The organism is Flagellimonas pelagia, assembly GCF_003584135.1.
GTDB lineage: Bacteria > Bacteroidota > Bacteroidia > Flavobacteriales > Flavobacteriaceae > Flagellimonas > Flagellimonas pelagia.
Genome location: NZ_QXFI01000026.1, coordinates 461,371 through 519,041 on the forward strand (window position 1 = coordinate 461,371; position 57,671 = coordinate 519,041).

Below are 57,671 nucleotides of genomic sequence, written 5' to 3' on the forward strand. Positions count from 1 at the left end.
GGTGCAGGCCAACAAACAGTTCGATTGGGCCATTTATCCCGATAAGAACCATGGTATTTATGGAGGTAACACCCGATTGCACCTCTTTACCAAACTGACCAACTTTGTCAAGGAAAATCTATAATCAAACTTTAAAATATATGTCAGCAGTAGCGAAACCAGCACACAAAAGAGAGTTATTTGGGCACCCGGTAGGCCTGTACGTGTTGTTCTTCACCGAAATGTGGGAACGATTTTCATATTACGGAATGCGAGCGCTACTTACATTATATATGACCGCCCAAACTTTGGAGAATAATCCACAAAGTGGTTTAGGGTGGACAACTACAGAGGCTTTGGCACTTTATGGGTGGTATACTATGTTGGTGTATGTAATGAGTATTCCTGGAGGATTTTTGGCCGACAGGTATTTAGGACAAAAAAAGGCAGTAACTATTGGCGCCATCCTTTTGACAATTGGACATGGGGTTTTGGCAATAGATGCTTTATGGGCATATTATACGGGACTGGGTTTTGTGATCCTTGGTGTTGGGATGTTGAAACCCAATATTTCAACCATGGTTGGGGGATTGTATAAACAAAATGATATTAGAAGAGATAAGGGGTTCAGTATATTCTATGTAGGTATAAACTTAGGCTCTTTTATTGCTTCCATTACTGTGGGAATTGTCGCGGCTGTGTATGGTTGGCATTATGGTTTTGGATTGGCAGGGATCGGTATGTTTATGGGATTGATGGTATATCTGTATGGACAGAGGTTTTTGGTGCATGTAGGTAATGTGCCCACAAAAGAAGAAAAAGCTTCTGATATCAGTTTGGGGCAATTGTTTTCACAATTGTTCAAATCCCCTCTGCAATTGATTATAGTAGGTGTAATGTTGGCTTATTCCATCTACGCAGGTTTAACCTATGAAGGCCCAGATAGCTGGGGTTATGGGATGCTCTTTATTTTTTTATCATTCATTACCGGAATGATGATGATGATTTATAAAAATTTGAATGGACAAGTGGAAAAAGACAGGTATGTTGTTTTGCTCATTTCACTCTTGATGGTAATTGTTTTCTGGGGAAGTTTTGAGCAGATGGGGGGACTTATGAATTTGTATGCACAGGAGAAAACCAATAGAATGCTAATGGGATGGGAAGTTCCTGCCGCATGGTTTCAAGCTGCCAATGCAGGATTTATAATTCTTTTTGCGGTTGTTGTCGCCAATTTTTGGGCAAAAAGAAAATTGAAGGGCAAAGAAGCCACCTCGCTATTCAAAATGGCTGTGGGGGTCATTATCATGGGAATTGGGTTTATATACATGGTATTTGCATCATTACAATATGAAAGTCAAGGAAGTTCAGCAATGTATTGGCTTGTACTGGCATATTTCTTCCATACCATTGGAGAATTGAGCCTGTCTCCTGTTTCGTTGTCATTTTTTACAAAATTGGCTCCTGCAAGATATATGGCATTAATGATGGGAGTTTATTGGGCAGCCACCGGTTTGGGGAACAAAGTTGCAGGTATTGTGGGAGAAAGTTCGGTCCAAGCAGGAGAGTTGAAGGTTTTTGGAGGCCTTTTTATTTTTGCAGTACTCTTCGGAACGCTAGTTTTATTTCTTTTAAAACCATTAAAACGTTTGACTCATGGGGCTGAAGATAATGAGGTTGATATGCATGATGATAAAGTCGAGGGCCATGAGGTAATCGAATCTTAATCATCTTTTAATTTAAAAGCATAATATCCCTTTTCGCTCGTATAGTGGAAAGGGATTTCTTTTTGGATACAAGTTTGCTCCCAACGTTTCACTACACTTTTATAATTGCTGCCATCTGCCAATACCATTTTAGGTCGAAGGGAATCCAGGACACGTTCTAAATTCACTTTTGGGGAATGTGTCAACAGTAGATAATCAATTTCTTTTGGTACTGGATAAAGGGCCAAACTATCCATCACATATAAAGTTTGGTGGTTGATGGAATAATAGTTTTTGAGTGATTCCGCAGTTGTTTTTTGAATTCGTTCGGCAACGGAAAAATCCTTGGCTAAGCTTCCTAAATTAAGGGAATCGGAGATGTAAATATGCAAGGAACTTCCGGTTTGATGCAATAAAATAGTATTTCTGGAACGATGGGCCAAGATCAAGGCTTCCTTGTTTTGTAGTCCCACTTGGTTCCATAGACTCCAGCTCTGCATACCGATGATTGAAGAAAGTAAGATTATTGCCAATTTCCATTTGGGTCGGGAAAGGAAGACGACTAAGGCAATGACCACCACATACCCCAATATTAATTGCACCGCATCAAACGGAATATCTTTGAAAATGAATCCTTCCTGATGGGCTACCCAACCCACTGTGGCATTCATCAGTTTGATGATTTGATCATAAACGAGCCCTAACGTTGTTGGCAATGCATCCATCAATGCTAAAAAAACCACCAAGATGCCAAGCCCCAGTATCAACCCCAAAAAAGGAATGATCAACAAATTGGCTACAAAAAATAGGGCCGGAAATTGATGAAAATAAAAAAGACTTATGGGCAAAACCCCCAATTGTGCCGCCACGCTGACCGATAACAACTGCCATGTTTTTCGAATTAAAAAGTTATCGGGATACCAGAATCGCTGTATTTTGGGATAGATCCAAACAATGGCGAACACGGCGGCGTAACTCATTTGAAAACCTACCTGAAACAAGAACAAAGGTTTAACCAACAAAATGAACAACATGGACAAGGCAATAATGTTGAACGAATTCGTGGGTCGATTAAGGTGCATGGCATAGGCCAAAAAGGAAAACATGGTCACCGACCGTACAATGGATGGGGAAAGTCCGGCAATAAAGGCATACGCCCAAAGTAAGGTTACAATAATAACCAACTTTAAGGTTTTTCCACTTTGTAATCGCTCCAAAGGGGATAGCAGGAATTGCAATAGTAGTAGCAAGATGCCCACATGAAGTCCGGAAACGGCCAAAATATGCACGGCCCCGGCATTGATATAATTGTTGTAAGTGTCTTCGGAAATATCGTCGCGTTGTCCCAACAATAGAGCTTGGATAACGCCCAGTTCCTGAACACCAAAATCATGTTTCTTCAATTGGGCAATGATATGCTCTCTAAAATTGGAGGCTATACCCAACAGGGTTTGGGAAGGACGTTCAATGGGCACCAATACATTTTTATTGGCCAATATCTGGTGATGGATGCCTTGTTTCTCCAAATATCTTTTGTAATCAAATTGATGAGGATTAAGCGGAGGTGGAACGGTCTCAGGTTTTGCCAAGATGAGCAACTCATCATCAACCTTAAAAGGTTTGTCAGTGCTGTCCGAAGGCAGAATCAACAGCATTTTCCCTGAAGAATTTTCACCATCAACGGCAACAACCTTGGTAACATACCTTTGTGAATAGGCATTCGGTTTTAAGGTTTCGGTGATTTTAAGATGCCATGGGCTTTCCGTATTCAGATCGTGATCAATTCTATAAGAATTGGCAGGGAAAGAAGCCATGCTCAGCACAAAAACACCCAGAACAATACCAAAAAGGGCAGTGGCCAGTTCAAAAAAAGGGAATCCGTCCCTTGTCTGTTTTTTGCCGATCCCATACAAAACGGGAAGCAGGACCAACAAAACAATCAGAAATGGTAATGGTGGCAATCCACCATAAAAACCCAGTACAATGCCCGTCATCACACATAAAACGAGTTTAACGGACACAAAATTAAGCTGGCGCACCTAAAGGATACGCATGGCTTTTACAAAGGCATATTTCCAATATCCTTCCCGTAATGAGGATACCAGAACGCCCCTTGAGGTTGTGGCGTGAATAAATCTGATGTCGTCCCCATCCACTTCAACGACCAACCCTACATGGTTGATGCGCTTTCCGCTTTTGGAGGTCTTGAAGTAAAGCAGGTCCCCTTTCTGAACTTCATCGACATCAATTTTTTGACCTTCCATGGCCATTTGATAGGAAACCCTAGGGAATAGAATATCATTTTCCTTTAAGGAAACAAACACCAGCCCAGAGCAGTCCATGCCCTTTTTTGTGGTGCCCCCATACTTGTAACGCGTTCCAGAAAAGGTCATCGCGGTGGAAATAATGGCCTCTGCCTTTTCGTTGATGCGTTCTTCTTTTTTGGATTTTCTGGGAGATGTGTCTTCGGTCGACCCCTCAACCGTAACGGTCCGGGTCTTGCTGTAGGTTCGTTTTCTTTTACCGGGGCCACAGGCAACAACGGCAAAAAATAACAGTAAGATTATGGTTTTTCGAAACATCCAAGAATAGATTTTCTTTCTTGGAAGATAAAACTACGCATTTTCGACGATTAATCGGGCCGCCAATTGACTGGCACCTCTTCCCCCCAATTTTTCGCGTAACAATTTATAGTCGGATAAAATGCGTTCGCGTTCGGGTCCCCCGATAATTTTTGACAACTCTTTTTTAAGATTTTTTGATGTCAATTCATTTTGAATCAGTTCCTTAACAACTTCTCGGTTCATGATGAGGTTGACCAGGGAGATGAAATCCAAGGTAATGATGCGCTTGGCAATCTGGTAGGAAATCCAATTTCCCTTATAGCACACCACTTGAGGGATGCCAAAAAGAGCTGTTTCCAAAGTGGCCGTTCCACTGGTGACCAAAGCGGCGTGGGAATGCTTGAGGAGGGTATAGGTTTTGTTGGAGACATAACCCACTTTGTTGCCTTTTAAAAAGGGTTCGTAAAATTCATCGGGAAGGCTCGGAGCACCTGCAATTACGAATTGATAATCGGGGAAATCCCCTTTCACGGACAGCATCACATCCAACATTTTCTGCACCTCCTGTTTTCGGCTACCGGGAAGCAATGCAATAATGGGTTTTTCAGGGTCTAACCCGTTTGTTTTTTGGAAGGAATCGTTTTCTTCCAAAGAGGTATTCTCGATGGCATCAATAAGCGGATGCCCCACAAACTCTACGGGAAAACCATGTTTTTTTTCGTAAAAATCTTTCTCAAAGGGAAGGATGACATACATGGCATCAATATCCCTTTTGATTTTTTTGATTCGACCCTCGCGGGAGGCCCAAATTTGGGGCGAGATGTAATAGTTGGTCTTAAAACCTTGTTCCTTGGCCCATTTCGCAATCCGAAGGTTAAATCCAGAAAAATCGATAAAAATGATGACATCTGGTAGGAACTTTTCAATGTCGTCTTTGCAATAGGCAATGTTCTTGAAAATGGTAGGAATGTTCTTGAGCACTTCCAAGAAACCCATAAAGGCCATGTCTTTGTAATGCTTGGCCAATGTTCCTCCGGCTTTTTCCATCAAATCACCGCCCCAGCAACGGATATCGGCCGAGGCATCCTCTTTTTTAAGGGCCTTGATCAAGTTGGAACCGTGGAGGTCCCCTGAGGCTTCACCGGCTATGATATAGTATTTCATGGGAAAAGTTCAAGTTCAAAATTAAGTCAAAGAATCAAATTTTGGCAGTTCAAGGATTTTCCTTTTTGTTCTTAATGATCGTAGCAATAATTTTTATCAACTGTTCCGCTTCATCAAGAAGATTGTTTCTTCGAATACCGTTGCCAAAATCCAATTTCTTCAGGATTTTTAAGTTGACCCTTGATTCTTTGAGTTCCTTCAAGCTAAGACTGGCTTTATTGATATAATCCTTATCAGAGTTGGTTCCTTGTACTTCGCCAAAATTTAGCGCGGCACTTCCTCCAGAACGTAGTAATTGGTTTCCATAGTAATTGCCGATGGCATCTTTTGGTAAATCTTGATAGAATAAAGCTGTATTTGCTGCAAATTCCACTATTCTATCTTCCAGATCATATTTTTTAGTAGGGATTTGGGACATTTGATTTTGGTTTTGTTCTTGCTCTTGAAACTTTAAAAGCAAAATAATGTTGGTTTAAGATAGCACTTTATACAACAAAATAGCCAACGCCGTTACCAAAGTGGCCAACATCACACCTTTGGCTCTCTGGTCCCTCTTGATTCGTAGAAACCCAAAAAAGGCAATCAAGTTCAAGATGGCACCCAATGCGAGCAAACTGCCAATATGACCTTGCTCCACTGCGGCATTAAAGGTGTCCACAATCCCTAAATCCGAAAAGAGGAGAATGTAGAGCAAGGTGCCGAATGTGTTCGCAATGATTCCTACCACAAAACCGATGATGATTTCTTTTCTAGTGTTCATTTAAGTTCCAATTGTTGATTAATGGTATGGCATGATGTGCCGTGAGGTCGAACTGGGTGGGTACCACCGAAATGTAACCTTGTGCCAAGGCCCATTCATCGGTGTCCTCTCCTTTGTCCAAAAGCTCGAACTCCCCGGTAAGCCAATAATAATCCTTGCCAGAGGGGCTCCTGCGCTTGTCAAATTCCTCTTTCCAATTGCCCCTTGCCTGTCTACATATTTTGATCCCTTTGAGCTTTTCGGTTTTGGGAATGTTCACATTGAGTACGGTTCCTTTGGGCATTCCATTGGTCAAAGCCTCGGAGACGATTTTCTTCACGGCATCCAAACAAGGTTCAAAATTGGCGTTCCAGGAATAGTCACAAAGGGAAAACCCTATGGCGGGAATACCTTCAATACCGGCCTCAATGGCAGCGCTCATGGTACCCGAATAAATGACATTGATCGAAGAATTGGAACCATGGTTGATGCCGCTTACACAAATATCTGGTGTCCGGTCCAGTAGCACACGAAGGGCTAATTTTACACAGTCGGCCGGGGTTCCACTACAGCTATACTCGCTTGGGGCACCTTCTTTATGGTCCACCACTACTTTTTTGGAAAATAGCGTGCTGTCTACCGTAATGGCATGTCCCATGCCCGATTGGGGGCTGTCCGGGGCTACCACCACCACCTCACCGATCTCTTTCATGGTGCGTATCAAGGCCCTAAGTCCAGGGGCTGTGATTCCATCATCATTGGTGACCAAAATGAGCGGTTTTTCCATGAGGTATAATTAAAGGCATAAAAATACGTTTTTCATAAGGATATGAAGCCTTGACCGTTTAACAAAAAATTAAAAGCGGCACACAGAACTGGCACGGTTTTTTCTGTATCTTAGGGAATTCATACAATTAAGAACGACGGATGACGTAATGAAGATTTGACGGTATGAGGTCAGATTGTTTCGCTCCAGAAAAAAATCACATTATGAAGAAGAACTTTATCTTGGCACTTTTGGTTATTCTTGTTGCAGTAGCCTCATGTAGCTTTACCAATAAGTCTTTCGACAACGACGACAAGGATAAGCTTTTGCTGGATTTGATTACTTATGTTTTGGAAAGGGGCCACTATGAGCCCAAAGACATTAACGATAATTTTAGCTCCAATGTGTTCGATGATTTTATCGACATTGTGGATCCTACCAAAAGATATTTTCTCCAAAGCGATATCAGGGATTTTGAAAAGTATCGGTTCATGATAGATGACGAGATCAGGAACACCGATATTACTTTTTTCAATGCCGTATACCAACGCTTGATGTTGCGTATGGAAGAAGCAAAGGAAATTTACAAGGAAGTTTTGGCAGAACCCTTCGATTACACAGTTGATGAAACCATCAACATCGATTACGAGAACCAAGAGTTCGCCGCCAACAAAAAACAGCTCAAAGAGCGTTGGAGAAAGCAACTCAAGTACAACACCTTGAACGTTTTTGAAAACAAAATTGACAATAGAATCTCCGATGCGGACCAAGAAGCCAACGTGGACTCAGAGACGATATTGGCCTTCAACGATATTCCTGCTAATGTGGACAAGGTGACCACCGAGGAGGAAGCAAGGGAAGTGACCAAGAACACTTTGGACGAATTCTTCGACTTTGTGGACGATTTGGAGCGTAAGGATTGGTTTGTTCAGTATTTGAATACTATTGTGGAGGAGTTTGATCCCCATACGTTCTATTTTGCCCCAGAGGAAAAAGAACGATTTGACATTGGCATGTCCGGGAAGTTTGAAGGTATCGGCGCCCGACTTCAGAAAAAACCTGAAGGAGCTAAAATTGTCGAGATCATTTCTGGTGGACCCGTTTGGAGAGATCAGTCCCTTGAAGTGGGAGATGAGATCCTAAAAGTAGGCCAGCAAGGTGAAGAGCCCATCGATATTGTAGGGATGCGCCTTGACGATGCCATTAAATTGATCAAAGGCCCAAAAGGAACCAGAGTGGACCTTACCGTTAGAAAGGTGGACGGAACCATCCAAAAAGTGTCTATTACGAGAGATGTAGTGGAGTTGGAAGAGTCTTATGCAAAATCCGCCACTATTGATAGTGACGACCACAAATATGGATTGATCAACCTTCCTAAGTTCTATGTGGATTTTGAAGATTACACCGAACGCAATGCGGCTACCGATGTGGCCAAAGAGGTGGAAAGATTGAAAGAGGCAGGTGCCGAGGGCATCATCTTGGATCTAAGGGACAATGGTGGAGGATCTTTGAAAACCGTTGTGGAAATGGCCGGATTGTTCATCAAGGATGGACCAATTGTACAGGTGCGTTCCTCTGGACAACGTAAAGAAGTACATGAGGACAAGGACGAGCGTATCCAATGGGATGGTCCTTTGGTCATATTGGTAAATGAATTGTCCGCTTCCGCTTCCGAAATTATGGCAGCTGCCATGCAGGATTATAAGAGGGCCGTTATCATCGGCAGCAAACAGACTTTTGGTAAAGGAACCGTTCAAAATGTGATTCCTTTGGACAATATCGTGCGAAGCAATGATCAAGGTGATTTGGGGGCCATTAAATTGACGACCCAAAAATTCTACAGGATCAACGGAGGTTCCACACAGTTGGAAGGCGTGAAAAGCGATATCGTGATTCCGGACAAATACAGTTACATCGACCTTGGGGAGCGTGATCAGCAAAACCCTTTGGGTTGGGACAAGATCACTCCAGCCGATTATAAAATTTGGGATGGCTATATCGATTTTGAAACTGCCGTGGCAAACAGCAAAAAGCGCATGGAGAACAATCCTCAGATCAAGTTGATCGAGGAGAACGCCAAATGGATCAAGGAGCAGCAAGATGAGAATGTGATCTCCCTAAATTTTGATGCCTATGTGCAAAAAGCGGAAGAGGCCAAAAAGCAATCCGACAAGTTCAAGACCTTAAGGGATTATGATTCCAAACTGTCTTTTGGTTCTTTGAAATATGAGACGGAACTCTTTACACAAGATTCCGTACTCAGGGAAAAGAGGGACAGATGGCACAAGGATTTGGCCCGTGACATTTATGTGGAAGAGGCCGTGAACGTGCTAAAAGACCTTCACTTGAACAACATCAAGCAACAAGAAAGAAAATTGGCCAGCGTAAAAGGATAGCCGATTTCTCCAAATACCTAAAACCGACTCCAAAAGGGTCGGTTTTTTTATGGACATAAATTACATAATGTAAAAATCGTCGGATTCAATGGGCTTGGGCAAGTCGGTTTCGCCCAAAAGTTGTCGAAGGTTGATGTCAATGGTCCTTGCTATGGAGGTTACTGGAGTATCGGTTGGTTGATTTTCAAAAGGGTCTTGTAATCTAAAGGCGGCTTTTTCAAGAAAAAAGAAAACCATAGAGATAATGACCAAAATAAAAACCTCCAATACTACCACTAAACGAAGCGGTTCCGACATGGCCAGAAAAATAACGAATAGGTAAATGGCCAAGTGCAAGCCTTTACGGTAAGTGGTCGGGAACACCGTATTTTTGATGCGCTCACATTTCCCCATTGATGCAGTTAGTCGTGCCAAAGTTCCTTCCAGTTGTAGTCTGGAAAAGCCATCCAATTTTCCTTCGTCAAATTGTTTTTTAATGGAATCGGTCTGAAAATTGAGAATGCCCAAGGGGACATTTTTTTGCGATTGTAAATGTTCCAGTTCTGAATCCGAGATCAACCCGCCCAAATTTTTAAAGGGATCGATCTTTCTTAGAGATTGTCCCAAGGAGTAGCACCATGCAATTTGTCGATAAGCCATGCTCTTGATTACGGGATCGTCGGGTTCCACATACATTTTTAATTGTAAAACCAACGTACGGGAGTCGTTTACGATCTCTCCCCATACTTTGCGGGCTTCCCACCATCTGTCATAGGATTGGTTTACTTTAAAAGAAATCAAGATCGATATCGCAATACCCAATGTAGTTGCTATTGAAATTGGAATGTCAGGCAAAAAATCAGGAAAAAAAACAGGAAGAATATCTACCACTAATCCAATGAGCGTGACAATAAGTAAGGAGATTTTGATTTCATTAAAAATATATTTTAACGGAAATATCTGTTTGGTGATCATCACGAAAGCAACTTAAGGTACTGTATAAAAGTAATGACAATTCAATTGATGTTGGCCAAAACAGCTCCTTCAATTTTATTTAGTTTTGTGTGCTTAAAGATTATCGATGAAGAGAAAGACACTCTATGCCATTCTTTTTGCATTATGCTTGATCGGCTTTTGGCTGTTCGAAAATTTTTATACTCCGGCCACATATTCAAATCCCAATAGTTCGGGAGAGGATGTGGTTGAAATAGATTTTTTGCCTAGTTCCACCACGGGTGAGGTGGTGCATCACGAATTCTTTTCCCTTTCGTACAATGAACCTTATGAGCAGGCAGAATGGGTGGCCTATGAACTCAAAAAGAGCCAACTTACCTATGATGACAGAAAGCGTCCCTATTTTATCGAAGATCCCCTGGTCCGTACCAAATCCGCCGATTGGAGAAACTATCGGGGTTCCGGTTACGATCGCGGACATTTATGTCCGGCAGGGGACCGCCGCTTTTCAGAGTTTGCTTATAATGAGACTTTCTACACCAGCAATATAAGCCCGCAGGACAAGGATTTCAATGCAGGGGTATGGAACCGCCTTGAGCAACAAGTGCGTAGGTGGTGCAAAAAATATGGTGATTTGATTATTATCACAGGAGGTGTGCTCGAAGAGGGTCTAGAGGAAATCGGGGAAGAGGATGTGGATGTGCCCAGATACTTTTATAAGATTGTTCTTAAGGGTGATGGAAATGCTGCGAAAGTGTTGGCATTTTTGATGCCGGCCACTGAAAGCAATGCCCCATTGCAAAGTTTTTTGGTTCCAGTCCATACGCTGGAAGAAAGAACAGGAATAGATTTCTTTCAAAAACAACCCAAGGCTTGGCAAGAAGAAAGGGAACAAAACGTGGATGCTTCCGGATGGAAATTTTAGATGCCGTCCTTTAAACGGTTCGAGTCCAGTTTTAGGAAGATGAACAGCAGCATACTGAAAAAGATAAGTCCAGAGCCGCCATAACTAAAGAACGGTAGAGGAACTCCAATTGTAGGCAACAGCCCGATCACCATTCCAATATTGATGAAATAATGAAAGACCAACAGGGATATTACCCCATAACCGTACATGCGGCTGAAATCACTTTTTTGCCGTTCGGCGATGTGAATCAACCGTAAAAAGAAGAACGAAAATAGAAGGATCACCGTGGTAGTGCCCAAAAAGCCCCATTCTTCGCCCACAGAACTGAATATGTAATCGCTATGCTGCTCGGGTACGAAGTCCCCTTTGGTACGTGTGCCCTCCAAAAATCCCTTGCCAAAAAATCCACCGGACTCAATGGCCTTTTCGGACTGATAGGTGTTGTAGCCGATGGTCTTTCGGATTTCCTCCAGTTTCTTCTCATCTTTTTCCAAGCCCAACCAGAGCGCGAAGCGGTCCCTATGCCGTTGTTCAAATACTTTCTCGAACACAAAGTTTACCGATAGTGAGAATAAGGTAGAAACCACAATGACACCGATTACGGGGAGCACGGGAATTTTTAGCGTTGCTTTTTTGAACGTATATACCAAAAGGGCGAGGGTTATTAATCCAATGACCACCCACACGGTTCCGAACATCAAGGTAGTGGCAAATAATAATACAATGACCAATAGAATTCCGAGATAATATAGTGGGAAACCTTCCCTGAAAAGCACAAAAAACAATGAGAAATAGATGAGGGCGCTTCCTGGATCGGGTTGAGGTAAGATCAGCAGGGCGGGCAATAGTATAATCGTAAGGGCATATAGTTGATGTTTGCCGCTACGGATATCGGTTTGGATATCACTTAAAAATTTGGCCAAGGCCAATGCAGTGGTTACCTTGGCAAGCTCCGAAGGCTGAAAATTAAAAAAGCCCAGATCGTACCAAGAGGTGGCCCCTGCAATTTTTTTCCCAAAAACAAAAAGCCCCAAGAGCAAAACAATGGAAACCACGTAGAAAATAGAGGCAAACCGTTCAAAAAAACTGGACTCCACAAAAAGAACAAAAATGATTCCTAGAAAGGCCAATCCAATAAAAAAGAGCTGTTTCCCATATAGGGTGGAAAAATCAAAGATGGAAGTGGCCGTATCGCTCAGCGAAGTGGAATAAATATTGATCCATCCAATGAAGACCAACAAAACATAAAGGATTACCGTAATCCAATCTATCCTTCCAAAAGGGCCTTTACCACTCACGCTCGTTTATCTTGAAAGGTTCACCCGTATAAGGTTTGGCATATTCGTGTTCCAAGGTTTTTTCCAACATCCGTGTTTCCAAATCTTTCCGGGTTATTTCTCCCTTGATGTATTTTTCAATCAGAAGGGACGCAATATGACCTGCATAACGGGCACCGAAATAACCGTTTTCAATATATACGGCCAGTGCAATCTGTGGATTTTCAACAGGGGCAAAGGCAACAAAAACGGAGTGATCCGTGAGTTGCATACGTTCACCATCCACTCGGATATAATTTTCTACCGTACCTGTTTTTCCTGCAATATCAACACCTGGAATCTTGAGCCATTTGGCCGTTCCGTAATTGTATACATCTGCCATGCCATGAATGACCGGCTCAAAATATTTACGGTCTATGGTTGTATAATGGGGAGTTGTGAATTTGGGGTCGATGGCACCAGAATTTCCAACACTCTTTATGACATGAGGGGTATAAAAGTAACCGCGATTTGCAATAGCGGCTGTCATGTTGGCCAATTGAAGGGGAGTGGCGGCAACCTCACCTTGCCCAATAGAATTGGAAATGATCGTGGAGGCGGCCCATCTACCATCCCCGTACCATTTGTCATAATATTCCTTATCAGGAATTCTTCCCGGTGCACCAGTGGGAAGGTCAGTGCCCAAATAATCGCCAAGACCAAAACTTTTGATGTGTTTGTCCCATACGTCCATGCCTTCGTCCGTAGTGCTATATTTGTCGTATATTTTTCTGAAAACCCCCGCAAAATAGGCATTGCAGGATTGGTAAATTCCCGAGTTCAAATCACGGACACCACCTCCGCAGTGGCAGCCCCGTAATGTATTGCCCACGTAAAAGCCATGGTAACACCTGAACTTGGTGCTAGGATCTATCACACCTTCTTGAAGGGCTATAAGGGCATTCAATGTTTTAAAAGGTGACCCAGGCGAGGGTTGGGCCAAAATGGAACGGTCCCAAGTGGGTTTGGCAATGGTATCGTAATGGAGTTTGCTGTAGTTTTTGGAACGCTCCCTCCCCACTAAAAGGGCTGGATCGTAGGTAGGGCCCGAGATCATGGCCAGAATCTCCCCTGTTTTGGGTTCTATGGCCACAATACCACCTCTTTTGCCGTGCATCAATTTTTCCCCGTATTCCTGGAGTTCCTTGTCCAAGGTGATGTGGATTTCCTTGCCTTGTTTGGGCAGGGTATCCAGTTTTCCATTTTTGTATGGACCAATATCCCTGTTAAAACGATCTTTTTGGATGTGTTTTACTCCCTTTCGCCCACGGAGGATTTCCTCATACTCCATTTCAATGCCAGTGCGTCCCTTTAGTTCACCGGCAACGTAATAGGGATTGTTTTGCAGGTCCCCCTCGTTTACTTCACTGATATAGCCCAAAACATTGGCCGCACTATGGGTATTGTAATACCGGAGGGACCTTTTTTGGATGTAGAAGCCCACATAGTGACGCATTTTCTCCTGAAGTTTGGCATAATCTTCTTTGGATAACTGAGGAACCAAAACCGAAGGTAGCCTAGGGGAATATATTCTTGCCTTTTCCATTTTGCTCAGGAATTCCAACTTGTTGATTCCCAAAAGTTGACAAAATTCCACGGTATCCAGAGGCTTTACTTCTCGAGGGATGACCATGACATCATAGGCAGGTTGGTTCCCCACCATTAATTTACCATCCCGGTCATAGATATATCCCCGTTCCGGGTAGTCATAAATTTTTTTGATGGCAGGATCGTCCAATATTTGATCGGGCGAAAAACGAAACAATTGCAAATAGGATAATCTCCCAATAAAGGTGAACCCAATAATGACGACAACCGATGACAATAACAATTTTTTCATACTCGACCAGATTTGTAGACCCCTAGCCCTTTATATCCAACGACGCAGTTTCAAAATTATTCACTTTTAGGACTAAAAAGTGAGCTAAACAGTGTACAAAGTATTAAAGTTACGATACCTGTAGCAAAAACCTTTTTCAAAATTAAAAGGATATGGGCAATACTTAAAATTTCCAGTGAAAAGAATATCAAATGATGAACGAGTACCATCAAGGCCAAAAGGGTCACTCTTTGGATATTGGTGGTATTCTTGAAACTGAAATTCTGAAACTCGTAATTGACCCCAAAGCAGAATCGCATCAGCACCGGTCGCGCGTACGCAATGGTTAAGGAAGCCAAGGCATTCAGTGCCATGGTATCGGAAAAAATATCGATGATAAAGCCCAGCAAGAAAGCAATGACCATAAAAAGGGCGCGGTTGCCTTTAATGGGATACCAGTAGAAAAATATCACGTAGACCATCGGGTTGATGAACCCCATAAAATTCAGGTTGTTGAAAATCAGGACCTGGGTCAGGATCAATAACACAAAACGGAAAATATTTATAAAGATCGTGTTATTCATTCAGGGTCCTATTCTCTAATTCTTCGATTTCTTTCTTGTTCCGGTTCTCTATTAAATATACATTCTTGATGTTGGCCATATCGTTGAACAGTTCCACATCAATATTGTAAAAGCTTCGCGAGGCGTTAAGATCATATTTTTTGATGATGCCGATAGGAATGTTCTCCGGAAATATGCTAGACATACCTCCCGTAACAATAGTATCGCCAACAACCAGCGGGACCAGTCTGGGGATGTCTACCAATTGGGCTGTGGTATAGTCCTCGGTATCCCATATTAGGGAACCAAAGTAGTTGGTACCTTTTATCTTGGCATTGATGTTCGATTTGGTATTGAGCACACTCTGTACCGTGGAAAAATTGTTCGATACATTTTCGATGATACCCAAAATACCTTTGGTGGTGATGACGCCCATATCTTGCTTTACTCCATCATTACGGCCCTTGTCTATGGTTAGATAGTTTCGAGGCGATGAAAAACTGTTCTTGATGAGTTTGGCACTCAAAACCCCATATTCCACATAAGTGGAATCCAGACTTGGGATGGTATCAAATTGGGTGTTGAAAAGCATTCTTCGCAAGCGCTCATTTTCTTGTACCAACCTTTGGTTTTCTTCACGGAGGCCAAAGTAGGACGAGATATCCGCACCCATTCCATAAATACTACCGGACAACCACTTAGAGGAATTGAAGAATTTGGATTGATGATAGGAATGCGACCGAACGGTCATCACCAACGAAATGAGCGCAAGAAAACTATAAAGAAAAGCATTTCTATAGCGTAAAATAAAGTTGATGATGCGTTGCATGCAATCGTATCGTTAAGTAAGGTTTGAATACCTATAAAATAACAGAACTGTCCAAAAAGACAGGACTATTTTATTAAAATACTTTTATAGCGCTCCAAGTTTTTCAGGGCGATTCCCGTACCACGTACTACAGCTCTCAATGGGTCTTCGGCAATATAAACGGGAAGATCCGTTTTTTGGGAGAGCCTTCTGTCCAACCCTCTTAGCATGGAACCTCCTCCGGCCAAATAGATACCGGTGTTATAAATATCCGCAGCCAATTCAGGTGGGGTTTGTGATAAGGTTTCCATCACGGCATCCTCAACCCTTAAAATACTCTTATCGAGTGCTTTGGCAATTTCTCGGTAAGAAACCTGTACCTGTTTGGGCTTACCGGTGAGCAAGTCACGCCCTTGGATACTTTTGTCATCAGGTGGGGATTTCAGGTCTTCCGTGGCGGAACCGATTTCAATTTTTATGGCCTCGGCAGTCGTTTCACCTACATATAGGTTGTGTTGCGTACGCATGTAATAGATGATGTCGTTCGTGAAAACGTCACCTGCAATTTTCACCGATTTGTCGCATACGATACCTCCTAGGGCAATTACGGCAATCTCCGTAGTTCCTCCACCGATATCCACGATCATGTTCCCTTTGGGCTGCATAATGTCCAACCCGATACCAATGGCAGCGGCCATGGGCTCGTGGATCAAATAGACCTCCTTGCCGTTTACCCTTTCCGCGGATTCACGAACCGCGCGCATTTCCACTTCGGTAATGCCGGATGGGATACAGATAACCATACGAAGGGCAGGAGGGAACCATTTTTTCTTCAGGGCCGGGATGTTCTTGATGAACATATTGATCATCTTTTCCGAAGCATCAAAGTCGGCGATAACCCCGTCCTTTAACGGTCGTATGGTCTTGATGTTTTCATGGGTCTTCCCCTGCATCATATTGGCTTCGCGGCCTACAGCGATTATTTTTCCTGACACACGGTCCCTTGCCACAATGGAAGGACTGTCCACTACCACTTTGTCCAAGTGGATGATCAGGGTGTTTGCAGTACCAAGGTCAATGGCTATTTCCTCGGTCATGAAATCAAAAAATCCCATACAAAAGCGTCTATTTTCGGATTAACGGTAAAAATTATCGGCTAAAGTACTAAAATTAATGTTTAAAATGTCTAGTACCTGTCATCACCATGGCCATTCCGTTTTCATTGCAATAATCAATGCTCAATTGGTCCTTGATGGACCCCCCAGGTTGGATCACACTTTTAATACCCGCATTGTCCGCAATCTCCACACAATCAGGGAATGGGAAGAAGGCATCACTGGCCATAACGGCACCATTCAGATCAAAATTGAAGGATTGTGCCTTATGGATGGCTTGGTTCAAGGCATCCACCCTTGAAGTCTGTCCGGTTCCACTGGCACACAACTGTTTGTTTTTGGCCAATACAATGGTGTTGCTCTTGGTGTGTTTGCATAATTTGGAAGCGAACAATAGGTCTTCGATTTCTTCAGCGGTCGGTTTTTTATCCGTTACTGGGGTCAAGTCTTTCTTGGTATCAGTTTTGGAATCCTTGTCTTGAACCAAAACACCGTTCAAACAAGTTCTTATCAAAGTTTCTGGCAATTCAATCTCATTTTGAATCAAAATGATTCGGTTCTTTTTGCCTTTCAAAATTTCCAATGCCTCGTCGGAATAACTGGGAGCGATGACCACTTCACAGAAAAGGTCGTGGATTTCTTCCGCAGTAGGCTTATCAATTTCAACATTGGAAATCAAAATACCTCCAAATGCGGAAACAGGGTCACCGGCCAAAGCATCTACATAAGCTTGTTTGATAGTGCTTCGCGTAGCCAAACCACACGCATTGTTGTGTTTTAGGATGGCGAAGGTAGGATCGTCATTTTTGAATTCTCCAATAAGGTTAACGGCGGCATCCACATCCAAAAGATTGTTGTAAGAGAGCTCCTTACCGTGCAATTTGGTGAACATGGCCTCAAAATCACCGAAGAAATACCCTTTCTGGTGTGGGTTTTCACCATATCGCAACACTTGGCCTTTGGTCTCGCTGATTTTTAACGCCGCTTCTTCTTTGTCCTTGTTGAAATAGTTGAAAATAGCAGTATCGTAATGGGAGGAAACATTGAATGCCTTGGTGGCAAATCGCTTGCGCTCTTCCAACGTTGTGGAACCGTTTCCGTTGGAAATGATTTCCAAAAATTCTGCGTAATCTTCCATGGAAGACACACAAAGTACATCCTTAAAGTTTTTAGCGGCTGCCCTAATCAAGGAAATACCACCGATATCTATTTTTTCGATGATGTCCTGCTCCGAAGCACCGCTGGCCACTGTTTTTTCGAATGGGTAAAGGTCCACAATCACAATGTCCAATTGTGGAATATCGAATTCCTTCATTTGGGCCACATCACTCTCATTGTCCTGTCTGTTCAAAATCCCACCAAAAACTTTGGGGTGAAGGGTCTTCACACGTCCGCCCAAAATGGAAGGGTAGCTGGTCACGTCTTCAACAGGAACCACATCGATACCCAAATCACGGATAAAGGATTCGGTTCCCCCTGTAGAATAAAGGGTTACATCAAGTTGGTCCAGTTTTTTTACGATGGGTTCCAGACCATCTTTATGGAATACGGAAATCAATGCAGCGGAGGCTTTTTTGGCAGTCATCTTCTGTGTCTTAGAATCAATTTATTAAGCGCACAAAATTACCCCTTTTGTCACGAAAAAGAAGAACGGTTTATCAACAAAATTGTAGAAGTTTTACAGAATTTTGGACACCTCGCGGTTCACGAATTCCAAAAAGCGTTCATCGGCTTCCGTGAATGGGTCTGGGGTGTTGGAATCAATATCGATTTGACCCACATTTTCACCATTAACAAAAAGGGGCACCACAATTTCCGCTTTAACGGTAATGCTGCAGGCGATATAATTGTCTTGGGCAGCTACATCGGGTACCACAAAATTTTGGTTGCTCACGGCCACCTGCCCACAGATACCCTTACCAAAGGGAATAATGGTATGATCGGTTGGTGCTCCGGCGTAAGGCCCCAATTTCAATTCTTCTTTGTCACCATTTTTGAAGTAAAACCCTACCCAATCATAATAGTTCACATGGCTGCGCAACAATTCGCAGATTTCGCCCAAACGGGTTTCAACAGATTGGGATTTGTTGGCAAGGATTTTTAGTACTTCGGGTTCCAAAGATGTAAGCATGGGATTCTTTTTTTGCAAATGTATTGAATTGGGATTTTGTTCGACAAATGATTTGTGAATTACATGGTTGCAGCATAAACTTCTGTTAAGCAAAGCAATAAATGTTAATATTTTGTAGTTTTGTAGTCAGATGAAGCAGATTTTCTATCAATTCCTATCCTCCCTTATGGCCATTTTAGTGCTGGCCTCTACCGTTTCCTGGACGGTGGACAAGCATATTTGTATGGGCCGGGTGATGGATGTTGCCTTGTTTTCCCATGCGGATGACTGTGGTATGGCAAAGGATATGGAAAAATCCTGTTGTGATGATGAATCCTTCACGGTGAAAGGTCAACATGACCTAAAAATCACTTTCCATGATTTTAGTCTGGACCAACAGTTCTTCATTGTAAGCTTTGTATATACCTATTTTCATTTTATTGAAGTAGACGAGAAGGAACCCAATCATTTTAGTGAGTACAACCCACCACCTTTAATACGGGATGTACAGGTTCTGGACCAGACTTTCCTTATTTGATTTAACATAGATTGATTCAATCCCGATCCTTTTGGTCGGGCTAGTGCGTTTATGCATTTTTTTCACTCGATCTATTGTCTAAATCAAATTTTTATGCTGAACAAAAGCATCAAATTTCTAATCGAAAACAAGCTGGTTGCCATTTTGTTGCTCGTGCTCTTTTTGGGCTGGGGAACCGTGAATACCCCTTTCCATTGGGAAACCGGTTTTTTGCCGAGTGATCCCGTTGCGGTAGATGCCATTCCGGATATTGGCGAAAACCAGCAAATCGTTTTCACCAAATGGCCAGGCCGTTCACCCCAAGATATAGAGGACCAGATTACTTATCCTTTGGCCACCTCCTTGTTGGGGATTCCCGGAGTTAAAACCATCAGGAGTTCGTCCATGTTCGGGTTTTCGAGTATCTATATCATTTTTGATGAAGAGGTGGAATTCTATTGGAGCCGAAGTCGCATCCTGGAGAAACTGAATTCACTTCCCAATAACCTGTTGCCCGATGGCGTAAACCCTGCTTTGGGCCCTGACGCCACAGCTTTGGGACAAATATTTTGGTATACATTGGAAGGCCGCGATAAGGACGGAAATGTAACGGGGGGTTGGGACCTTCAAGAATTGCGTAGCGTTCAGGATTACTATGTAAAATACGCACTTTCCTCAGCTTCTGGGGTTTCCGAAGTGGCATCAATAGGTGGATTTGTACAGGAATATCAGGTGGATGTGGACCCCGAGTTGATGAAACAGTATAAAGTGGGATTGGATCAAGTGGTAAAGGCCGTAAAGCAAAGCAATCGCGACATTGGCGCCCAAACCCTTGAAATCAACAAAGCGGAATATTTGGTGAGAGGACTGGGCTACATCAAGTCTTTGGATGACATCAAGAACGCTGTGGTTACAGCCACCGATTATACAGCCATTCGTGTGAAGGATGTGGCCCATGTTTCACTTGGTCCAGCAGTGCGAAGAGGTATTTTGGACAAGGAAGGTGCCGAAGTGGCCGGTGGGGTAGTGGTTGCCCGATATGGAGCAAATCCATTGGAGGTCATCGACAATGTGAAGGAAAAGATCAAGGAACTGAGTGCTGGGTTGCCTTCCAAACAGTTGAAAGATGGAACTACCTCCCAATTGACCATTGTACCCTTTTATGATCGTACGGAACTCATCCAAGAAACCTTGGGTACTTTGAACGAAGCCCTCACCCTGGAAATTCTGATTACCATTTTGGTAATCGTGGTCATGGTGTTCAATCTGCGGGCATCGGTATTGATTTCAGGACTCTTGCCCGTAGCGGTGCTTATGGTCTTTATTGCCATGAAGTATTTTGGGGTCGATGCCAACATCGTGGCGCTATCCGGAATTGCCATTGCCATTGGAACCATGGTGGATGTGGGTGTGATCTTGTCCGAAAACATCATTCGGCACATGGATGAGAACGAAGATAATTTATCCATTAACGAGGTGGTCTACAATGCCACTTCCGAGGTTTCAGGAGCCATTGTAACCGCTGTACTCACCACCATCATCAGTTTTATACCTGTTTTTACGATGGTGGGTGCAGAGGGGAAACTGTTCCGACCACTTGCCTTTACCAAGACTATGGCGTTAATGGCATCCATCATTGTGGCCCTCTTTCTCATACCTCCATTTGCTGCCATGATTTTCAGGAAGAGCAACCGTAAATCCATTTTTAAACAAATATGGAACGGTTTGCTGATTGCCTTGGGGTTGATGGCTATCATTTTTGGGTATTGGCTGGGATTGGTGTTGATTGCATTTGGGGTTTCTGGGATTTTGATGTTGAAGGATGTTATCAACAGAAAACAATGGAACATGCTCAATGTTGGCATCAGTATTGCCACCATTGTCTCTCTTTTGGCTACCTATTGGAGACCTTTGGGCTTTGACAGGAGCATTGCCATCAACCTGATTTTTGTAGCATTGATTTGTGGTGTGCTCTTGGGTGGTTTTTACCTTTTCAGAAGGTATTACAGCCACATTTTAACGTGGGCCTTGGAAAACAAGTTGGTGTTTCTTTCTATTCCTACGGTCATCGTGGTTTTCGGTGTTATGATCATGCGCAAAACGGGTCAGGAATTTATGCCCTCACTCAATGAAGGCTCTTTTTTGTTGATGCCCACATCATTGCCCCATGCGGGAGTGGAAGAAAACAAGCGGGTATTGCAACAATTGGATATGGCCGTGGCTACCATCCCCGAAATTGAAATGGTTGTGGGTAAATCGGGAAGGACCGAGTCCGCATTGGATCCCGCCCCACTTTCCATGTATGAAAATATTATTCAATACCGATCAGAATACCAGAAGAACGAAATGGGCAGTCCACAGCGATTTAAGGTGAACAAGGATGGATACTTCGAACTAAAAAATGGCAAGTTTGCCGCCAATCCAAATTTGGAAGTAACCCAAGAAGAAAAGTATAAGGATTCCCATGTAGCGGAACCACTCAAAATCGATAGGGCACTTTTGATCCCTGATGCCGATGGGGAATACTTTAGGAACTGGCGACCTGAAATCAAGAGTCCGGATGATATCTGGAATGAAATAGTACGGGTTACCAAGTTGCCGGGAGTGACCTCTGCGCCAAAGCTACAACCCATTGAAACCCGCTTGGTCATGCTTCAAACGGGAATGCGGGCACCCATGGGAATCAAAGTTAAAGGGCAAGATTTAAAGGAAATCGAAAATTTTGGCCTTCAATTGGAACCCATATTGAAGGAAGCACAAGGGGTAAAGGATGAAGCCGTTTTTGCCGACCGTATTGTGGGAAAACCTTATTTGATGATCGATATTGATCGTGAAAAATTGGTGCGCTACGGATTGGTCATCGAAGATGTACAACAGGTGCTTGAAGTGGCCCTTGGCGGCATGGCACTGACACAAACTGTGGAGGGCAGGGAACGTTATGGAATCCGTGTCCGTTACCCAAGGGAATTGCGGGAGAATCCTACCGATATTGGGAACATCTATGTGCCCGTGACCAAAGGAAATCCGGTTCCTTTGAGTGAATTGGTGATGATTAAATACGAACAGGGACCTCAGGTCATTAAAAGCGAGGATACCTTTTTGGTAGGCTACGTTCTATTTGACAAGCAAGATGGTTTTGCCGAAGTGGATGTGGTCGAAAATGCCCAGGCCAAAATTCTTGAGAAAATTGAAAATGGCGAATTGGTGGTTCCTAAAGGAATCAGTTATAAGTTTACCGGCACCTACGAAAACCAATTGAGAGCCAAGAAAACCTTATCGGTTGTGGTACCGTTGGCCTTGTTGATCATCTTCCTTATCCTGTATTTTCAGTTTAGATCGGTGGCCACATCGCTGATGGTTTTTTCAGGAATTGCTGTGGCCTTTGCAGGTGGTTTCATGATGATTTGGCTTTACGGACAGGATTGGTTCCTGAACTTCAGCTTTATGGGAGAAAATATTAGGGACCTTTTCCAAATGCACACCATCAATTTAAGTGTGGCCGTTTGGGTAGGGTTTATAGCCCTTTTTGGTATTGCCACGGATGACGGGGTAGTCATGGCCACGTATCTGACCCAAACCTTTGATAAGAACAGTCCTGAAACGTTAAAAGGCATTCGGGCCTCCGTCCTTGAAGCGGGGGAAAAACGAATCAGACCTTGTTTGATGACGACGGCAACCACCATTTTGGCACTTCTACCCGTTTTGACAAGTACCGGTAGGGGAAGCGATATCATGATCCCCATGGCCATCCCAAGTTTTGGGGGCATGTTGATCGCATTGATCACCCTTTTTGTAGTGCCGGTATTATATAGTTGGAAAAGAGAAATGCAACTTAAAATGCAAAGTCGATGAAAAAGAAACTCCTATTCCTTTTGATAGCAGTATTGGCCTTTAGTGCCAAAGCCCAGACGCTTGAATCCTATTTACAAGAGGCGGAAGAGAATAGCCCTGTGGTCCAGGCGATGGAACTTCGATACAACATTGCAGAGGAAAAAGTGAACGAAGTGAACACGCTGCCCAATACCACCTTTGGGGCAGGTTATTTTGTAAGCGAACCCGAAACCCGAGTTGGGGCACAAAGGGCCCGTTTTTCGGTTTCCCAAATGCTTCCTTGGTTCGGGACCATAACGGCACGTGAAAACTATGCCGGTTCCATGGCGGATGCCGAATACACCGAAATTGTGATAGCCAAACGCAAATTGGCACTGTCATTGGCCCAATCCTATTATGTGTTGTACGGCATTCAGGCGAAAAAAACAGTGCTTGAGGAAAACATTGCCCTATTGAAGACCTATGAAAAATTGGCACTTACTTCGGTTGAGGTTGGGAAAGCTTCGGCAGTGGATGTGCTGAAACTGCAGATACGCCAAAACGAACTTCAACAACAACGTCAAATTTTGGATCAACAATACCTAGCGGAACAAGCGGTATTCAACAATTTGCTCAACCGTGACGAAAGTATCGGTGTGGAAGTGGTGGAAGAAATGCAGATACCGTCCGAAGACCCTATTTTGGGGAAGGAAGGGTTGTCCATGAACCCCGAACTGCTCAAGTATGACCAACTGTTTGAATCAGTGGCCCAATCAGAATTGGTCAACCAAAAGGAAAATGCCCCGAGTTTTGGAATCGGGTTGGACTATATTCCGGTTTCGGAACGCACGGATATGATGGTCAGCGAAAATGGGAAGGATATTTTGATGCCGATGGTCACCTTATCCATTCCTATTTTTAACAACAAATTCAAATCGGTGACCAAGCAGAACCAATTGCGTCAAAAGGAAATCGAATTGCGGAAGGAAGAACGGTTGAATGTCTTGGAGAACACCTATGCCAAGGCCGTTTCCCAGCGAAATGAGGCAAGAATTGCTTTTGAGGCCCAATCCAAAAACTTGGAACAGGCCAAGGATGCAGAAGAAATCTTGATTAAAAACTATGAGACGGGCACCATTAATTTCAATGATGTGCTGGACATTCAAGAACTACAATTAAAGTTCCAGACCAATCAAATTCAATCTACGCAGCTGTACTATATACAGTCTGCCATCATCAATTATCTAATTAACAAGTAAATTTATATATCACATGAGAACAAACATCAGAACAGTTATCGGAATTGCATTTGCATCAGTATTGGTACTTACCGTATCATGCAAAGGAAAAACTGCAGAGAGCAACGAGGCTGCAACAGAAGAGACCATGGACCACAACATGGACCACAAGGATCATGACATGGACAGCATGGACCATAAAGACCACAACATGGGAGAAATGGAGACTGCGGACAAGCAAGGCAAGGAATACACCTCCAAATATGTTTGCCCTATGCATTGTGAAGGCAGTGGTAGTGATGTTGAAGGAAAATGTCCCGTTTGTGGTATGACCTACGTTTTAAACGAGGATTACAAAGAGCCGCAGACTGAAAATTAAATGACCTTTTGGTCCCATAAGCCCTAGGTGATGCGCATAAAGGTCAAAAATATGGTATGTGACAGATGTAAAAGTGTTCTGAAAAATGATTTTCAGAAGGCTGGAATTGTGGTGGAGCAAATGGATCTGGGAGAAATCCTATTTGCAGATGGGACCGAAGACAAGAAGGAGCGTATTCGGGAGATTCTGAATCAAAATGGCTTTGAATGGATAGCCGATTTGAATGAAACCATAATAGTGGATATCAAGAAATATCTTTTAGAAGCTATAGAAAATGGCCTTTCTCAGAATCTCTCGACATACCTGTCTCAAAAAATGAACAAAGAGTATTCGGTAATCAGTAAAATTTTTAGCGCGAAAGAAGGGCTGACTATTGAAAAGTATTTTATCCTTCTGAAGATGGAAAAAGTGAAGGAGGAAATCCAGATGGACAACAAAACATTTTCAGAAATTGCCTATGACCTGAACTATAAAAGTAGCAGTCATTTGGCAAAACAGTTCAAAGCAATCACTGGAATGTCCATGACAGAATATAGAAATATACAGGATTGGGATAGGAGATCGTTGGATCAAATTGTATAAAAGAAACCCAAAATTGTAAAAGACCTCTGAATGTCGATCCTTTAGTTTTGAAAAAAAATAAGAAGATGAAGCATACCTATCACATACACGGAATGAGCTGCAATGGATGTAGAAACCATGTTGAGGAAACCCTTTCCAAAGTGAAGGGGGTGGACACGGTTGAGGTGAACTTGGAAAAGGCCGAAGCCGTAATCGAGATGAAGGAGCATATTCCCATTGAAACATTTGAAAAGGCATTGGAACAAGATGGTGGCAGGTATAGCATTCACATGCCGGGTCACCATCATCATGAGCACAAAAAGGAGAAAAAACCACCCATCCAAGGGGGAACGGGTACCTTTTACTGCCCCATGCGCTGCGAGGGAGACAAGACCTATGACAAACCGGGCGATTGTCCGGTCTGCGGAATGGATCTTGTAGAGGAGCAAAATCTGTCAAAATCGTCCGGGGAGAAATGGACCTGTCCCATGCATCCCGAAGTGGTTAAGGATGGACCCGGTTCCTGCCCCATCTGTGGAATGGACCTAGTACCCATGAAGCCAGAAACAAGTGCTGAAGAAAAGACCTATCAAAAGCTCCTGAAAAAGTTTTGGTTGGCCGTTGGCTTCACCTTGCCCATCTTTTTGATTGCGATGAGCGATATGATCCCCAATAATCCTTTGTATCGGATTTTATCCCCAACCTATTGGAACTGGGTGCAATTTGCCCTTTCGTTACCTGTAGTTTTTTACGCTACCTGGATGTTTTTTGAACGTGCTTACCGGAGCATAAAGACCTGGAATCTGAACATGTTCACCCTGATCGGATTGGGAGCAGGAGTGGCCTTTGTGTTTAGCATACTAGGATTACTAATGCCCGATTTTTTCCCTGACCAATTCAAGGATGAGTCCGGGGCGGTACACGTTTATTTTGAAGCCACTACGGTCATTCTTACGCTTGTACTTTTGGGACAATTGTTGGAAGCCAGGGCACACAGTAAAACGAGTAACGCGGTCAAAGAATTGTTGAAACTGGCTCCCAACAAGGCCACCAAAGTGGTGGATGGTGAGGAAAAAGAAGTGCACATCGATGCTATAGAATTAGGTGATATTCTCAGGGTGAAACCTGGTGAAAAAATTCCGGTGGATGGAATTATCACTGAAGGAGAGACCTCTGTGGATGAATCCATGATTACCGGTGAGCCCATCCCTGTAGAGAAAGCGGTGGACGACAAAGTAAGTAGCGGAACCATCAACGGGAACCAATCCTTTTTGATGAAGGCCGAAAAAGTGGGTAGTGACACCTTGCTTTCCCAGATTATCAACATGGTGAATGATGCCAGTCGCAGTAGGGCTCCCATCCAAAACTTAGCGGATAGGGTATCTTCTTATTTTGTGCCGACCGTGGTGATCATTTCCGTCATCACCTTTGCTGTTTGGGCCATTTTTGGCCCGCAACCGTCCTATGTGTTTGCCTTGATCAATGCCATTGCCGTTTTGATCATTGCCTGTCCATGTGCTTTGGGCTTGGCCACTCCAATGTCTGTTATGGTGGGAGTTGGGAAAGGTGCCCAAAATGGGGTGTTGATCAAAAATGCGGAGGCTTTGGAGAAAATGGCAAAAGTGGATACAGTTATAGTGGACAAAACAGGAACCATAACCGAAGGGAAACCCACTTTTGATCATTTGGGAACCTTCAACGATACCTATACTTCAGAACAACTGCTGCAATACGTGGTCTCGGTGAATGCCAATAGCGAACATCCCTTGGCCCAGGCAACCGTGCAATTCGGAAAGGAAAACAATATTCAAATTCTGAAGACCCAACACTTCAATGTTGTATCGGGTATGGGTGTTGAAGGTAAGATAAAGGATGCGGAAGTCCATCTCGGCAATTTAAAGTTGATGGAAAAGGCAAAAGTGGACATCTCCAATTCCATGAAGGAAGAGGTGAAAAAATCCCAAGAGCAAGGAATGACAGTGTCCTACCTTGCCATTGATAGGGTTTGCCAAGGCTATGTCTCCATTGGTGACAAGATAAAGAAAACCAGTGCCAAAGCCATCAAGGCAATTCAGGATAAAGGTATTTCCGTGATCATGCTCACTGGTGACAATGCAAACACGGCCAAAGCGGTGGCCAAGGAACTGAATTTGGATGATTTTAAGGCCGAAACACTTCCAGAGGATAAAATGAAGGAAGTGGAACGCCTACAATCCGAAGGAAAAGTGGTGGCCATGGCAGGGGATGGTATCAACGATGCACCGGCATTGGCCAAAAGCGACTTGGGTATTGCCATGGGCACTGGAACCGATGTGGCCATAGAAAGCGCCATGATTACCTTGGTAAAAGGAGATTTACACGGTATTGTGAAAGCCAGAAACCTAAGTGAAGCTGTAATGAAAAACATCAAACAAAACCTCTTCTTTGCCTTAGTGTACAATACCATCGGGGTTCCTGTGGCAGCAGGGGTGCTCTATCCCATTTTTGGCATTTTGCTTTCCCCCATGATTGCGGCCTTGGCCATGAGTTTCAGCTCTGTTTCCGTAATCACCAATGCTTTGAGGTTAAGAACAAAATCAATCGATTAATACATAATGGTAAAACGCAGTACGGCAATTAAGATTCGAAAGGCCCACAGATATTTGGGACTGTTTTTAGGCATCCAATTTATCTTGTGGACAGCAAGTGGACTTTATTTCAGTTGGACCGATATCGACGAGATCCATGGCGACCATTTCCGAAATACGCATCATGAACCGATGGCATTTGATGGACTGATAGGTCTTTCACAGATAAATCTGCCAGTCAACATTAGCACCTTGAATTTAAAGGAAATAGCTAACAGGCCTTATTATTGGATCAACAATGAGTTTTTGGTGGATGCAAGGACCGGTAAGCTTAAGAAAGGAATTACGGAGGAAGAAGCCTTGCAGGTTGCCAAGAAACAAATGGCCGCCCATCTAAAGGTGAAAAGTGTGGATGTAATCACGGCCACCGATAAGCATCATGAGTACCGCGAGAAAAGGTTGCCAGCCTATGTCATCACCTATGATTCCCCTGAAAATATCAAGGCCTACGTTTCCGTTTCCGATGGCTCCTTCCAGACCATCAGGCACCGCAACTGGCGATGGTTCGATTTTCTTTGGATGACCCATACCATGGATTACGAAGGAAGGGACGATATCAATAATATCGTTCTGCGCGCATTTTCCCTTTTGGGATTGATTACCGTGTTGAGTGGATTTTTGTTGTGGTTCACATCATCACCAACAGCGCGGAAATGGGTACAACGTAAAAATAATTGACATGAAAAATAAAAATCTATTGTACGTCGGTATCGCAGTGGTCGTAGGACTGCTCTTGGGATATCTCATTTTTGGAAGCGGCTCTGGAACAAAACCGGAATCAGATCATGACCATGATGCTGAAATGGCTTCGGGACAAATGTGGACCTGTTCCATGCATCCCCAGATTATGCAACCTGAACCAGGTAGTTGTCCTATCTGTGGTATGGATTTGATTCCGGCGGATTCCGCAGGGGAGGGTTTGACCCAAAATCAAATCAAAATGACGGACAATGCCATTGCCTTGGCGGGAGTGGAAACGGTAGTGATTGGTTCTGGTGCCACAGATACGGACCAGGTAAAACTATCTGGAAAAGTAGCGGTGAACCAAGAATCGGATGCGGTGCAGTCCGCCTATTTTGATGGAAGAATTGAGCAATTGAACATCAATTTTGAAGGGGAGGAAGTGCGAAAAGGGCAAAAACTGGCCACCATCTATTCACCACAATTGGTAGCAGCGCAACAAGAACTTTTAACCGCATCCGGATTGAAATCCACTCAACCTCAATTGTATACGGCCGTTCGCAACAAACTTAAATTGTGGAAATTGTCCGATTCACAGATTGACCAAATTGAAGCTTCAGGAAAGGTATCGGAAAACTTTCCGGTGTACGCCAATGTTTCGGGGGTTGTGTCCTCCATCATGGTTGAAGAAGGAGATTATGTAAAGACCGGTATGCCATTGGTGAAAGTGGTCAATCTGAATTCGGTTTGGGCCATTTTTGATGCCTATGAAAGCCAGTTGTCCCTCTTCAAGAAGGAACAGTCGATGGAGGTAACCACCAATGCCTATCCCAACGAAACCTTTGGTGCAAAAGTTTCATTTGTGGACCCCCTTCTGAACAATGCCACAAGAACGGTAAAAGTACGTGCCGAACTCGATAATAAAAAAGGCCTTTTGAAACCTGGTATGTTTATACAGGGTAAAATTGATGTTGCAAACCATGGTGCCATGGAAATGTTGACCGTTCCGGAAAGTGCAGTGCTTTGGACGGGAAAACGTTCCGTAGTCTATGTTAGACCAAATCCAACCGAGCCTATTTTTGAACTTAGGGAGGTAGAATTGGGTAATTTGATGGATGGAGCGTATCAAGTCTATTCAGGATTGAGTTCCGGCGAAGAAGTGGTGGCGAAGGGAACATTCACTGTGGATGCAGCCGCTCAGTTACAGGGCAAAAAATCGATGATGAACCCCAAGGGAGAAATGAGCATGACAGGACATGAAGGACATGGGGCCACGGGGATGAAAATGGATTTTTCCAAGGCAGCTCAACAAACATTTGACGGACTTTTGGACAATTACCTGCAATTAAAGGATGCTTTGGTGGCTTCTGACCAACAAAAAGTGAAGCAATTGGCAGAAGCAGGGGCAAAGCAAGCAAAGGAATTGGCTTCCAAAGAAATGGATGCCATGGGCCAATCCCACGCATCTAAGGTGGCAGGAGATTTTAAAACAATGACCCAAAAAACTACGATTGAGGAACAACGAAAAGTTTTTATCTCATTGTCGGAAAACATGATTTTGATTGGTAATCAGATGAAGGGAATGGATAAAAAACTATATGTACAGCATTGCCCTATGGCCGATAACAACAAAGGAGCCAATTGGTTGAGCCTTGAAAAGGAGATCCGAAACCCCTACTACGGTGATACCATGCTCACGTGTGGGAGTGTTGTTGCTACAATAAATTAAATTATTGAAATACAAATAGTTGTGTTCAATTGTTTTGATTTCGGAAAGGATTTTAGTTAATATTTAGCCAATAAAAATTTTTGGATTCAAAACCGAAATACATTTACTATAGTTTTTAATTTATTGACTCATGAAACAAGCGAAGTCAACTGGAAAGTCATCTCCTGCAAAAGCTGTTAAACCAGCCGCTAAGAAGACTACCCAAGCTACTGGTAAGAAAAAGTAACTTGGTATTTGGGTCCCCAAGGAATGGACCTCCTACTAAAGCAAAAGAAAAACGCCCTGATGAAAGTCAGGGCGTCCTATTTTTAAACAAATGCCTTTGGGCATTACATCATTCCTGGCATACCGCCACCCATTGGAGGTCCAGCAGGAGCATCCTCTTTGATGTCGGTCAAGGCACACTCCGTGGTCAAGATCATACCTGCAACGGAAGCGGCATTTTCCAAAGCGATACGGGTCACTTTTTTGGGATCGATGATACCTGCCTGAAGCATATCCACATACTTATCGGATTTGGCATCGTAACCGAAGTCTTTTTTGCCTTCCAATACTTTAGAAATTACTACAGAACCTTCACCACCAGCATTCTCTACGATGGTACGCAAAGGAGCTTCGATGGCTTTGGCAACGATCTGTACCCCTGTGGTTTCATCCAAAGAATCAGTGGTCAATTTTTCAAGGACTTTTTTGGCCCTTACCAAAGCAACGCCACCTCCAGCTACGATACCTTCCTCAACGGCGGCACGGGTAGCGTGCAAAGCATCGTCCACACGGTCTTTTTTCTCCTTCATTTCTACTTCAGAAGCGGCACCAACATAAAGAACGGCAACACCACCGGCCAATTTGGCCAAACGCTCTTGCAATTTCTCCTTGTCGTAATCGGAAGTTGTAGTCTCGATTTGAGCCTTGATTTGGTTTACCCTTGCTTTAATGTCGGAAGGTTTACCTGAACCGTTTACGATTGTGGTGTTGTCCTTATCGATGGTAACGGTTTCAGCAGTACCCAACATATCCAAGGAAGCATTTTCCAAAGAGAATCCTCTTTCTTCAGAGATTACAGTACCACCGGTCAAAATGGCGATGTCTTCCAACATGGCCTTTCTTCTGTCTCCAAAACCAGGAGCTTTTACAGCGGCGATCTTAAGTCCACCTCTCAATTTGTTCACTACCAAAGTGGCCAAGGCTTGACCTTCCACATCTTCGGCAACGATCAACAAAGGCCTTCCTGATTGGGCCACAGGCTCAAGAATAGGAAGGATTTCCTGAAGGTTGGAGATTTTTTTATCGAAAAGTAGGATAAATGGATTGTCCAAATCGGCAACCATTTTATCTGTATCTGTCACGAAGTATGGAGAAAGGTATCCACGATCGAACTGCATTCCTTCAACCACATCCACATAGGTATCGGTACCTTTGGCTTCCTCTACAGTGATTACACCTTCTTTACCAACTTTGGTAAAAGCGGTCGCAATCAAATCACCAATGGTCTCATCGTTGTTGGAAGAGATAGAGGCCACTTGCTTGATTTTATCGGAATCGTTGCCAACTTTTTTGGCCTGTTTTTCCAAATCCACTACCAAAGCTTCAACAGCCTTGTCTATACCGCGTTTCAAATCCATTGGATTTGCCCCTGCGGCAACGTTTTTAAGACCTTCTTTTACAATGGCCTGTGCCAAAACGGTTGCGGTAGTGGTACCATCACCGGCTTGGTCGTTGGTCTTGGAAGCAACTTCCTTTACCATTTGTGCACCCATGTTCTCAAGGGCGTCTTCCAATTCAATTTCTTTTGCCACGGAAACACCATCCTTGGTTACTTGGGGTGCGCCGAAAGCTTTGCTGATGATGACGTTTCTACCTTTAGGGCCCAAGGTTACTTTAACGGCCTCGGCCAATTTGTCAACGCCTCTTTTCAGGCCATCACGTGCATCTATGTCAAACTTAATATCTTTTGCCATGTCTCTTTAGTTGATTTTTTTGATTAAACAATTGCCAAAATATCACTCTCTCGCATCATCAAATAGTCGGTACCGTCCAATTTAAGTTCGGTTCCCGCATATTTTCCATAAAGCACGGTATCACCGACCTTAACGGTCACCTTTTCGTCTTTGGTACCAGGGCCAACGGCCACTACGGTTCCTTTTTGCGGTTTTTCCTTCGCATTGTCAGGAATGATGATACCTGAGGCAGTCTTGGTCTCGGCCTGTAGCGGCTCGATCAGCACCCTATCTGCCAATGGTTTGATATTTACTTTAGCCATATTATTAATTTTTAGGTATTTGATTTAAAAATTCTCGAATCAATTGGGCAGAAATTGTGCCAATGCACAAAAACTGACATTCTGTAGAACAAAAATGCCAGCTTGTCATTCAAGCTGGCATTTTGGTATACTTTGTCACTTCGAATTATCCTCCGATAGTATCCGTTGGATTGGTGTTACCGGCTGGTGGAAGTTGTTCTGGCACTTCTTCAGGAACCGTTTCTGGAACCGACTCAATGTCATCGCCCTGCAACAGTTTGGAATCTGCACTGCCATAGTTTCCTTTCAAGGAAACATTGGAAAGTAAGATCAACACAATCAACAGGGTGGCAAGGGTCCAGGTACTTTTGTCCAAAAAGTCACCAGTCTTCTTTACACCGCCCACAACTTGGGTTCCGCCACCTCCAAATGAAGAGGACAAACCACCACCTTTAGGGTTTTGGACCATGATGACCAACACCAATAAAAGGCACACGATAATGATCAATATCAAAAAAATTGTAAACGTGCTCATTTCTTTATTTTACTCTTTTTCGTTCTGCAGCTTCTTCACCGCCTGAATTTGGTCTGCAAAGAAACCACTTTTTTCTGGATATTTCAAACTCAATATTTTAAAGGCTTGTATCGCCTTTTTATATTTTTTCTGCTCCAAATAGACCTTGGCCAACGTCTCGGTCATCAATTCATTTTTATCGAACTTCGTGGACTCCTTAATGTTGACTTTTGGGTTGGTGTTTTCGGTAGGTACAATCTTAGGGTTGTTCTCGATAAATCTGTCCAAAAGCTCGAACTTTTTCTTCCGTTCCACTTCTTCCATCACATCTTCCTCAGGTTCTGGGTCTTCGGTTTTGGAAGTAAGCTGTAGCCATTCGGTGAACGAGTGTTTTTCTTTTTTGGTGAAGGGGATGGGCTTGCCCAAGTTCAATTCCTTTTCCGGTTTGGATGTTTTTTCCTTTTCAATAGGAACAACGGGCTCTTCCTTTGGCCTGGTCTTGAACAGTTCCGGATTCAAGATTTGTTCGGCATCCTGAAGGTTTTGTGGCAACGCAGGTTCATCGGATTCCACCAGCATACTTTCGGCAAGCGGATTCGGTTCTATTTCTTCCGATATAGCCTTTTGGTCTTCCAATTTGGAACCTCTACCGACAATGGCATCGGCTATATTGTTTTGGACAAATTCGTTGGAGGTGATATAATCAAAAAGTACATCGCGATCCGTGGTATAGGCCGCGGTAACCTTAAGGGCATTGTTGTATTTGTAGCTGTCCAGATTTTTCAACCCTTTTAGGTGCAAGGCCCTTGCTGCCTGAAAGTAGGGGTATTCCTCGATCATATCTTCCAGTTCCCGCGTTTGTTTTGGGGAAAGGATGGTATTGGAGTTCTGAAGAATATGTATAAAATCCGAAACGTTCATAAAATCGTTACCAATTGCCCAGGGATGCGTTGAAAATATCCTGTGTCAGTCGTTCAAAAATCTCTTCATGTGCCGCGGACTGAATGGAGGTCAGCGATGCAGCAGCATCAAAATCGTAGAAGAAGGAGAACCTTCGCTCAAAATCGTTATCCGGTTTTTTGGTGTTGAAAAAACGAACGTTCACACTTATGGTAAGCCTGTTCTGGGAGGTTCTCTGTTCTGAGTTTGCCGTCATCGGAATGACCTTGTACTCCACAATTTCGCCTTCATACACCAAATCACCGTTACTTCCTGTCAGGGAAAGGCTGGTCAAGTTATTGATCATGTCCTGAAGGGACAGGGTAAAGTCCCTATCCAAGCTGGGCACAATGATGGAACCAGGGGTTTGGTCCGCGTAATTTTGGAAGAAGTTTACCTGAAAGGTCTTGGCTTCACCGACATCCGCTCCGGAAAAATTGTAGGCCCCGCAACCGGAAAGAAATAACGTTAATCCCAACACTGCGACCCTAAAACTATTTTGTATGCTCATGTGCTTTGCAATCATTTTAATCGAAGATCAAAGATCGTATTGTTTAATCTTTCGGTAAAGGGTTCTTTCCGAAATGCCCAATTCATTCGCTGCCGCTTTTCTTTTACCGCGGTTGCGTTCCAAGGATTTTTTGATCAATTCGATTTCCTTCTCCTGTAAAGATAAGGTTTCTTCCTCTTGGATTTCTTCGGCAAAATGATAGCGGTCCTCTTGGGGCTGTATGGCAGTAGCTGCAGACGTTGCCTCCATCACCGGTTCTGGGAGTCCCAAAACTTCGGTTGCCACATTTTCTTCAAGATCAATGTCCTCTTCCTCTTCATGACTGCCGTAAATTTTGCGGATCAAATTTTCGTTTTCCTTCTGCACTTTAGAGGTATCGTTGTCCTTCAACAATTCCAAGGTCAGTTTTTTGAGGTCGTTCAGGTCACTTTTCATATCGAAAAGAACCTTGTATAGAATTTCCCGTTCGTTACTGAAATCACTTTCTTTTTTGGGTTGACCTACCACGGCAGGTAAATTGGAACCCGCGGCATCGGGCAGATAGCTGTTCAAAGTGGCTGCGGAAATGGTACGGTTTTCTTCCAATACTGAAATCTGTTCGGCAATGTTCCGCAACTGTCTGATGTTCCCGGGCCAGTGATATTTTAGCAACAAATGCACGGCATCATCTTCCAGACGGATGGTGGGCATTTTGTATTTCTGTCCAAAATCCGAAGCGAATTTACGGAACAACAAATGGATGTCCTCACGTCTTTCCCTTAACGGCGGAATATGGATTTCAACGGTGCTCAACCTATAATAAAGGTCTTCCCTGAATTTTTCCTTTTTGATGGCCTCGAACATGTTGATGTTGGTCGCGGCCACAATGCGAACATCGGTCTTTTGCACTTGCGAAGACCCCACTTTTAGGAATTCCCCATTTTCCAATACACGGAGCAAACGTACCTGTGTGGTGAGGGGTAGTTCCCCTACCTCGTCCAAAAAGATGGTCCCGCCGTCGGCTACCTCAAAATAACCGCTTCGGGTTTGGGTGGCCCCGGTAAAGGCCCCCTTTTCGTGTCCGAAAAGTTCACTGTCTATGGTGCCCTCGGGAATGGCCCCGCAGTTTACCGCAATATATTTGGCATGTTTTCGGTGCGAAAGGGAATGAATGATCTTAGGGATGGATTCTTTTCCCACACCACTTTCCCCGGTCACCAAAACCGAGATGTCCGTTGGCGCCACCTGAATGGCTTTTTCTATGGCCCGGTTGAGTTTTACATCGTTACCGATGAGCTCGAACCGTTGTTTTATGGATTGTACACTTTCCATTTTCTATGATGCCTGCAACTGCAGGAGTCTTTTCTCTTTTGCATTCCGAATTTCACTTCGACTACGCTCAGTGAACAAACCGGATAACAAAAAGTGGTTAATTATTTTTTGAGTACCCCACAGCCTCACCGATCAAGGTGGCCGAAGTACATTCATTGATCTTTACGTTGACAAAATCGCCCACTTGGTAGTGTTCCTTTGGAAATACCACCACAGTGTTCTGCGAATTTCGACCCATCCAGTGGGCGTCGGATTTTTTGGAAGGTCCTTCGATAAGCACCTCTTCAACCTTGCCCAAGTGTTCTTGGGTTCTGAAGTGGCTATGTTTTTGCTGCAGGTCGATGATTTCACGAAGACGTCTTTTCTTGGTTTCTTCGGGAACATCATCCTCCATTTTGCGTTCTGCCAAGGTTCCGGGTCTTTCAGAATAGGCGAACATAAAACCGAAATCGTATTTTACGTATTCCATAAGGCTCAACGTATCCTGATGATCTTCTTCCGTCTCCGTCGGGAATCCGGTGATCATGTCTTGGCTAATGGCACAATCGGGGATCATTTTTCTGATGTTGTCGATCAGTTCAAAATATTCCTCGCGGGTGTGAAGACGGTTCATCTCCTTCAAAATCCTATTGCTACCGCTTTGAACGGGCAAATGGATGTATTTGCAGATATTGTCATATTTGGCCATGCTCTCGATTACATCCAAGGTCATGTCCTGCGGATTGGAGGTGGAGAAACGGATCCTCATCTTGGGTTGTGCCTGGGCAACCAGTTCCAAAAGCTTGGCAAAGTTTACCGAAGTGGCCTTCTGCATTTCAGTGGCTTTCTCAAAATCCTTCTTGAGTCCGCCACCATACCAAAGGTAACTGTCCACATTCTGCCCTAAAAGGGTCACTTCCTTAAAACCTCTTTCCCAAAGGTCATTTACTTCTTCCAAAATGGATTGTGGGTCGCGGCTGCGTTCACGGCCACGGGTGAAAGGCACCACACAAAAGGTGCACATGTTGTCGCAACCTCGAGTGATGGTTACAAATGCGGTGACACCATTACTGTTCAAACGAACAGGGGCCACATCGCCGTAGGTTTCGTCCTTGGAGAGGATTACGTTCACGGCATTGCGGCCTTCATCAATTTCTTGGATCAGGTTGGGAAGGTCTTTGTAGGCATCGGGTCCCACGACCATGTCCACAATTTTTTCCTCTTCCAGGAATTTGCTTTTCAGACGTTCGGCCATACAGCCCAATACACCCACTTTCATTCCAGGGTTGATTTTTTTAACTGCATTGAATTTTTCCAAACGCTTGCGTACGGTCTGCTCCGCCTTTTCCCTAATGGAACAAGTGTTCACCAACACCAGATCGGCTTCTTCCAACAGTTGGGTGGTATTGAAACCTTCCTTGGCCAATATGGAGGCCACGATCTCGCTATCGGAAAAATTCATCTGACACCCATAACTTTCGATGTAAAGTTTGCGGGTGTTTTTATCATTATGTTGAAGGGCCAAAGGAGTTCCTTGCAGGCTCTCGGTTATTATTTTCTCTACGCTTTCGTCCTTGATCATATTGCTTCAATGGGGTGCAAAGATAATGCTTATTCCATTTTAGTGACAATATGGCAGTGTTTTTTAAGATTAAATTGAGGAATGCTCGAATTATATTGGGTTTTGGCAATGCATACTATTACACTAAGGTATGTTGGAGAGGTCGTAAAATTTAAGTTGAATAAAGCGCAACTTTTTGTGGAATTCCCATCTATGTGATTAAAACACAAACCGCTATGAAAAAGACTCTCTTGCTTTTATTTGTCTTGAACGTATTGTTTTTCGTTTCTTGTACCGATGATAATTCGGATGACCAATATGCCGATTATATTGTAGCCAGGCCTTTGGTCATGTCCAAGACCGAATTTGCCACCAGTGTCACCATCGTTGCCCCCAAACCCATTGAAGAATCGGGAAAGGTATATACTTATGGGGACTATATTTTCATCAATGATAAATACCGTGGCATCCATATTATCAATAATAGCAATCCCCAGCAACCGGTAAAAGTGGGATTTATCAACATTCCGGGAAATATCGATATCTCCATCAAAAATGATTACGTGTTTGCGGATAGTATGATGGATTTGGTAGTCCTTGATATTTCCGATATCAATAACATTCAGCTTGTAAATCGATTGGAAGATGTATTGTACAACAACGTGTTTTTTCCGTTGGCCGATTTATTCGAATATGAGGACTATGATTATGACACGGAAATTATTGTAGGTTGGGAGACCACGACCGAGAGAAGATTGAAGTCGGAAGTGGAACAAAGAAACGGTGGTATTGTACTTATGGATGGGCTGGCAGCTGCCGAGTTTTCCGATAGTGGTACAGGTCAAGGAGGATCTCTGGCCCGTTTCAAGATTGTGGATGAATACCTGTATGCCGTGGATAGCCATAATATCAACGTTTTTGATATTTCCGATTTGGACAGTCCCCAAGATTTGGAAGATGTGTATGCTGGATTTGACATCGAGACCATTTTCAATCAGGGCAACTATTTGTTTTTGGGTAGTATGCGGGGTATGTATATTTATGATATTACTTCGCCAGCTACCCCAACATTGGTTTCAGAATTTGAACATGGGACCGCTTGTGATCCCGTGGTGGTGGATGGGGATTATGCCTTTGTTACCTTACGGGGTGGTAATATGTGTGGCGCAACGGAAAGTGGACTTTTCATTGTGGACCTAACCAATATAGAAAGTCCGGTACTTGCCGAATCCTATCCTTTGGATGGTCCTTTTGGTTTGGGGATAAAGGACGAAAAACTCTTTGTTTGCGATGGGGCTTCCGGTCTGAAAGTCTATGATAAAACCGATATCCATAATCTTCAGGAATTGAACCATTTTGAGGACATTGTCACCTTTGATGTGATTCCTTTGGAAAGTCATTTGATCATGGTGGGAGACGGAGTCCTGTATCAATATGAATATTTGGATAACAATATTAAACTGTTGAGCCAGATCGGTTTGGATTAATAGGATTTCTTGAAAATTAAAAACGCCCTTATAAAGGGCGTTTTTTTATTATTCCACATGGTTTGGGTTATTCTATAGATATCATTTTGATGTGGTTTTCCTCCACTTTTTCATTGATGGCCGTAGCGTGCTTTTTAACCAAAGTATTTAAAGCATTGATCTGTACGTCCAACTCTTTGGTGACTTCCCCAAAAAATTCCTGGGCTTGTTTGGTGGGCCGTTGATCACCACGCTGTGAATCTGCCAATAGGAAAGCAAGTCTATTGTTAATTCGGATTCCAAAGTTTACAGGATCTTGACTACTTTGGTTTTTGGTCATGTGGATATTGTTTTCGATAATGGAAAGCTCCGATTCAAAAGTGTCCACCAAATTTTTGATCTCGGCATTATCCGTAGTCTTTTCCTTGAGATAGGCCAAATCCTTCTTAATGTCACGGATGTTGATGATAGTCTTGTTTGCCCGGGTAACTTGGTCCCGAACTTTCATCAAAAAATCAAATTGTTGTTGAAAATTATCCTGCGTAAGGGGAATGCGCGGGTCTTTTTGAATGGAGAAAGTCTGTTCCATGGTGGTCCCGTTATAGGTCAAACGTACTTTGTAATCGCCAGGAACAACCTTTGGACCTACATTGGGGGATGAATAAAAGATCATTCCCTTAAATTCTTCATACCCTGGATGCCTCATGTTCCACACCATGCGGTTACCTCCCTTTTTCACTTCCAATTTTTGGGTGGATGATGGTTTCATCTTATCAGGTGACGCCGTGTTAGCATAGCTTCGGATAAGGGTGCCGTCCATTTCCAAAATATCCAAAGAGACCTTGTCGCCATCCTTCAAATCCTTCAAGTAGAAATTGATAATGGCGCCATTCGGATGGTTTTCACCTACCAATTTGGTGTCCGGTTCCTGCCAACCGCCACCTTGGTGCATACGGTAAGCCATATCGGGTTTGTAAAGATAAAATTCACTGTTCTTGACTTCGTCCGAAAGTTGGTGTAACGGGGTAAGGTCATCGATCATCCAAAAACTTCTGCCATGTGTGGCGGCAATAAGATCATTGTCCCTTAAATGAAGGTCCCTGATAGAGGTAATGGGCAAATTCAACTGAAAAGGAACCCACGATTCTCCATCATCAAAAGAAATGAACATGCCCCATTCGGTACCGGCATAAAGTAAACCTTCCCTGGTCTTGTCTGACCGGATGGCCCTTGTGTAATAATTATTGGTGATACCGTTTGTTATCAATTTCCATGTTTTGCCGTAGTCGTCAGTTTTGTAGAGGTAGGGTGTATAATCCCCAAACTTGTAGGAACTGGCAGCTACATAAACGGTTCCTTTTTTAAATGGACTAGGGTCGATACAGTTGATCATGTTCAATTTGGGGGACATGGAAGCGGGAGGCGTCACATTTTCCCAAGTTACCCCATTGTCTCTTGTTACATGGATGAGGCCATCATCACTTCCAGTCCAGATCACTCCTTTTTCCAGAATGGATTCGCTGATCACAAAAACGTTGGAATAGAACTCTGCCCCTGTATTGTCTTGGGTGATGGGTCCACCGGAAGACATGATGGTTTCAGGTAGACTTCTTGATAGGTCAGGGGAAATCGTTTTCCAGGACTGACCGCCATCGGTAGTGGCATGCAGGTAATTGGAGCCCGCATAAAGGACATTGGAGTCGTGTCTACTGAAGGTGACCGGATAGTTCCAGTTAAAACGGTATTTCATGATTTCTGCCCCAGAACCTGCTGGATTGTCCGGCCACACATTGGTGGAAATGGTCTGCCCAGTGGTATGGTCCAATCGGTTCATGTATCCTTTATAGGTGCCGCCATACACCAACTGATTGTTCTTGGGATCGGGTGCCAAGTGGGCACTCTCACCTCCTGCGGTAGGTTCCCAATCCTCTTCGGTAATAGCTGCTCCAGATGAACGATGTGAAATTCTAAGAGCGGTATTGTCTTGTTGGGCACCATAAATGCGATAGGGAAAAATACTGTCCGTGGCAATGCGATAGAATTGCGCCGTGGGTTGGTTGTAATAGGTGGTCCAGTTGTTGCCACCATCGTTCGAAATCTGTGCACCGCCATCATCTGCAATGATCATCCTTTGGTTGTTGTTGGGGTCTATCCAAAGGTCGTGGTGGTCACCATGGGGGGCATTTTTTAAAGTGAAGGTTTTTCCGCCATCTGTGGAAACACCATAACTTACGTTCATGATCCAGACCTTGTCAATATTTTGGGTATCGGCGTAAATTCTACTGTAATACCAAGCCCGTTGACGAAGGGCGCGGTTCTCATTGATTTTTTTCCAGGTTTTCCCGGCATCATCGGAACGGAATACACCACCATCCTTAGCTTCAATGATAGCCCAAACCCGATCAGAATCCAATGGTGAAACCGCAATGCCCACTATCCCCCAAGGAAAGCCAGGCAAGCCAGAATGTTCGGAAATATCGGCCCAAGTATCACCCCCGTCCGTACTTTTGAACATCTTACTATCCGGTCCACCACTGTCCATGCGGTACCCATTTCGTTTCATTTCCCAAGTAGCCGCATAGAGAATCCTACTATTGTTGGGGTCCATGATCAAGTCTCCAGCCCCAGCCTTATCGCTCACATATAAAACCTTTTCCCAGTTTTTGCCGCCATCCATGGAACGGTAAACACCTCGGGTCTTGTTTGGTTTCCATAAATTTCCGATGGCCGCTACATAAACGATATCCGGATTTTTAGGATGTATGCGGATACGGGCAATATGCTCGGAATCTTCCAATCCGATGAATTGCCATGTCTCACCGGCATCCATACTTTTCCAAAGTCCTTTTCCTGAGGAAACGTTACCGCGAAGGGTTTGTTCCCCTTCACCTACATACATAATGTTGGGATCAGATTCCGAAACAGCGACCGCTCCAATGGAACCACCAAAGTATCCATCGGAAATGCACTCCCAAGAGTTCCCTGCATCAGCGGATTTCCAAACGCCACCACCCGCCGTACCCATATAATATAGGTTGGGGTCATTAGGTACTCCGGTTACTGTGCCGGCACGTCCGCCTCGATGTGGACCCACCATGCGCCATTCCATACCACTATAGAGGGACTGATCATAGGTTACCGTATTTTTGTTTGATTTTTTTTGTGCAAAGGTTGGATGCCAACAGACCAAGGCAAGTGCCAAGATCAAGTAACGATGGTTCATTTTAAAGAGGTTTAGCTAGTTATTGTCTTTAAAAATACTAATAAATTCAGCTTCTATTTTATTCCCTGACTTATAATTGTCAGTTTTCAATTTTCAAAAAGATTTTAGGTGATTTGTATCAAAATCAAAGGTTTCAAATCTTAAAGTTTAAATTTTAATATACTTTTGTTACCACAAAACCCTGTGCATGCCAAAGAATTTAGTTATTGTAGAGTCCCCTGCAAAGGCAAAGACCATAGAGCGATTCCTAGGAAAAGATTATCAAGTTGAGTCAAGTTTCGGCCACATCGTAGACCTTCCTTCAAAGGAATTGGGAGTGGATGTGGAGAACGATTTCAAGCCAAAATATACCGTAGACAAAGAGAAGAAAACCTTGGTGAAAAAACTCAAGGACCTTGCACAAAAAGCCGATGTGATCTGGCTGGCCAGTGATGAGGACCGCGAGGGAGAGGCTATTTCTTGGCACTTGGCGGAAGAATTGAAGTTGGATAAGAGCAAGACCAAAAGGATTGTTTTCAACTCCATTACCAAATCTGCCATTCAAAAGGCCATTGAAAATCCCAGGGATATCAACTACAATTTGGTAAATGCTCAACAGGCCCGAAGGGTCTTGGACCGCTTGGTGGGTTATGAACTTTCCCCGGTGCTTTGGAAAAAGGTAAAACCAGGGCTTTCGGCAGGTAGGGTACAGTCCGTTGCCGTGCGTTTGATCGTGGAACGCGAACGGGAGATTGAGGGATTCACCCCTGAAGCATCATTTCGTGTAAAGGCAGAATTCAAAACGGACGGCGGGAATGTTTTTGCTGCCAAGTTAAACAATACCTTCCCGACCAAGGCGGCTGCCGAGGCTTTTTTGAAAAATAATATCGGCGCTGATTTTGCGGTTGCCGATTTGGCCAAAAGACCGGCCAAAAAATCCCCTGCGCCACCGTTTACCACGTCGACCCTTCAACAGGAAGCATCGCGAAAGCTATATTTTTCGGTGAGCCGTACCATGCAGGTGGCCCAACGACTCTATGAGGCCGGTTTGATCACCTACATGAGAACGGACAGTGTCAATCTTTCCAATGAAGCCCTTTCTGCGGCTAAGGATGCGATTATACAGAGTTATGGTGATGAGTATAGCCAAGTGCGAAACTTTACAGGAAAGACCAAAGGTGCCCAAGAGGCCCACGAGGCCATTCGCCCTACCGATATGAAGTTGCAGTCCCCATCATTGGAGCGGGACCAGGCCAAGCTTTATGAATTGATCTGGAAGAGGACGCTTGCTTCGCAAATGAGTGATGCGGAACTGGAGCGTACCAATGTGAAGATTAAGGCCAGTACCCACGACGAGGAATTTACTGCTAATGGAGAGGTGATCAAGTTTGACGGGTTTCTTAAGGTATATCTAGAAGGAACCGATGATGAGGACAATGTGGAGGAACAAGAAGGCATGTTGCCTGCCCTTCGTGTGGGCGAGGCACTTCAAAATATATACATCTCTGCAACAGAAAGGTTTACCAGACCACCGTATCGTTACACAGAAGCTTCTTTGGTGAAAAAGTTGGAAGAATTGGGTATCGGAAGACCGTCTACCTATGCGCCTACCATTTCCACTATCCAAAATAGGGGCTATGTGGAAAAAGGCAGTGTTGAAGGAACGGAGCGAAAATATGTTCAGATGGTTTTGGAATCCGGGAAACTCTCGGAACAAAAACTCTCTGAAATGGTGGGGTCGGATAAAGGAAAATTGGTTCCCACGGACATAGGAATGATCGTAAATGACTTTTTGGTGAACCATTTCACCAAGATTCTCGATTATAACTTTACCGCTCAGGTAGAAGAAGATTTTGATGAGATTGCCGCCGGCGAAGAGGATTGGCAACAAATGATGAAAAACTTTTACAAGGATTTTCATCCGAACGTACAGGAGGTTGAGGAAACTGCTGAGCGTGCCAGTGGTGAACGGGTATTGGGTGTAGATCCCAAAACGGGGCGACAGGTATCCGTAAGGTTGGGTCGCTTTGGCCCGATGGTGCAGATAGGAACGGTGGACGAGGAAGAAAAACCGCAGTTCGCCAGTTTACTGCCCGAACAGTCCATCGGTACCATCACTTTTGAAGAAGCCATGGAACTTTTCCAATTGCCAAGAAAGCTTGGAGTGCATAAAGGTGAAGAAGTGGAGGCCAATGTGGGCCGATATGGTCCTTATGTACGTTTCGGTAAAAAATTCATTTCCCTGGATCAAGGCGAAAGTGCTTTCGATGTAGATTTGGCACGGGCTATTGAATTGATCCAGGAAAAAGAAAAAGCCGATGCGCCTATTGCCACTTACGAAGGTAAAGAGGTGACCAAGGGAAAGGGAAGGTTTGGTCCTTTCATCAAATGGGACGGCATGTTCATCAACGTGAACAAAAAATACGACTTTGATCATCTGTCACAGGCCGATGTGATCGAATTGATCGAGGACAAAAAAATAAAGGAGGCCGAGAAAGTGGTCCAAGAGTGGCCGGAGGAAAAGATTAGGATCGAAAAGGCCCGATGGGGAAGACATAATATTATAAAAGGTAGGGTAAAAGTGGAGCTTTCCAAAGATGTGGATGCCGCCAAGATGACACTGGAAGAAGCCAAGGTCCTGCTCGAAAAGAAAGCACCAAAGAAAAAAGCCAAGACAAAGGCAAAGAAATAATATGAATAAAGTGAGAATCATTGGACTACTATTCTTATTAGTTGGAATTGCCATTCGATTTGTCCTTAAAAATGACACTATGGATTTTATTTCTGGACTCTTAGTTGGACTCGGAATTGGATTGACCATAGTTGGGAGGATAAGTATTAAAAAATAATATTTCTATTTTAGAATTGATTCAGATTTCGGAATTGAATTCAAAACAATATCATTAAGTTCAAATAAAAGATGGCGTTCGATTTTTTGGTCCCTGTTTCGGACAAGGTATTGGCACATTCCGAATTGTTGCCACAACAGGCATTGGGCAAGAACATTTTTATGCACACAGAGAAAGACGGACTTCCCGTCTTTGCCCAGGCCGATGTCGCCATTTTTGGCGTTCTGGAATCCAGGAACGCTTTTGAAAAGAAGCCGGAGAAACTCGATTTGGATGAGGTGCGCATCCAATTGTACAAGCTCATGATGGGCAATTGGAACTCTACCATCATCGATATAGGGGATGTGGAGGAAGGTGATTCCGTAGAGGACACCTACTTTGTGGTAAAGGAAATCGTGGCCGGGCTTTTGGAAGAAAATATTATTCCGATAGTGATCGGTCTTACCCAAGACATTACGTATCCCACGTACAGGGCCTTTGATAAGATCAAGGATATGGTGAACCTGGTATCCATCGATAGCCGTTTTGATTTCGGGGAAGATGAGGAGCTGATATCGTCCCACTCCTATATGAGTAAGATCATTACCGATAAGCCCAACAATCTTTTCAACTTTTCCAATATCGGTTACCAGAGCTATTTCAATGCACAGGAAGAAATGGATCTTATGGAACGACTGTTCTTTGATGCATACCGTTTGGGAGAGATTGCCAACAACATAGGATTGGCCGAGCCTGTTTTGCGGAGCAGTGATATCGTAAGCTTGGACCTTAGGGCCATCAGGGCAGCTGAAATAGGAATGTCCAAGAACTTTTCCCCAAATGGTTTCACGGGAAGGGAGATATGTGCCATTGCCCGGTACGCTGGCATCAGCGATAGGGTTTCCCTTTTTGGTATCTACGAAGGGGAGAACTCATATCAAGCATTTCAAATGATTGCCCAGATCATTTGGTATTTTATAGAAGGGCTGAGTTTCAGGATCAAGGAACAGCCCAGCTCCAAGAGCGAAGACTTCACAAAATTTACCGTGCCCACCGATTCGGAAGAACTGGTATTCTACAAAAGCCATGTTACGGAACGCTGGTGGGTAGAGGTCCCATCAATTTTAGCTGAACATACTAAAACAAATTCGGTGGCGTTATTACCATGCACCGAAGAGGACTATTTGGATGCTTGCAACCAAATTATCCCAGAAAGGTGGTTCAAAGCCTATAGGAAAGGCTTTAACTGAACAAATTAAAATTTTGAGCATTGGTTGTGTTTGCACAATAATTTATTCAAAAATCAGTTTTGAGAGTAATGAAAATGTGTTTCACAGTCTAAAATCTTGAATCGATAATTTAACCTAAAGTATGAGAAAGCTATTCTTTTCATCTCTAGCACTTGTTTTTTTGCTAAGCAGTTGTGGCTCTAAATCAAGGTCAAAAGGTGAACTAGTTGGGGTCAGTGGAAAACAATGGCATCCAGAAAAACCCTATGGGATGGAACTGATTCCCCGCGGCGCCTTTGTAATGGGTAAAGCTGAGGAGGATCAGGCGAAAGTATTGAACGCTCCGACAAGAACGGTAACCGTTCGTTCCTTTTATATGGACGATACGGAAATCACCAACAGCGAATACCGACAGTTTGTGGAGTGGGTAAAGGATTCCATTGTAAGGACCAGATTGGCCATCTTGGCCGATGAGCTTGGCATTGGACCGGAAGACGAAGGTATCGGGGAGTATGCTTTTAAGGATACTGACACCACCGAGCTTTCCGCTTATGACAAATACATGCTCGACAACTACGCCGGACTTGGTGAAACAGGCTATGAAGGAAGGGCATTGAACAAGGATGTGGATTTGATCTGGGATACTTCCGAATATCCAGATGAATACTATTCCGAAGTAATGGATTCCATTTATCTTCCTGAAGAAGAAAGTTATAATGGTCTAAGGTCCATTGATGTGACCAAACTGAAGTACAAGTATAACTGGATGGACATTGAGGCCGCTGCTAGGGCCAAGACCGGAAGAAGAAAAGATTTTATCAGACACGAAGAATTGGAGATCTATCCAGATACTACGGTTTGGATCAAGGATTTTGAATATTCCTATAACGAACCCATGCACAACGATTATTTTTGGCACGATGCCTACAGTGATTATCCTGTAGTGGGTGTAAACTGGATGCAGGCCAAGGCGTTCTGTAACTGGAGGACCAAATTCAAAAATGACGACCAAAAATCCCGTGGCAAACAGTTCGTGAACCAGTTCAGGTTGCCTACCGAAGCCGAATGGGAATATGCCGCAAGAGGTGGTATTGAAGGAGGAACGTATCCATGGGGGGGGCCATATGTGATCAGTGATACCGGTTGTTTTATGGCCAACTTTAAACCACAGCGTGGAGATTATGCCGCTGATGCGGCATTGTATACCGTGGAGGCAAAATCATTTGAGCCGAACGATTACAATTTGTACAATATGGCTGGAAACGTGTCGGAGTGGACAAGTTCAAGTTTTGACCAAAACGCATACGATTATCTTTCAACCATGAACCCCAACGTGGGATCGGGCCAGAACAAAAGAAAGGTGATACGCGGTGGATCTTGGAAGGATGTTGCTTATTTCCTTCAAGTGAGCACCAGGGACTATGAGTACCAAGATTCTGCAAGGAGCTACATCGGCTTCAGAACGGTACAGGATTATATGGGAGAGGAAGACTCGACCAAAGGAAAAGGATTATAAAATAGAATTCAACGAGAACATTATATAAATCAAAGTTTGTAACCAAATACTTATTTATATAACTTAATTAAAACTAGAATTATGGCACAGTCAAAATCAACAAAAAAATTGTTTAACATGGCCTACGGGCTTGGAGCATCGGTAGTAATTATTGGTGCATTGTTCAAGATCCTTCACTGGGAGTTTGGACCCCTTACAGGTGGACTTCTTCTTGCGGTTGGACTAATTACGGAAGCATTGATCTTCGCTATCAGTGCATTTGAACCAGTAGATGACGAATACGATTGGGCTTTGGTTTACCCAGAGTTGGCAGGTGGTCAACAAACCGCTAGCAAAAAGCAAGATGCCAAAGATGCCAAGGAAGCAGAAGGTATCCTTTCCAGAAAATTGGACGAATTGCTTAAAGAAGCCAACATCGATGCCAATCTATTCTCTAGCTTGGGTGAGAGCATCAAGAGTTTTGAAGGTGCCGCTAAAAATATCGCGCCTACTACAGATGCCATCCAACACACCAAAAAATACTCTGAAGAGTTGTCACACGCTGCCGCTCAAATGGAGTCTTTGAACAGCTTGTACAAAGTACAGTTGGAAAGCGCTAGCCGTCAAGCCTCTATCAACGAGGAAGTGGTACAGAATGCAGGTGCCTTGAAAGATCAAATGGAATCTTTGGCCACCAACCTATCTTCTTTGAACGGAGTTTACGGAGGTATGCTTTCCGCCATGGGTGGTAGAAACTAATTAGAAGTTTTGATCAACAAAAGACAAACCCAAATCAAATTAATTTTAAAATCTAATTAGAAAACATGGCAGGAGGAAAACAAACACCACGTCAGAAGATGATCAACCTTATGTACTTGATCTTCATCGCGATGTTGGCCCTGAATATGAGCAAGGAAGTACTTGCGGCTTTCGGTCTTATGAACGAAAAGCTGGAGACTTCAAATACGAACATGGATGCAAACAACTCTGAATTTTTGGCCAGCTTGGGCACAAAGGCAGAGGAAAATGCGGAAGAGTACGGTGAACTTTACCAAGATGCTCAAAAGATCAAAGAACTTTCCGATACGTACTACAACTATTTGGAAGGATTGAAGAAAGCAATGACCAAGGATCTCGAAGATCCAAAAGATTATGTGGTCATGGACAAATCTGACTACTTGGACCAAAAATTCTTCCAAGGCGATAATTTAGGCCCTGAAGGAAAAGAGTTCATGAAGCAGATCAATGATTACCGTGAAGGTGTGATCAATACGTTGCCCGAAGATAAATTTACAGCTGTTAAGGAAGCTGTAAAGACTCGTTTTGCAACTGGTGATGCCGACGGAAAAGTGAAGAAAAGGGATGGTACGCGTCAAGATTGGATCAACTATCATTATGAAGGGTTCCCATTGGTAGCCTCTTTGACCAAGTTGACCCAATTGCAATCCGATATTAAAACTACCGAACAAGAGGTATTGAAAAATCTTTTGGAAGGTAACCTGACGGCCGCTGTATCCCTTACAAACTTTGCAAGTACATTGTCCGCTCCAAAAACAGCATACTACACCGGTGAAAAATACGATGGTAAGATCATTGTTAGTAAGACTGACAAGACCTCTACTCCGGTAAAAGCTGAATTGACCTTGGATGGTAGACCATTGAAGGAAGGAACAGATTACGCTTTGGAAGCTGGTGGTATCAAAATGTTGATCAGTGCCGGTACCCCTGGTGACCACACCATCAAAGGAACCATGACCTACATGCAGGACGGTAACGAGGTGCCCGTGGAAGTGAATAACACTTTTGCCACCATCTCCATGCCTAATGCAGCGGTGATCTCTGCGGATAAGATGAATGTGGTATACCGTGGTGTGGCCAACCCAATGACCATCTCCATTCCTGGTATTCCTGATAACAAAGTAACTGCGTCTGCCGCTGGTTTGACCAGAAGAAGCGGAAGCAACTATATCATGAACCCAGGTACAGGTAGATCTGTGACCATTACCGCTTCTGGTACCTTGCCAGATGGTAAAGGTATCTCTACCAAATCTGAGTTCCGTATCAAGGATATTCCAAGACCTAGCGGTACCGTTCGTGGTGAGGCTGGTAGCATCAAAATGCCAAGGAACAACCTTGAAATTGCCACTGTAAGTGCCATGTTGGAAGACTTCGATTTCGATTTGAACCTTGCCGTTAGCGAGTTCAAGTTCAAAGTTCCTGGTCAGCCTACCGTAGTAGTTAGTGGAAACAAATTGGATGCAAGGGCCAAATCCGCTCTTAGGAGAGCCGGAAGGGGCGACGCCATCCAGATATTCGATATCCAAGCGTATATCACCAATAACAAGAGCTACAAGTTGAAGAAAGTATCTCCTGTTATGGTTGAGCTTACAAACTAATAAAGTATAAAAGTATACAAGTGATCATGAATTGGAAAAATGCATTAATAATCGGATTGTTGGGCGTGTTGCCCGTATCAATGATGGGTCAGGCAAACATCTTGAATGCCAAGTTGCCCGGTGATATTGGCAAAAAGACCGAAGCTCAAATAGAGCAGGACGCCGATGAGCCCCTTAAGTACGGTTACGTGGATGATAGGGATATCCTTTGGTCCAAGACCGTTTGGGAGATTATCGACCTGGACGAGCGTGTCAACTTTCCGCTGTACTACCCCACCGATACCATTGGTATCGGGGCAGACAGAAGGTCTTTGTACCACGTTCTGATGAAGAACATCAGAAATGGAAAGCTCACAGAAGTCTATACGGATTCCTATTTTACCGAAAAAAGGAAACTGGAAGACCTTTCTGCGACCTTGAGCAAAATCGATACCACGGACCTTGGTTACGAACAAATGAATGCCGGTGAACAAATTTCCCCTGAGTTTATCAACAAAAGGGATCTTACCGCTGCGGACATTGAGGAGTACCACATAAAAGGTATCTGGTATTTTGATAAGCGCCAGGGAGAGCTTAAATATCGTTTGTTGGGGATTGCACCCGTTGCTCCCGACGTGAACTTTATCGACGACGAGTCTGTAGATCCAAATTCTAACAAAGTTGAATTGTTCTGGGTATGGTTCCCTGCGGCCAGGCAAATTTTGCACGAGGCCAAGGTGTACAACCAGAGGAACTCTGCAAGACCCCTTTCCTTTGACATGCTGTTGAACGCAAGACGCTTCAACGGGGTGATCTACAAAGAGGAAAACGTACATGAAGATCGTAAAATCGACGATTACATTTTTGATAATGCATTGTTCCAATTGCTTGAGGCCCAAAGGATCAAAGAATCCATTAGGGATAGAGAGCAGGATATGTGGGCATATTAATGAAGCTTGGGTTTTAAAGGACTTTAGGGCGAATAAAACCAATAGCTGAATTAATCCCGAAGTATTTCGGGACAACATAAAACAAATTTCCAATTCATTACAAATTACGCCGCACACTAGTGCGGCGTTTTTTTTGTAAAAATTTTCTTGACCCACGTGGTCAGCAAGGCACATATGGCTAATTTTGATCTATGCTGGATTATATAGTGGTAGGTATGGGATTGGCCGGGATTTCCTTTTGTGAAGTACTGGAAAGAGAAGGCAAAACCTTTAAGGTTATTGCGGATCGTTCGCAACAGGCATCCCAAGTGGCGGGCGGACTCTACAACCCCGTAATTTTGAAACGGTTCACGATGGCATGGAAGGCCAAGGACCAATTGGAGATGGCCAAACCCTTTTATGAACGATTGGAGGAAAAATTGGAGGAAAAATTGGATCATCCCCTTCGTGTACTTCGCAAATTTGCCTCCATCGAGGAGCAGAACAGTTGGTTCGAGGCTGCCGACCGTCCGGGATTGGACCGTTTTCTTTCTGCCCTTATCATTCCAAATCAAAATCCATCCATTGATGCCCCCTTTGGCTTTGGAGAGGTAAAACACACAGGAAGAATAGACACAGGGGCATTGGTGAAGGCTTATGGCGCCTATTTGGCAGATAAAGGCACCATCGATCACTCAACTTTTGATTTCTCCGCGCTGAATCACTGTGAAGACCATATCGAATACCAAGGCATAAAGGCTAAACAGATTGTCTTTGCATGTGGATATGGCCTTACCAATGACCCCTATTTTGGATACCTTCCCTTGAACGGGACCAAAGGGGAACTTTTGGTCATCTCTGCGCCAGAATACCAAGAAGGGAATGTCATCAAATCGTCGGTCTTTACCATTCCAATGGGAGGGGCTAAATACTTGGTAGGGGCTACTTACAAATGGAAGGACAAGACCAATGAACCCACTGATGAATCCAAGAAGGAGCTTCTGGAAAAATTGGCCACCTTTTTAAAATGCGATTTTGATATTGTGGACCATGTCGCAGGCATTCGCCCTACGGTGGTGGATCGCAGGCCTTTGGTAGGCAGGCATCCCGAGCAGCACAATCTTTATGTGTTGAACGGATTTGGTTCCAGAGGGGTGCTGATAGCTCCTTATGCCTCTGGACAATTGTTCAACTATATTGAAAAAGGAGTAGCACTCGACCCAGAAATCGATATTCAGCGCTTCACGAAAAAATACTACGGAAATTAACCTTTTACAGGGTGATGGTGTTCCACGGCATGGGAATCATACTTGATAAAGAAATTGATCCAAATGTTTCGGGACAATCTAATGATCAAAGGCATGAAAGCTACCAGAGTGGCCACAATGGAAATAAATGCGGTCTTCAAAGAAGTTCCGATAAAGAGAAAGGAAATCACAAAAGCGGCAACGGCAAAAGCAATACCCACAGCATAACTCACGTACATGGCACCGTAAAAGAAAGAAGGTTCGATCTTGTATTTCAAACCACAGTGTGAACACCGCTCGTGCATTTTAAAAATTTGGGAAAGTGCATAGGGATTAGAGGTCTGATACATGCTTTCCTCATGGCACCTAGGGCAACTTCCTGTTAAAATGCTGTAGAGTTTGGTTCCTTTTTTTAACATTTGCACCGATTTTTACGCAAAAGTAAAGATACTGCAAGTTTTGTTATGTAATTCAGGTCACATAAAATGCTAAATGTTCACAACCTTTCCGTAGCCTTTGGGGGCGAATACCTTTTTGAAGAAATCTCATTCCGTTTGAATGGGGGAGATAGGGTGGGTCTGATAGGGAAAAACGGGGCCGGTAAATCTACCATGCTCAAATTACTTTCCAAGGAAATGCGTCCTGATGAAGGCACCATTGCCATGGAAAAGGACATCAAGATAGGTTTCTTGAAGCAAGACATCGACTTTGAAGAAGGAAGGACGGTTCTGGAAGAATCGTACCAAGCTTTTGCCGAGATCAAGTCACTGGAACTGAAATTGGACGAGATCAACACCGCTTTGGCAGAACGTACCGATTATGAAAGTGAAGGTTATCACCAATTGATGGTAGACCTGAACGACGTGACCCACCGTTATGAGATCTTGGGCGGTTACAACTATCAAGGGGATACCGAAAAAGTGTTGTTGGGACTTGGTTTTAAAAGGGAGGATTTTGAAAAACTTACCGATACCTTTTCAGGTGGATGGCGAATGCGTATTGAATTGGCCAAACTCCTTTTGCAAAGCAATGATGTGTTGTTGCTCGATGAGCCTACCAACCACTTGGATATTGAATCCATCATTTGGTTGGAGCAGTTTCTGAACAATTACTCAGGAGCTGTGGTCATCGTTTCGCATGATAGAATGTTCCTGGACAATGTGACCAACCGCACCATAGAGATCTCTTTGGGTAGGATTTATGATTACAACAAACCTTACACCAAATTTTTGGAACTGAGAAAAGAAATCAAGGAGCAGCAACTCAGTGCCCAAAAGAACCAGGAAAAGCAGATACAGCAGACCGAACGCTTGATTGAAAAGTTCAGGGCCAAGTCCAGTAAGGCTTCCATGGCTCAATCGCTCATTAAAAAGTTGGACAAGTTGGAGCGTATTGAGGTGGATGAAGAAGATAGTAGTGTCATGACCGTTCGTTTTCCAGTGTCCGTAACCCCTGGAAAAGTGGTGGCGGAGGTGGAAAACCTCTCCAAGCATTATGGTTCCAAAAAAGTGTTGGAAGGAGTAGACCTGTTGGTAGAACGTGGCAGTAAGACTGCTTTTGTTGGCCAGAACGGACAGGGTAAGACTACTTTGGCCAAAATTATGGTCGGGGAACTAGACTACAAGGGTAACGTAAAGACAGGCCACAATGTGCAGCTGGGGTATTTTGCCCAAAATCAAGCAGAATATTTGGATGGCGATAAGACCATTCTTGATACCATGATCGATGCTGCCAATGAAAGTAATAGGAGCAAGGTCAGGGATATTTTAGGGTCTTTTTTGTTCCGTGGCGATGACGTGGAAAAATATGTAAAGGTCCTTTCCGGAGGGGAACGCAACCGATTGGCGTTGGCCAAAATGTTGTTGCAGCCCTTCAACGTATTGGTGATGGATGAGCCTACCAACCACTTGGACATCAAATCCAAAAATGTGTTGAAACAGGCCCTTCAAAACTTTGAAGGAACGTTAATTTTGGTATCCCACGACAGGGATTTTCTCCAAGGACTGACCGATCGGGTATACGAGTTCAAGGATGGGAACATTAAAGAGTATCTGGGTGATATCGATTTTTATCTGGAACAACGAAAGGTCGATGACTTCAGAAAAATTGAAAAAGGGGAGAAGAAAGTAGAGGAAAAACTTCAATCGGAAACCAAAGAGAACGATTACCATACCCAAAAGAAACTGAAGTCCCTAAAGAACAGATTGAGCGGTGTGGAAAAAAGGATTTCCCAATTGGAAAAGGAAATAGCGGACATTGATCATGAACTACTCATGGATTACGATACTACCATTGCCAAGCCTGGTTTTTTTGACAAATATCAGGGTAAAAAGAAGGAATTGGAGGCCTATATGGAAGATTGGGAAAGTATCTCCAATGAACTGGAAGCCATAGAATAATCAGCACTTTACTTATCTGACCACAGAATTTAACAACTTCACAACAAAATCCTGTCAGTTTGCCGATTTAATTTGTAAGTTTTTTCATATTCTTATTACTTTGTAGGTAAATTCCCTACAGATAAATAAGTATTAAATGAAAAGATTGGCCATTTTCTTCTTTTTGTTGACAACCTCGGTTGGATTGTCACTGGCAAACGGACAGGTTTCCCAAAGGGAAAAGGACGTTCTCATCGATCTTTATAACAGTACTAACGGAGAGCAATGGAAGGTGACTTGGAATCTTGATACCCCTGTGGAAACATGGAAAGGTGTTGAGGTCGAGGAAGGACATGTTGTAGGAATAACCCTTTTCATGAACAATTTGGACGGGACTTTGCCAGAAAGCCTTGGCAAGTTAAAGTACCTTACTCGTTTGAACTTGGCCTTTAATAATATCACCGGGGTATTGCCCAAGGATATCGTGAAGCTTGAAAGCTTGAAAGAGTTCCGTTTGGAAATGAACAGGATCAAAGGGGCGATACCCCAAGAAATAGGACAGCTTAAGAATTTGGAGGTTTTTTCCATGTTCAATAATTTTTTGACAGGGCCCATTCCGGAAACCTTTGGCAACATCCAGAATTTAAAGGAACTCAATTTATCTAGCAATAACTTGAAGGGAATCATCCCAAAATCCATCGGTAACCTATCCAAATTGGAAGCCCTTGGCTTATTCGAGAATGGCTTGGAAGGCGAGATTCCTGCAGAAATAGGGAATTTGGGCCAATTGAAGGAATTGGTATTGGCCAATAACCAACTGGGTGGTGAGATTCCCGTGGAGTTCTCACAATTGGCAAGCTTGCAGATTTTGCAACTTCAGAACAATAGGTTCAATTCGTATACAGGCCTGAAAGCCATGGACACCAAGCAGTTTTTGGTGTTCGATACCGATGACAAATCGCTTAATCCTAGATTTAACAGTATTGAGTTTGATCGTTCAAGAATGGCAGACACAGAATTTTATGATGAAGATTGTGACTGTATACGGGATAATAATGAGTATAAAGATAATGAGTAGTTAGTTATTACTTTAGTTTGTTTGGTTTGGGGATACAGGGATGTATCCCCTTTTTTTTGAACATTTCTTACCTAAAAACACCAGCTTTCACCCTTTGTTCCTAATTTTGGGTATTGTTATACATAGACCATGTACGAACACTTTTTTCAATGTCCGTATTGTTGGGAAGAAATTTCCTTTCTTTTGGATGCCTCCATACTCAACCAAACCTATGTGGAAGACTGCGAAGTGTGTTGCAACCCCATTGAAGTGACCGCAACCTTTGAGGACCAAGAGCTAGTAGGATTTGAAGCCAAGGAGTTGGGTCAATAGTTTCTTAACCATCTTTTATTGGTAAATCCTCACATAATCAATCTCATAAGTAGCCTCAGTGAAGGAATCTGGCACTTCTCCACCCAAATTGCCGCCTATGGCAAGGTTTAGGATCAAATAATGTCCATGGTTGAAAGGCTTGTCATCGCCATTGGGCAATTCATATACCAAATTGCCATCCACAAAGGTCTTGATACTTTTTTCCGTCCATTCCATGGAAAAAATATGGAACCCATCCTCAGATTCGGGAAAGGATAACGTACCCCCTTCATTTTTATATTCCTTGGTGTTAAGGTCTCCCCAATGAAAATGGGAAATAGTGGTGTTCTTGTCCCATCCGGTCTGCTCCAAAATATCGATTTCCCCACAAAGTGGCCAGCCCACTTTGCCGAATTGGTCACCAAAATAATTTCCCGTTTCGTTTACATCCGTGCCCAAAGTCCAAATGGCAGGCCAAGTACCAGCCTGAGCGGGGAGTTTGGCTCGGACCTCTACTTTACCATAGGTAAATTCAAATTTGGCGTTCAACCGGGCAGAGGTATAGGATTTGGTGGAACCATCAACGGTGTATGGTTCTTTGTAAGCCCTGATAAAGAGGGAACCATCTTTCACTTGCGAGTTTTTGATCCTGTCCGTATAATGTTGCAACTCATCATTGTACCAGCCACCATTTTCGGGCGGGATCACTTGATGGTGCCATTTATGGGTATCGGGACTACCTGAATAGTCAAATTCATCTGAAAAGACCAAGGTGGTATATATGGAATCTGGTCCTTTCGAAGTATTTTTTTTGCCTTCCTGAGGAAATAGGGACAAAACTCCCATAAGAAGGAGCGTTGGCCAAAGTAATGTTGTTTTCAAACCGATAAGTATTGGATAAAGGTTGCCTGTTCCTAAAGATACTATTTATGCAGAAATCGGAATAGTTTCATGAAATGATGTAGCTAGGTAAAAAGAGATTCCTCGCTTTTTTTCTTGGAGGCGTTCTTTTGAGTATACAAAATGGCGATTCCAATTCCAGCTCCAATGCAGGCCAAAATGGCTCCGACCACACTCGCATAGGTTACTGGAAGTCCAAAAACCATAGGGAGTCCGCCAAAATAGGCGCCAGAAGCGTTGCCCATATTAAAGGCACTTTGGTTCATGGAGGAACCCAATTTTTCGGCACCCTTGGCTGCTTTTATAATGGCTATCTGAATGGGCGCGGTCACGGAGAACGTAATCATTCCGACAATAAAACTGATGACAAACACGGCAACGGTGTTATTGGCAAGAAGGGAATTAATCAACAGGATCGTAGTCATACTAAAAAGACTGATCACAACACATTTTACGGGTGGAAAAATCTCGACCATTCTGGCCCCCATAAAATTACCTACGAACATCCCTACGCCGGCCACAATCATTACATACCCTACGGTAGCTTCCGGTAGGTTGGTAATATTGATGACCAAAGGTGCAATATAGCTGTACCAAGCAAAAAAGCCTCCAGACCCGATGGTGGTCAATGCAATCAGGGCCCATAGCTTCTTACTTTTGATTCCTTCGGAAGTACTGGTGGTACTGGAGGAATCGGATTCTTCCAAGGATTGCTTCGGCATCCAAAAGTAAAGACTGGCAAGAGTAGCCACTCCTGCTATACCGACCAGCA

At 43.6% G+C, this 57,671-nt stretch carries 48 protein-coding genes (2 of these 48 only partly in view); 23 read left to right on the forward strand and 25 right to left on the reverse strand.

The features are described 5' to 3' along the window. Both D2V05_RS12070 and D2V05_RS12075 read left to right on the forward strand, forming a co-directional pair. A protein-coding gene (locus D2V05_RS12070) for a S9 family peptidase (RefSeq protein ID WP_119647900.1) crosses the window boundary here: on the forward strand, positions 1–124 show its end. 2,036 nt of this gene lie to the left of the window's left edge; only the last 124 of its 2,160 coding nucleotides appear in the window; its start codon lies off the left edge, out of view; the stop codon is at positions 122–124. Between the two features lie 16 nt (positions 125–140). After that, positions 141–1,706, forward strand: a complete 1,566-nt coding sequence (locus D2V05_RS12075; protein WP_119647901.1) for a peptide MFS transporter — start codon at positions 141–143, stop codon at positions 1,704–1,706. Here D2V05_RS12075 and D2V05_RS12080 read toward each other — a convergent pair. Genes D2V05_RS12080 through surE form a run of 6 tightly spaced genes read right to left on the reverse strand, consistent with a single transcriptional unit; the run spans position 1,703 to position 6,939 of the window. Beyond that, positions 1,703–3,679: a ComEC/Rec2 family competence protein gene (locus D2V05_RS12080; RefSeq protein ID WP_235855447.1), complete on the reverse strand. Its 1,977-nt coding sequence runs from the start codon at positions 3,677–3,679 to the stop codon at positions 1,703–1,705. The two genes, D2V05_RS12075 and D2V05_RS12080, sit on opposite strands and share 4 nt — an antisense overlap. Before the next feature lie 45 nt (positions 3,680–3,724). After that, positions 3,725–4,267, reverse strand: coding sequence for a C40 family peptidase (locus tag D2V05_RS12085; RefSeq protein WP_119647902.1), 543 nt, complete (start codon positions 4,265–4,267; stop codon positions 3,725–3,727). Positions 4,268–4,300: 33 nt separating this feature from the next. Then, positions 4,301–5,413 carry a lipid-A-disaccharide synthase gene (gene lpxB / locus D2V05_RS12090; protein ID WP_119647903.1) on the reverse strand — a complete coding sequence of 371 codons (1,113 nt, stop codon included), beginning with the start codon at positions 5,411–5,413 and terminating at the stop codon, positions 4,301–4,303. 49 nt (positions 5,414–5,462) lie between these two features. Next, positions 5,463–5,831 (reverse strand): four helix bundle protein, encoded by a 369-nt coding sequence (locus D2V05_RS12095; protein ID WP_235855448.1) that lies wholly within the window; start codon positions 5,829–5,831, stop codon positions 5,463–5,465. A gap of 54 nt (positions 5,832–5,885) precedes the next feature. Next, positions 5,886–6,173: a hypothetical protein gene (locus D2V05_RS12100; protein WP_119647904.1), complete on the reverse strand. Its 288-nt coding sequence runs from the start codon at positions 6,171–6,173 to the stop codon at positions 5,886–5,888. Beyond that, the gene (gene surE / locus D2V05_RS12105; RefSeq protein ID WP_119647905.1) at positions 6,163–6,939 is read right to left on the reverse strand and encodes a 5'/3'-nucleotidase SurE; all 777 of its coding nucleotides are present in this window, start codon (positions 6,937–6,939) and stop codon (positions 6,163–6,165) included. The genes D2V05_RS12100 and surE overlap by 11 nt, the downstream gene beginning before the upstream one ends. A gap of 203 nt (positions 6,940–7,142) precedes the next feature. Here surE and D2V05_RS12110 point away from each other — a divergent pair, with 203 nt between their 5' ends. Further along, on the forward strand, positions 7,143–9,314 hold the full coding sequence (locus D2V05_RS12110) for a carboxy terminal-processing peptidase (RefSeq protein WP_119648007.1): 2,172 nt from the start codon (positions 7,143–7,145) through the stop codon (positions 9,312–9,314). 60 nt (positions 9,315–9,374) lie between these two features. Here D2V05_RS12110 and D2V05_RS12115 read toward each other — a convergent pair whose 3' ends face one another. Continuing rightward, positions 9,375–10,268, reverse strand: coding sequence for a bestrophin family protein (locus D2V05_RS12115; protein ID WP_119647906.1), 894 nt, complete (start codon positions 10,266–10,268; stop codon positions 9,375–9,377). A 106-nt stretch (positions 10,269–10,374) separates the two neighbouring features. On the opposite strand from D2V05_RS12115, the gene D2V05_RS12120 reads away from it, so the two are divergent. After that, the gene (locus tag D2V05_RS12120; RefSeq protein WP_119647907.1) at positions 10,375–11,172 is read left to right on the forward strand and encodes a DNA/RNA non-specific endonuclease; all 798 of its coding nucleotides are present in this window, start codon (positions 10,375–10,377) and stop codon (positions 11,170–11,172) included. Here D2V05_RS12120 and rodA read toward each other — a convergent pair. The 7 genes from rodA to D2V05_RS12155 form a co-directional block, all read right to left on the reverse strand. Beyond that, complete coding sequence (rodA, locus tag D2V05_RS12125) at positions 11,169–12,452, reverse strand: rod shape-determining protein RodA (protein ID WP_119640112.1); 1,284 nt, start codon at positions 12,450–12,452, stop codon at positions 11,169–11,171. The two genes, D2V05_RS12120 and rodA, sit on opposite strands and share 4 nt — an antisense overlap. Continuing rightward, the gene (locus D2V05_RS12130; protein ID WP_119647908.1) at positions 12,442–14,310 is read right to left on the reverse strand and encodes a peptidoglycan D,D-transpeptidase FtsI family protein; all 1,869 of its coding nucleotides are present in this window, start codon (positions 14,308–14,310) and stop codon (positions 12,442–12,444) included. The genes rodA and D2V05_RS12130 overlap by 11 nt, the downstream gene beginning before the upstream one ends. 56 nt (positions 14,311–14,366) lie before the next feature. After that, complete coding sequence (locus tag D2V05_RS12135) at positions 14,367–14,873, reverse strand: rod shape-determining protein MreD (RefSeq protein ID WP_119647909.1); 507 nt, start codon at positions 14,871–14,873, stop codon at positions 14,367–14,369. Then, positions 14,866–15,681, reverse strand: coding sequence for a rod shape-determining protein MreC (gene mreC, locus D2V05_RS12140; RefSeq protein WP_119647910.1), 816 nt, complete (start codon positions 15,679–15,681; stop codon positions 14,866–14,868). Before mreC ends, D2V05_RS12135 begins: the two co-directional genes overlap by 8 nt. A 65-nt stretch (positions 15,682–15,746) precedes the next feature. Next, positions 15,747–16,775, reverse strand: coding sequence for a rod shape-determining protein (locus tag D2V05_RS12145; RefSeq protein ID WP_090291622.1), 1,029 nt, complete (start codon positions 16,773–16,775; stop codon positions 15,747–15,749). A 55-nt stretch (positions 16,776–16,830) separates the two neighbouring features. Further along, positions 16,831–18,360: a bifunctional phosphoribosylaminoimidazolecarboxamide formyltransferase/IMP cyclohydrolase gene (gene purH, locus D2V05_RS12150; RefSeq protein ID WP_119647911.1), complete on the reverse strand. Its 1,530-nt coding sequence runs from the start codon at positions 18,358–18,360 to the stop codon at positions 16,831–16,833. A 93-nt stretch (positions 18,361–18,453) separates the two neighbouring features. After that, entirely contained in the window at positions 18,454–18,906 is a 453-nt protein-coding gene (locus D2V05_RS12155) for a GAF domain-containing protein (RefSeq protein WP_119648008.1), read from the reverse strand. A 130-nt stretch (positions 18,907–19,036) separates the two neighbouring features. Between D2V05_RS12155 and D2V05_RS12160 the strand changes: the two genes are divergently transcribed. From D2V05_RS12160 to D2V05_RS12195, 8 genes are all read left to right on the forward strand, one after another. Continuing rightward, positions 19,037–19,423, forward strand: a complete 387-nt coding sequence (locus D2V05_RS12160) for an HYC_CC_PP family protein (RefSeq protein WP_235855449.1) — start codon at positions 19,037–19,039, stop codon at positions 19,421–19,423. Between the two features lie 93 nt (positions 19,424–19,516). Continuing rightward, positions 19,517–23,254: an efflux RND transporter permease subunit gene (locus D2V05_RS12165; RefSeq protein WP_119647912.1), complete on the forward strand. Its 3,738-nt coding sequence runs from the start codon at positions 19,517–19,519 to the stop codon at positions 23,252–23,254. Beyond that, on the forward strand, positions 23,251–24,471 hold the full coding sequence (locus D2V05_RS12170) for a TolC family protein (protein ID WP_119647913.1): 1,221 nt from the start codon (positions 23,251–23,253) through the stop codon (positions 24,469–24,471). Before D2V05_RS12165 ends, D2V05_RS12170 begins: the two co-directional genes overlap by 4 nt. 13 nt (positions 24,472–24,484) lie before the next feature. After that, positions 24,485–24,829 (forward strand): heavy metal-binding domain-containing protein, encoded by a 345-nt coding sequence (locus D2V05_RS12175; RefSeq protein WP_119647914.1) that lies wholly within the window; start codon positions 24,485–24,487, stop codon positions 24,827–24,829. Between the two features lie 51 nt (positions 24,830–24,880). Beyond that, positions 24,881–25,411 (forward strand): helix-turn-helix domain-containing protein, encoded by a 531-nt coding sequence (locus D2V05_RS12180; protein WP_235855450.1) that lies wholly within the window; start codon positions 24,881–24,883, stop codon positions 25,409–25,411. Positions 25,412–25,476: 65 nt separating this feature from the next. After that, the gene (locus tag D2V05_RS12185) at positions 25,477–27,978 is read left to right on the forward strand and encodes a heavy metal translocating P-type ATPase (protein ID WP_119647916.1); all 2,502 of its coding nucleotides are present in this window, start codon (positions 25,477–25,479) and stop codon (positions 27,976–27,978) included. Between the two features lie 6 nt (positions 27,979–27,984). Beyond that, positions 27,985–28,695 (forward strand): PepSY domain-containing protein, encoded by a 711-nt coding sequence (locus tag D2V05_RS12190; RefSeq protein ID WP_119647917.1) that lies wholly within the window; start codon positions 27,985–27,987, stop codon positions 28,693–28,695. A gap of 1 nt (position 28,696) precedes the next feature. Continuing rightward, on the forward strand, positions 28,697–30,427 hold the full coding sequence (locus D2V05_RS12195; protein ID WP_119647918.1) for an efflux RND transporter periplasmic adaptor subunit: 1,731 nt from the start codon (positions 28,697–28,699) through the stop codon (positions 30,425–30,427). Between the two features lie 329 nt (positions 30,428–30,756). On the opposite strand, the gene groL is transcribed toward D2V05_RS12195, so the two are convergent. From groL to miaB, 7 genes are all read right to left on the reverse strand, one after another. Continuing rightward, positions 30,757–32,385, reverse strand: coding sequence for a chaperonin GroEL (gene groL / locus D2V05_RS12200; RefSeq protein ID WP_119640086.1), 1,629 nt, complete (start codon positions 32,383–32,385; stop codon positions 30,757–30,759). A 23-nt stretch (positions 32,386–32,408) separates the two neighbouring features. Next, the gene (locus tag D2V05_RS12205) at positions 32,409–32,687 is read right to left on the reverse strand and encodes a co-chaperone GroES (RefSeq protein ID WP_119640084.1); all 279 of its coding nucleotides are present in this window, start codon (positions 32,685–32,687) and stop codon (positions 32,409–32,411) included. A 145-nt stretch (positions 32,688–32,832) separates the two neighbouring features. Beyond that, positions 32,833–33,201 carry a preprotein translocase subunit SecG gene (gene secG, locus D2V05_RS12210; protein WP_119647919.1) on the reverse strand — a complete coding sequence of 123 codons (369 nt, stop codon included), beginning with the start codon at positions 33,199–33,201 and terminating at the stop codon, positions 32,833–32,835. A 9-nt stretch (positions 33,202–33,210) separates the two neighbouring features. Then, complete coding sequence (locus D2V05_RS12215) at positions 33,211–34,101, reverse strand: hypothetical protein (RefSeq protein ID WP_119647920.1); 891 nt, start codon at positions 34,099–34,101, stop codon at positions 33,211–33,213. Between the two features lie 7 nt (positions 34,102–34,108). Beyond that, a complete protein-coding gene (lptE, locus tag D2V05_RS12220) occupies positions 34,109–34,630 on the reverse strand; it encodes an LPS assembly lipoprotein LptE (RefSeq protein ID WP_119648010.1) in 522 nt (173 codons plus the stop codon). Between the two features lie 27 nt (positions 34,631–34,657). After that, positions 34,658–35,941: a sigma-54 interaction domain-containing protein gene (locus D2V05_RS12225; RefSeq protein WP_119647921.1), complete on the reverse strand. Its 1,284-nt coding sequence runs from the start codon at positions 35,939–35,941 to the stop codon at positions 34,658–34,660. 97 nt (positions 35,942–36,038) lie between these two features. Continuing rightward, the gene (gene miaB / locus D2V05_RS12230) at positions 36,039–37,502 is read right to left on the reverse strand and encodes a tRNA (N6-isopentenyl adenosine(37)-C2)-methylthiotransferase MiaB (protein WP_119647922.1); all 1,464 of its coding nucleotides are present in this window, start codon (positions 37,500–37,502) and stop codon (positions 36,039–36,041) included. A gap of 215 nt (positions 37,503–37,717) precedes the next feature. On the opposite strand from miaB, the gene D2V05_RS12235 reads away from it, so the two are divergent. Then, entirely contained in the window at positions 37,718–38,968 is a 1,251-nt protein-coding gene (locus tag D2V05_RS12235; RefSeq protein ID WP_119648011.1) for an LVIVD repeat-containing protein, read from the forward strand. 67 nt (positions 38,969–39,035) lie between these two features. Here D2V05_RS12235 and D2V05_RS12240 read toward each other — a convergent pair whose 3' ends face one another. Further along, positions 39,036–42,170 (reverse strand): WD40/YVTN/BNR-like repeat-containing protein, encoded by a 3,135-nt coding sequence (locus D2V05_RS12240; RefSeq protein ID WP_119647923.1) that lies wholly within the window; start codon positions 42,168–42,170, stop codon positions 39,036–39,038. A 187-nt stretch (positions 42,171–42,357) separates the two neighbouring features. Between D2V05_RS12240 and topA the strand changes: the two genes are divergently transcribed. The 7 genes from topA to D2V05_RS12275 all read left to right on the forward strand — a co-directional run bounded on the left by topA (position 42,358) and on the right by D2V05_RS12275 (position 52,273). Further along, positions 42,358–44,841 carry a type I DNA topoisomerase gene (gene topA, locus D2V05_RS12245; RefSeq protein ID WP_119647924.1) on the forward strand — a complete coding sequence of 828 codons (2,484 nt, stop codon included), beginning with the start codon at positions 42,358–42,360 and terminating at the stop codon, positions 44,839–44,841. A 228-nt stretch (positions 44,842–45,069) separates the two neighbouring features. Further along, entirely contained in the window at positions 45,070–46,227 is a 1,158-nt protein-coding gene (locus tag D2V05_RS12250; RefSeq protein ID WP_119647925.1) for a formimidoylglutamase, read from the forward strand. A gap of 121 nt (positions 46,228–46,348) precedes the next feature. Then, on the forward strand, positions 46,349–47,722 hold the full coding sequence (porK, locus tag D2V05_RS12255) for a T9SS ring complex lipoprotein PorK/GldK (protein ID WP_119647926.1): 1,374 nt from the start codon (positions 46,349–46,351) through the stop codon (positions 47,720–47,722). A gap of 81 nt (positions 47,723–47,803) precedes the next feature. Beyond that, complete coding sequence (porL, locus tag D2V05_RS12260) at positions 47,804–48,460, forward strand: type IX secretion system motor protein PorL/GldL (RefSeq protein ID WP_119640063.1); 657 nt, start codon at positions 47,804–47,806, stop codon at positions 48,458–48,460. Between the two features lie 65 nt (positions 48,461–48,525). Further along, positions 48,526–50,097: a type IX secretion system motor protein PorM/GldM gene (gene porM, locus D2V05_RS12265; RefSeq protein ID WP_119647927.1), complete on the forward strand. Its 1,572-nt coding sequence runs from the start codon at positions 48,526–48,528 to the stop codon at positions 50,095–50,097. 26 nt (positions 50,098–50,123) lie between these two features. After that, a complete protein-coding gene (gene porN, locus D2V05_RS12270) occupies positions 50,124–51,026 on the forward strand; it encodes a type IX secretion system ring subunit PorN/GldN (RefSeq protein ID WP_119647928.1) in 903 nt (300 codons plus the stop codon). A 191-nt stretch (positions 51,027–51,217) separates the two neighbouring features. Then, a complete protein-coding gene (locus D2V05_RS12275) occupies positions 51,218–52,273 on the forward strand; it encodes an NAD(P)/FAD-dependent oxidoreductase (RefSeq protein WP_119647929.1) in 1,056 nt (351 codons plus the stop codon). Here the strand turns inward: D2V05_RS12275 and D2V05_RS12280 are convergent. Further along, complete coding sequence (locus D2V05_RS12280) at positions 52,270–52,671, reverse strand: DUF983 domain-containing protein (RefSeq protein WP_119640053.1); 402 nt, start codon at positions 52,669–52,671, stop codon at positions 52,270–52,272. The two genes, D2V05_RS12275 and D2V05_RS12280, sit on opposite strands and share 4 nt — an antisense overlap. Positions 52,672–52,737: 66 nt before the next feature. Here D2V05_RS12280 and D2V05_RS12285 point away from each other — a divergent pair, with 66 nt between their 5' ends. The 3 genes from D2V05_RS12285 (at position 52,738) to D2V05_RS12295 (ending at position 56,020) form a co-directional block, all read left to right on the forward strand. Then, on the forward strand, positions 52,738–54,651 hold the full coding sequence (locus D2V05_RS12285; RefSeq protein ID WP_119647930.1) for an ABC-F family ATP-binding cassette domain-containing protein: 1,914 nt from the start codon (positions 52,738–52,740) through the stop codon (positions 54,649–54,651). Between the two features lie 136 nt (positions 54,652–54,787). Continuing rightward, the gene (locus D2V05_RS12290) at positions 54,788–55,708 is read left to right on the forward strand and encodes a hypothetical protein (protein ID WP_119647931.1); all 921 of its coding nucleotides are present in this window, start codon (positions 54,788–54,790) and stop codon (positions 55,706–55,708) included. Positions 55,709–55,837: 129 nt separating this feature from the next. Further along, a complete protein-coding gene (locus D2V05_RS12295; protein WP_119647932.1) occupies positions 55,838–56,020 on the forward strand; it encodes a CPXCG motif-containing cysteine-rich protein in 183 nt (60 codons plus the stop codon). A 15-nt stretch (positions 56,021–56,035) separates the two neighbouring features. On the opposite strand, the gene D2V05_RS12300 is transcribed toward D2V05_RS12295, so the two are convergent. Further along, complete coding sequence (locus D2V05_RS12300; protein WP_235855451.1) at positions 56,036–56,881, reverse strand: glycoside hydrolase family 16 protein; 846 nt, start codon at positions 56,879–56,881, stop codon at positions 56,036–56,038. Positions 56,882–56,964: 83 nt separating this feature from the next. Continuing rightward, on the reverse strand, positions 56,965–57,671 hold the 3' portion of the coding sequence (locus D2V05_RS12305; protein ID WP_235855452.1) for an MFS transporter. The gene runs 544 nt beyond the window's last position; 707 of the gene's 1,251 nt are visible here — the last part of the coding sequence; its start codon lies off the right edge, out of view; it ends in the stop codon at positions 56,965–56,967.

Bases quoted from the DNA above. Each gene is read 5' to 3' on its own strand.
- D2V05_RS12095 (WP_235855448.1), bottom strand. From the start codon at position 5,831: ATGTCCCAAATCCCTACTAAAAAATATGATCTGGAAGATAGAATAGTG.
- D2V05_RS12180 (WP_235855450.1), top strand. From the start codon at position 24,881: ATGGTATGTGACAGATGTAAAAGTGTTCTGAAAAATGATTTTCAGAAG.
- D2V05_RS12235 (WP_119648011.1), top strand. From the start codon at position 37,718: ATGAAAAAGACTCTCTTGCTTTTATTTGTCTTGAACGTATTGTTTTTC.
- D2V05_RS12280 (WP_119640053.1), bottom strand. From the start codon at position 52,671: ATGTTAAAAAAAGGAACCAAACTCTACAGCATTTTAACAGGAAGTTGC.
- D2V05_RS12215 (WP_119647920.1), bottom strand. From the start codon at position 34,101: ATGAACGTTTCGGATTTTATACATATTCTTCAGAACTCCAATACCATC.
- D2V05_RS12120 (WP_119647907.1), top strand. From the start codon at position 10,375: ATGAAGAGAAAGACACTCTATGCCATTCTTTTTGCATTATGCTTGATC.
- surE (WP_119647905.1), bottom strand. From the start codon at position 6,939: ATGGAAAAACCGCTCATTTTGGTCACCAATGATGATGGAATCACAGCC.
- D2V05_RS12100 (WP_119647904.1), bottom strand. From the start codon at position 6,173: ATGAACACTAGAAAAGAAATCATCATCGGTTTTGTGGTAGGAATCATT.
- D2V05_RS12225 (WP_119647921.1), bottom strand. From the start codon at position 35,941: ATGGAAAGTGTACAATCCATAAAACAACGGTTCGAGCTCATCGGTAAC.
- D2V05_RS12145 (WP_090291622.1), bottom strand. From the start codon at position 16,775: ATGGGATTTTTTGATTTCATGACCGAGGAAATAGCCATTGACCTTGGT.
- D2V05_RS12085 (WP_119647902.1), bottom strand. From the start codon at position 4,267: ATGTTTCGAAAAACCATAATCTTACTGTTATTTTTTGCCGTTGTTGCC.
- D2V05_RS12250 (WP_119647925.1), top strand. From the start codon at position 45,070: ATGGCGTTCGATTTTTTGGTCCCTGTTTCGGACAAGGTATTGGCACAT.
- D2V05_RS12175 (WP_119647914.1), top strand. From the start codon at position 24,485: ATGAGAACAAACATCAGAACAGTTATCGGAATTGCATTTGCATCAGTA.
- secG (WP_119647919.1), bottom strand. From the start codon at position 33,201: ATGAGCACGTTTACAATTTTTTTGATATTGATCATTATCGTGTGCCTT.
- purH (WP_119647911.1), bottom strand. From the start codon at position 18,360: ATGACTGCCAAAAAAGCCTCCGCTGCATTGATTTCCGTATTCCATAAA.
- D2V05_RS12285 (WP_119647930.1), top strand. From the start codon at position 52,738: ATGCTAAATGTTCACAACCTTTCCGTAGCCTTTGGGGGCGAATACCTT.
- D2V05_RS12290 (WP_119647931.1), top strand. From the start codon at position 54,788: ATGAAAAGATTGGCCATTTTCTTCTTTTTGTTGACAACCTCGGTTGGA.
- D2V05_RS12275 (WP_119647929.1), top strand. From the start codon at position 51,218: ATGCTGGATTATATAGTGGTAGGTATGGGATTGGCCGGGATTTCCTTT.
- D2V05_RS12170 (WP_119647913.1), top strand. From the start codon at position 23,251: ATGAAAAAGAAACTCCTATTCCTTTTGATAGCAGTATTGGCCTTTAGT.
- D2V05_RS12195 (WP_119647918.1), top strand. From the start codon at position 28,697: ATGAAAAATAAAAATCTATTGTACGTCGGTATCGCAGTGGTCGTAGGA.
- D2V05_RS12165 (WP_119647912.1), top strand. From the start codon at position 19,517: ATGCTGAACAAAAGCATCAAATTTCTAATCGAAAACAAGCTGGTTGCC.
- D2V05_RS12135 (WP_119647909.1), bottom strand. From the start codon at position 14,873: ATGAATAACACGATCTTTATAAATATTTTCCGTTTTGTGTTATTGATC.
- topA (WP_119647924.1), top strand. From the start codon at position 42,358: ATGCCAAAGAATTTAGTTATTGTAGAGTCCCCTGCAAAGGCAAAGACC.
- D2V05_RS12130 (WP_119647908.1), bottom strand. From the start codon at position 14,310: ATGAAAAAATTGTTATTGTCATCGGTTGTCGTCATTATTGGGTTCACC.
- D2V05_RS12075 (WP_119647901.1), top strand. From the start codon at position 141: ATGTCAGCAGTAGCGAAACCAGCACACAAAAGAGAGTTATTTGGGCAC.
- mreC (WP_119647910.1), bottom strand. From the start codon at position 15,681: ATGCAACGCATCATCAACTTTATTTTACGCTATAGAAATGCTTTTCTT.
- D2V05_RS12110 (WP_119648007.1), top strand. From the start codon at position 7,143: ATGAAGAAGAACTTTATCTTGGCACTTTTGGTTATTCTTGTTGCAGTA.
- D2V05_RS12155 (WP_119648008.1), bottom strand. From the start codon at position 18,906: ATGCTTACATCTTTGGAACCCGAAGTACTAAAAATCCTTGCCAACAAA.
- D2V05_RS12295 (WP_119647932.1), top strand. From the start codon at position 55,838: ATGTACGAACACTTTTTTCAATGTCCGTATTGTTGGGAAGAAATTTCC.
- D2V05_RS12160 (WP_235855449.1), top strand. From the start codon at position 19,037: ATGAAGCAGATTTTCTATCAATTCCTATCCTCCCTTATGGCCATTTTA.
- groL (WP_119640086.1), bottom strand. From the start codon at position 32,385: ATGGCAAAAGATATTAAGTTTGACATAGATGCACGTGATGGCCTGAAA.
- porM (WP_119647927.1), top strand. From the start codon at position 48,526: ATGGCAGGAGGAAAACAAACACCACGTCAGAAGATGATCAACCTTATG.
- porN (WP_119647928.1), top strand. From the start codon at position 50,124: ATGAATTGGAAAAATGCATTAATAATCGGATTGTTGGGCGTGTTGCCC.
- lptE (WP_119648010.1), bottom strand. From the start codon at position 34,630: ATGAGCATACAAAATAGTTTTAGGGTCGCAGTGTTGGGATTAACGTTA.
- D2V05_RS12190 (WP_119647917.1), top strand. From the start codon at position 27,985: ATGGTAAAACGCAGTACGGCAATTAAGATTCGAAAGGCCCACAGATAT.
- miaB (WP_119647922.1), bottom strand. From the start codon at position 37,502: ATGATCAAGGACGAAAGCGTAGAGAAAATAATAACCGAGAGCCTGCAA.
- D2V05_RS12240 (WP_119647923.1), bottom strand. From the start codon at position 42,170: ATGAACCATCGTTACTTGATCTTGGCACTTGCCTTGGTCTGTTGGCAT.
- D2V05_RS12080 (WP_235855447.1), bottom strand. From the start codon at position 3,679: ATGACGGGCATTGTACTGGGTTTTTATGGTGGATTGCCACCATTACCA.
- lpxB (WP_119647903.1), bottom strand. From the start codon at position 5,413: ATGAAATACTATATCATAGCCGGTGAAGCCTCAGGGGACCTCCACGGT.
- D2V05_RS12205 (WP_119640084.1), bottom strand. From the start codon at position 32,687: ATGGCTAAAGTAAATATCAAACCATTGGCAGATAGGGTGCTGATCGAG.
- D2V05_RS12185 (WP_119647916.1), top strand. From the start codon at position 25,477: ATGAAGCATACCTATCACATACACGGAATGAGCTGCAATGGATGTAGA.
- porK (WP_119647926.1), top strand. From the start codon at position 46,349: ATGAGAAAGCTATTCTTTTCATCTCTAGCACTTGTTTTTTTGCTAAGC.
- porL (WP_119640063.1), top strand. From the start codon at position 47,804: ATGGCACAGTCAAAATCAACAAAAAAATTGTTTAACATGGCCTACGGG.
- D2V05_RS12115 (WP_119647906.1), bottom strand. From the start codon at position 10,268: ATGATCACCAAACAGATATTTCCGTTAAAATATATTTTTAATGAAATC.